The 50,065-nt window shown below is 69.7% G+C and carries 43 protein-coding genes and 1 pseudogene; 26 read left to right on the plus strand and 18 right to left on the minus strand.

All coding sequences use genetic code 11. The features are described 5' to 3' along the window. Positions 1–148 precede the first annotated feature (148 nt). Entirely contained in the window at positions 149–931 is a 783-nt protein-coding gene (locus ACWCO2_RS29855; RefSeq protein WP_450131123.1) for a thioesterase family protein, read from the minus strand. A 181-nt stretch (positions 932–1,112) separates the two neighbouring features. Between ACWCO2_RS29855 and ACWCO2_RS29860 the strand changes: the two genes are divergently transcribed. Then, positions 1,113–1,535: a DoxX family protein gene (locus ACWCO2_RS29860; RefSeq protein ID WP_450131124.1), complete on the plus strand. Its 423-nt coding sequence runs from the start codon at positions 1,113–1,115 to the stop codon at positions 1,533–1,535. A gap of 54 nt (positions 1,536–1,589) precedes the next feature. On the opposite strand, the gene ACWCO2_RS29865 is transcribed toward ACWCO2_RS29860, so the two are convergent. The 3 genes from ACWCO2_RS29865 to ACWCO2_RS29875 form a co-directional block, all read right to left on the minus strand. Beyond that, entirely contained in the window at positions 1,590–2,303 is a 714-nt protein-coding gene (locus ACWCO2_RS29865; RefSeq protein WP_450131125.1) for a TIGR03089 family protein, read from the minus strand. 25 nt (positions 2,304–2,328) lie between these two features. Beyond that, positions 2,329–3,510, minus strand: coding sequence for an LCP family protein (locus ACWCO2_RS29870; protein WP_450131126.1), 1,182 nt, complete (start codon positions 3,508–3,510; stop codon positions 2,329–2,331). An 87-nt stretch (positions 3,511–3,597) separates the two neighbouring features. After that, the gene (locus ACWCO2_RS29875; protein WP_450131127.1) at positions 3,598–5,031 is read right to left on the minus strand and encodes an LCP family protein; all 1,434 of its coding nucleotides are present in this window, start codon (positions 5,029–5,031) and stop codon (positions 3,598–3,600) included. Between the two features lie 594 nt (positions 5,032–5,625). Here ACWCO2_RS29875 and rfbB point away from each other — a divergent pair. Further along, positions 5,626–6,615 (plus strand): dTDP-glucose 4,6-dehydratase, encoded by a 990-nt coding sequence (gene rfbB, locus ACWCO2_RS29880; protein ID WP_450131128.1) that lies wholly within the window; start codon positions 5,626–5,628, stop codon positions 6,613–6,615. Beyond that, complete coding sequence (rfbD, locus tag ACWCO2_RS29885; RefSeq protein WP_450131129.1) at positions 6,612–7,535, plus strand: dTDP-4-dehydrorhamnose reductase; 924 nt, start codon at positions 6,612–6,614, stop codon at positions 7,533–7,535. The genes rfbB and rfbD overlap by 4 nt, the downstream gene beginning before the upstream one ends. Positions 7,536–7,587: 52 nt before the next feature. On the opposite strand, the gene ACWCO2_RS29890 is transcribed toward rfbD, so the two are convergent. The 3 genes from ACWCO2_RS29890 to ACWCO2_RS29900 all read right to left on the minus strand — a co-directional run bounded on the left by ACWCO2_RS29890 (position 7,588) and on the right by ACWCO2_RS29900 (position 12,145). Beyond that, entirely contained in the window at positions 7,588–8,637 is a 1,050-nt protein-coding gene (locus ACWCO2_RS29890) for a glycosyltransferase family 4 protein (protein WP_450131161.1), read from the minus strand. Next, a complete protein-coding gene (locus tag ACWCO2_RS29895; RefSeq protein ID WP_450131130.1) occupies positions 8,627–11,155 on the minus strand; it encodes a glycosyltransferase in 2,529 nt (842 codons plus the stop codon). The genes ACWCO2_RS29890 and ACWCO2_RS29895 overlap by 11 nt, the downstream gene beginning before the upstream one ends. Before the next feature lie 66 nt (positions 11,156–11,221). Further along, positions 11,222–12,145, minus strand: coding sequence for a glycosyltransferase family 2 protein (locus ACWCO2_RS29900; protein WP_450131131.1), 924 nt, complete (start codon positions 12,143–12,145; stop codon positions 11,222–11,224). A 124-nt stretch (positions 12,146–12,269) separates the two neighbouring features. On the opposite strand from ACWCO2_RS29900, the gene ACWCO2_RS29905 reads away from it, so the two are divergent. The 3 genes from ACWCO2_RS29905 to ACWCO2_RS29915 all read left to right on the plus strand — a co-directional run bounded on the left by ACWCO2_RS29905 (position 12,270) and on the right by ACWCO2_RS29915 (position 15,537). Then, complete coding sequence (locus ACWCO2_RS29905; RefSeq protein WP_450131132.1) at positions 12,270–13,355, plus strand: glycosyltransferase family 4 protein; 1,086 nt, start codon at positions 12,270–12,272, stop codon at positions 13,353–13,355. Between the two features lie 82 nt (positions 13,356–13,437). After that, positions 13,438–14,568: a glycosyltransferase family 4 protein gene (locus ACWCO2_RS29910; protein ID WP_450131162.1), complete on the plus strand. Its 1,131-nt coding sequence runs from the start codon at positions 13,438–13,440 to the stop codon at positions 14,566–14,568. Positions 14,569–14,676: 108 nt separating this feature from the next. Continuing rightward, complete coding sequence (locus ACWCO2_RS29915; protein ID WP_450131133.1) at positions 14,677–15,537, plus strand: glycosyltransferase family 2 protein; 861 nt, start codon at positions 14,677–14,679, stop codon at positions 15,535–15,537. 12 nt (positions 15,538–15,549) lie between these two features. On the opposite strand, the gene ACWCO2_RS29920 is transcribed toward ACWCO2_RS29915, so the two are convergent. Further along, the gene (locus ACWCO2_RS29920) at positions 15,550–15,900 is read right to left on the minus strand and encodes a hypothetical protein (protein ID WP_450131134.1); all 351 of its coding nucleotides are present in this window, start codon (positions 15,898–15,900) and stop codon (positions 15,550–15,552) included. A 161-nt stretch (positions 15,901–16,061) separates the two neighbouring features. On the opposite strand from ACWCO2_RS29920, the gene ACWCO2_RS29925 reads away from it, so the two are divergent. Both ACWCO2_RS29925 and ACWCO2_RS29930 read left to right on the plus strand, forming a co-directional pair. Continuing rightward, a complete protein-coding gene (locus tag ACWCO2_RS29925; protein ID WP_450131135.1) occupies positions 16,062–17,162 on the plus strand; it encodes a sugar phosphate nucleotidyltransferase in 1,101 nt (366 codons plus the stop codon). A gap of 49 nt (positions 17,163–17,211) precedes the next feature. After that, positions 17,212–18,123 carry a DNA-3-methyladenine glycosylase family protein gene (locus tag ACWCO2_RS29930; protein ID WP_450131136.1) on the plus strand — a complete coding sequence of 304 codons (912 nt, stop codon included), beginning with the start codon at positions 17,212–17,214 and terminating at the stop codon, positions 18,121–18,123. A gap of 9 nt (positions 18,124–18,132) precedes the next feature. Here ACWCO2_RS29930 and ACWCO2_RS29935 read toward each other — a convergent pair whose 3' ends face one another. From ACWCO2_RS29935 to ACWCO2_RS29950, 4 genes are read right to left on the minus strand one after another with little or no spacing between them, the layout of a single operon-like run. Next, positions 18,133–18,669 (minus strand): NUDIX hydrolase, encoded by a 537-nt coding sequence (locus ACWCO2_RS29935; protein WP_450131137.1) that lies wholly within the window; start codon positions 18,667–18,669, stop codon positions 18,133–18,135. Beyond that, the gene (locus ACWCO2_RS29940) at positions 18,666–20,009 is read right to left on the minus strand and encodes a coenzyme F420-0:L-glutamate ligase (RefSeq protein WP_450131138.1); all 1,344 of its coding nucleotides are present in this window, start codon (positions 20,007–20,009) and stop codon (positions 18,666–18,668) included. The genes ACWCO2_RS29935 and ACWCO2_RS29940 overlap by 4 nt, the downstream gene beginning before the upstream one ends. Next, entirely contained in the window at positions 20,006–20,998 is a 993-nt protein-coding gene (cofD, locus tag ACWCO2_RS29945; RefSeq protein WP_450131139.1) for a 2-phospho-L-lactate transferase, read from the minus strand. Before cofD ends, ACWCO2_RS29940 begins: the two co-directional genes overlap by 4 nt. Positions 20,999–21,043: 45 nt before the next feature. Then, complete coding sequence (locus ACWCO2_RS29950; RefSeq protein ID WP_450131140.1) at positions 21,044–21,799, minus strand: site-2 protease family protein; 756 nt, start codon at positions 21,797–21,799, stop codon at positions 21,044–21,046. 589 nt (positions 21,800–22,388) lie between these two features. Between ACWCO2_RS29950 and ACWCO2_RS29955 the strand changes: the two genes are divergently transcribed. Both ACWCO2_RS29955 and ACWCO2_RS29960 read left to right on the plus strand, forming a co-directional pair. Further along, positions 22,389–22,619, plus strand: a complete 231-nt coding sequence (locus ACWCO2_RS29955; protein ID WP_170210513.1) for a WhiB family transcriptional regulator — start codon at positions 22,389–22,391, stop codon at positions 22,617–22,619. Positions 22,620–22,699: 80 nt separating this feature from the next. Continuing rightward, complete coding sequence (locus ACWCO2_RS29960) at positions 22,700–25,084, plus strand: glycosyltransferase family 2 protein (RefSeq protein WP_450131141.1); 2,385 nt, start codon at positions 22,700–22,702, stop codon at positions 25,082–25,084. Positions 25,085–25,262: 178 nt separating this feature from the next. Here the strand turns inward: ACWCO2_RS29960 and ACWCO2_RS29965 are convergent, their stop codons facing one another. Both ACWCO2_RS29965 and ACWCO2_RS29970 read right to left on the minus strand, forming a co-directional pair. Beyond that, the gene (locus ACWCO2_RS29965) at positions 25,263–25,502 is read right to left on the minus strand and encodes a hypothetical protein (RefSeq protein ID WP_450131142.1); all 240 of its coding nucleotides are present in this window, start codon (positions 25,500–25,502) and stop codon (positions 25,263–25,265) included. Between the two features lie 49 nt (positions 25,503–25,551). Then, a pseudogene (locus ACWCO2_RS29970) lies at positions 25,552–25,725 on the minus strand (carboxymuconolactone decarboxylase family protein); the annotation flags it as partial. A 47-nt stretch (positions 25,726–25,772) separates the two neighbouring features. On the opposite strand from ACWCO2_RS29970, the gene pdxR reads away from it, so the two are divergent. After that, entirely contained in the window at positions 25,773–27,170 is a 1,398-nt protein-coding gene (gene pdxR, locus ACWCO2_RS29975) for a MocR-like pyridoxine biosynthesis transcription factor PdxR (RefSeq protein ID WP_450131143.1), read from the plus strand. Here pdxR and ACWCO2_RS29980 read toward each other — a convergent pair. Then, complete coding sequence (locus tag ACWCO2_RS29980; protein WP_450131144.1) at positions 27,154–27,627, minus strand: metallopeptidase family protein; 474 nt, start codon at positions 27,625–27,627, stop codon at positions 27,154–27,156. The two genes, pdxR and ACWCO2_RS29980, sit on opposite strands and share 17 nt — an antisense overlap. A 251-nt stretch (positions 27,628–27,878) precedes the next feature. On the opposite strand from ACWCO2_RS29980, the gene ACWCO2_RS29985 reads away from it, so the two are divergent. The 7 genes from ACWCO2_RS29985 (at position 27,879) to ACWCO2_RS30015 (ending at position 35,161) form a co-directional block, all read left to right on the plus strand. Further along, the gene (locus ACWCO2_RS29985) at positions 27,879–28,238 is read left to right on the plus strand and encodes a DUF3499 domain-containing protein (RefSeq protein WP_450131145.1); all 360 of its coding nucleotides are present in this window, start codon (positions 27,879–27,881) and stop codon (positions 28,236–28,238) included. 110 nt (positions 28,239–28,348) lie between these two features. After that, positions 28,349–29,698, plus strand: a complete 1,350-nt coding sequence (locus ACWCO2_RS29990; RefSeq protein ID WP_450131146.1) for a phosphomannomutase/phosphoglucomutase — start codon at positions 28,349–28,351, stop codon at positions 29,696–29,698. 66 nt (positions 29,699–29,764) lie between these two features. Next, positions 29,765–29,974 (plus strand): Trm112 family protein, encoded by a 210-nt coding sequence (locus tag ACWCO2_RS29995; protein WP_270953466.1) that lies wholly within the window; start codon positions 29,765–29,767, stop codon positions 29,972–29,974. Positions 29,975–29,980: 6 nt separating this feature from the next. Next, positions 29,981–31,060, plus strand: a complete 1,080-nt coding sequence (locus ACWCO2_RS30000) for a hypothetical protein (RefSeq protein WP_450131147.1) — start codon at positions 29,981–29,983, stop codon at positions 31,058–31,060. A gap of 106 nt (positions 31,061–31,166) precedes the next feature. Then, complete coding sequence (gene manA / locus ACWCO2_RS30005) at positions 31,167–32,417, plus strand: mannose-6-phosphate isomerase, class I (protein WP_450131148.1); 1,251 nt, start codon at positions 31,167–31,169, stop codon at positions 32,415–32,417. A gap of 134 nt (positions 32,418–32,551) precedes the next feature. Then, complete coding sequence (locus ACWCO2_RS30010; protein ID WP_450131149.1) at positions 32,552–33,469, plus strand: cation diffusion facilitator family transporter; 918 nt, start codon at positions 32,552–32,554, stop codon at positions 33,467–33,469. Positions 33,470–33,613: 144 nt separating this feature from the next. After that, the gene (locus ACWCO2_RS30015; RefSeq protein WP_450131150.1) at positions 33,614–35,161 is read left to right on the plus strand and encodes an amino acid permease; all 1,548 of its coding nucleotides are present in this window, start codon (positions 33,614–33,616) and stop codon (positions 35,159–35,161) included. A gap of 356 nt (positions 35,162–35,517) precedes the next feature. Here the strand turns inward: ACWCO2_RS30015 and ACWCO2_RS30020 are convergent, their stop codons facing one another. Next, complete coding sequence (locus ACWCO2_RS30020; RefSeq protein ID WP_450131151.1) at positions 35,518–38,160, minus strand: hypothetical protein; 2,643 nt, start codon at positions 38,158–38,160, stop codon at positions 35,518–35,520. A gap of 235 nt (positions 38,161–38,395) precedes the next feature. Then, positions 38,396–38,761, minus strand: coding sequence for an OsmC family protein (locus ACWCO2_RS30025; protein WP_450131152.1), 366 nt, complete (start codon positions 38,759–38,761; stop codon positions 38,396–38,398). 109 nt (positions 38,762–38,870) lie between these two features. On the opposite strand from ACWCO2_RS30025, the gene ACWCO2_RS30030 reads away from it, so the two are divergent. The 7 genes from ACWCO2_RS30030 (at position 38,871) to secA (ending at position 48,922) form a co-directional block, all read left to right on the plus strand. Then, positions 38,871–39,515, plus strand: coding sequence for a dTMP kinase (locus tag ACWCO2_RS30030; RefSeq protein ID WP_450131153.1), 645 nt, complete (start codon positions 38,871–38,873; stop codon positions 39,513–39,515). Between the two features lie 152 nt (positions 39,516–39,667). Beyond that, positions 39,668–40,345: an MtrAB system response regulator MtrA gene (mtrA, locus tag ACWCO2_RS30035; RefSeq protein WP_270953475.1), complete on the plus strand. Its 678-nt coding sequence runs from the start codon at positions 39,668–39,670 to the stop codon at positions 40,343–40,345. 175 nt (positions 40,346–40,520) lie between these two features. Continuing rightward, on the plus strand, positions 40,521–42,230 hold the full coding sequence (mtrB, locus tag ACWCO2_RS30040) for an MtrAB system histidine kinase MtrB (protein ID WP_450131154.1): 1,710 nt from the start codon (positions 40,521–40,523) through the stop codon (positions 42,228–42,230). After that, the gene (locus ACWCO2_RS30045) at positions 42,227–43,951 is read left to right on the plus strand and encodes an LpqB family beta-propeller domain-containing protein (protein ID WP_450131155.1); all 1,725 of its coding nucleotides are present in this window, start codon (positions 42,227–42,229) and stop codon (positions 43,949–43,951) included. Before mtrB ends, ACWCO2_RS30045 begins: the two co-directional genes overlap by 4 nt. Before the next feature lie 154 nt (positions 43,952–44,105). Beyond that, the gene (locus ACWCO2_RS30050; RefSeq protein ID WP_450131156.1) at positions 44,106–44,792 is read left to right on the plus strand and encodes a ComF family protein; all 687 of its coding nucleotides are present in this window, start codon (positions 44,106–44,108) and stop codon (positions 44,790–44,792) included. A gap of 405 nt (positions 44,793–45,197) precedes the next feature. Continuing rightward, positions 45,198–45,866, plus strand: a complete 669-nt coding sequence (hpf, locus tag ACWCO2_RS30055; protein ID WP_450131157.1) for a ribosome hibernation-promoting factor, HPF/YfiA family — start codon at positions 45,198–45,200, stop codon at positions 45,864–45,866. 188 nt (positions 45,867–46,054) lie between these two features. Then, positions 46,055–48,922, plus strand: coding sequence for a preprotein translocase subunit SecA (gene secA / locus ACWCO2_RS30060; RefSeq protein ID WP_450131158.1), 2,868 nt, complete (start codon positions 46,055–46,057; stop codon positions 48,920–48,922). Here the strand turns inward: secA and ACWCO2_RS30065 are convergent, their stop codons facing one another. After that, the gene (locus ACWCO2_RS30065; RefSeq protein WP_450131159.1) at positions 48,923–49,291 is read right to left on the minus strand and encodes an Rv3235 family protein; all 369 of its coding nucleotides are present in this window, start codon (positions 49,289–49,291) and stop codon (positions 48,923–48,925) included. Positions 49,292–49,403: 112 nt separating this feature from the next. Between ACWCO2_RS30065 and ACWCO2_RS30070 the strand changes: the two genes are divergently transcribed. Next, a complete protein-coding gene (locus ACWCO2_RS30070; RefSeq protein WP_450131160.1) occupies positions 49,404–49,829 on the plus strand; it encodes an HAD-IA family hydrolase in 426 nt (141 codons plus the stop codon). The last annotated feature ends 236 nt before the right edge of the window (positions 49,830–50,065 follow it).

The raw sequence follows: 50,065 nt of genomic DNA on the forward strand, positions 1-50,065 counted from the left end.
ACTCGACAGGGTGTGGGAGAGTAAGACACCGCCGACACACTATTCACAGGAGGCCTCTCCTTTCCGGCTATGCGCTGGGAAGGAGAGGCCTTCTGCTATTCCCAGAACTTTTCGGGGAGGGTGGCCCCGCGGATTGCGGGACCACCGTTCAGCCGAGTTGGTTGACCATGACTGCTTCGTGGGCGCTGCCGATGAGACCTCGTTCGTCGTAGAGGCGGGCGTTGGCCACGCCGATGCCGGTCGGTTGCACGTCCCGGTCCATCTCCATGCCGAGCCATTCGCCTTCGAACGGGCGGTGCAGGTAGAGCGTGATGTCGGTGTTGATCCACGGGCCGAAGATCGGTCCGACTGGACTGGCCGCGCTGATGCAGTCGACCAGGATCGCGACGTGAGCCAGCGGGCTCAGCGCTTCGCCGGAAACCAGTGGCATTGGCATGTGCATCCACGCCTTGCTGGTGCTGGTCGCTCGCTGATCTTCTTGCCAGCGGACCTGGACCACGTCGTGAACTCCCCAGCGCAGTCCGAGCTCCGGGGGCAGCAAGTGCCCGTCCGCTAGTTCGGAAGGCCTGGGGAAGGGCGTCTTCACATCCGGTACGACTCCGTCCATTTCGGTGCGTCGCAGTAGTTGGGCGGTGGCGCGAGCCGAGGGCTTGCCGTCGACGGTGAGGGTCGCTTCGCTCACCTGCAGGCGTTTCCCGGTTCGCAGTGGTTCGGCGGTGACGGACAGCGGCTTGGCCGGCACCGGTCGCATCAGGTCCACGGTGAGTCGGGCGATGAACAGGTCCGGGTCGTTGCTGGTCAGTTCCACGGCTCGGGCGAGCAGCCCTGCCACCGGACCGCCGCCGACCAGTTCGCCCCAGGGGCTGCAGGCAGCTTCACTCGGCACGAGCTGCTCGCCGGCGGGAGTGAAGAGCGCCTGGATGTCATACATCCCTCGATGTTACTTACCAGTATCCGCAGCTGGTACTGGTCGCTTGCCATCTTTTTGGCGAGTTGGCGCGATTTCGCGGCTTGGGGCGGCGGCCGTGTGAGCATCTTCTCGACAGGCGGTTTATTTGAAGTTTCACGTATTATGGTTGACAACGCAGACCCACTCCCCGAAAGGCCTACGCATGCAGCACCGTCTTCGCGACGTGATGGCCCTGGTCGCTCGCCTCGTGGTGGGCGCGACCTTCCTCGCGCACGGTTACCAGAAGTTCGTGCTCTACGGCATGGACAACGTCGTCGCGTCCTTCAGCGAGATGGGCTTGCCCGCCGTGGCGGCGTGGTTCACCGCGACTGTCGAGATCGTCGGCGGGCTCGGGCTGATCCTGGGCGTGCTGCTGCCCTTCGCGGGCATCCTGCTCGCGGCGATCATGATCGGCGCGCTGTTCACCGCGCACCTCAGCGCTGGATTCTTCAGCAGCGACGGCGGGTTCGAGTACGTCCTGGTGCTCGCGGCGGCGAGCCTGGCGCTCGGTTTCAGCGGCCCGCGTTACACGCTTTCCGGACTGTTCAAGGGAAACTCGGAGAAGGTCGAGCAGCCCGCGGCCTGACGCATGAAGAACGGCCTGTCCCGATCCGGGGCAGGCCGTTTCTCATGTCCGGGGTCAGTTGCCCAGTTCGACGGTGGTCCGCTCGGAGTCGCGGCGGCTTTCGCGCTTCGCCGGATCGAGATTCGTGCAGTGCACCAGGGATGACCGCCCGGCGAGCACCGCCAGCAGACCGTCCACCACGCCATCGGGCAGCGCCCATTCCAATGTGGACAGCACGCGGTCGGTGGGCCCGATGTGCAGAGCTTCAGCGCGTTCCCGGGCGTGGGAAACCAATTCGTCGACGGACCGGTCGAGCAGTGCGGGGGTGTCGCCGTCGATCGGCAGCATCGGACTGAAGTCGTCGCCGTGCACGCGGATGTCCGACACGTAGTCGATGACTCCGTCCGGCAGTCCGCGCAGCGGAGCCCCGAGCGCGTCGAGGCCGACGGCCGCCACAGTGCGGGCGCCTTCACCGCGGTCCAAGTCGGTGGCGGGTACGAAAGCGACCTCGGCGCCTCGGGGATCGTTGGTGATGTGCGCGCCGCACCACCAGGCGCCCAGCAGCACGCCTACGGTTTGCCAGTGCGCGGGCAGCGCCACCAGCACGGGCGTCTCCGGCTCCAGGTCCATCTCGTCGACGAGCCAGTTCGCCGTCTTGGCCGCCCAGTTCGCGGTGGTCGCCCGGGACAGTTCGATGCGCGCCCCGGTGGCGTCGTCGTAGTGCGTGATCAGCGGTTTGGGGGCCCCTTCGGCCAGCAGCGGGCCGAGCAGCGCCTGGGTAACGCTCATGCGCCGAGCCTAAGCCGCAGTCCGGTCAGTCCACGCAGGGGATGCTGCCGTTCGAGGTGATCGGCTGTTCGGTGCGGGCAGTACCGTCCAACCGCAGCTTCGGCGTCGCCACCAAGCCGGGAGGTGTGTTGGCCAGACCGGCGAAGAAGCGGTGCGTCTCAGCGGGATCGACGTTGATGATGCTCTGGCCGCGGTCGTCGCGGGCGTTGGTGTTGGTCACCGGCATCGTCATGAACGCGACCCGGCCGGCCGCGATCTCCTGCATCTGCTCGACGAAGCCCAGCGGTTCCCAGCCCTCGTCCAGCACCACTGCGCGGCGCGCGGCCTGCACCAGGTCGTTGACCATCGCCGGGTCGGTGAGCGTTCCGGTGGACAGCACCTTGTTCGCCAGTGCCGCCATGAACACCTGCTGGCGCACGATCCGGTCCAGGTCGCCGCGGGGCAGACCGTGCCGCTGCCGGACGAACGACAGCGCGTCGCCGCCCGAGATGGTGTGCTGCCCGGCGGTGAAGTCGGCGCCGGAGTCCTTGTCGCTGGTGTCGTGCTTCAGGCACACGTCGACACCGCCGACGGCTTCGGTGAGCTCGTAGAAGCCGAGGAGGTTGATCTCCGCGTAGTGGTCGATGCGCAGCCCGGTGAGGTTCTGCACCGTCTGCACCAGCGCGCGTTGACCAGCCTGCTGCGACTCGTGCTCGACCTGGTCCTCCGGGCGTCCCTCGGAGCGGAGCTTCTCGGCGGTGGCGTTCTTGGTCAGGCCGTAGACCGCGTTGATCTTCTCCGTCCGGCCGCCGGGTACGTCCGCGTAGGTGTCGCGGGGGATGGACACGGCGGTCGGCTGCGCGTTGCCGTGCGGTACCCGGATCACCACGAGGCTGTCGGTGTTCAGGCCGCCGATGGCCTCGGTGCGCAGCTGCTTGAGCACGCTGTTCGGCAGCGGGTTGCCCTGCGCGTCGGTGCGGCTGTCGCTGCCGACCAGCAGGACGTCGGTCGCGCCGTCGTCATCGCTCTGCTGCTGCGGCGGGTCGCCGAGCACGTTCGCGGAGCTGACGTCGCTGAGGCGGTCCACCACGATCCAGCCGACGGCGGTGATGCCGAGCACGACCGCCGAGATCAGTGCGATCGCGCTGCGACCGGCGATGCGAAACCCGGTCCGTGGCTGCGCGGTCGGTTCCGTCGCCTCGTCGGTCTCCTGCTCCGGTTCGCCCACTTGGCCTCCCCCGCCGCGGTGCGTTGCCGGACAAGGTTAACCGCTGCCACACCTCGGATTGTGGACGCGATCGATGTGATGCGAGCGTCACTCGACGCAGGGGATTCCGTCGGGGGTGATGGGCTGCTCGTTGACGTCTTGCTGGGTGTGCAGCGGCGGCAGCTGGCGGAAGCCGTCGAGCTTGACCATCCGCGGGCCGGCGAAGTTCTGCACGCCGGGGCCCTCGTAGTCCTCGCCCAGGTAGACCTGGACGCTGCCGGACTGGACGTTGGCGCTCGCCTCGGTGGACAGCCCGCCGAGGGATTCGGCCACCTGCTTGGCGGTTTCTTCCTCGCCGGCCGCGAAGTAGACGACCGAGTTCGCCATGGCGTCGGCGTTCGAGCTGTTGCCGGCCGTGAAGCCCTGCGCGGACACCTCGTCGAGCACCCGGGCGGCCAGACCGCTGACACCGGAGGCGTTGTAGACGCTGACCGAGGTCTCCGCGCGGGCCTTCTGCGCGGCCATCTTCTGCTCCCGTTCTTGGGGGGGCAGCAGGAGATCGGCCGCGAACTGCCGGGACTCGGCGATGTTGATGGTGACGTCCTCCTTGCCGGACGGGCCGACCAGGTGCACCGGGGCGGTGTAGAACTGCACGTCGCCACCGGCGATGTTCTGCATCTGCTGGGCGAAGCCGAGCAGGTCGTTGGCCAGTGCGGGGTCCAGGGTGACCGACTTCTTGATCGCGTTGATCAGCTCGGTCAGCTTCGCCGGGTTGGTCAGGGTGCCGGTGGACATCACCTTGCGGGCGAGCCCGGACATGAACACCTGCTGGCGCTTGCCGCGGGAGAGCTCGTTGATCAGGCCGTGCCGCTGCCGGACGAAGGCCAGCGCGTCGCCGCCCTCGATGGTCTGCACGCCCTTCTTGAAGTCGGCGCCGGACAGCGGGTCCTTGGTGTCGTCCGTCAGGCAGACTTCGACACCGCCGACGGCCTTGGTGATCTCGTAGAAGCCCAGCAGGTTGACCTCGGCGTAGTGGTCGATGCTGACGCCGCTGAGGTCTTCGATCGTCTTGCGCAGCAGCTGCTTGCCGGCGAGCCGGGACTTGTCCTCGATCTCCTTCTCGTCGGTGACGCCTTCGTTCTTCAGCTTCTCGCGCTCGACGGCCATGCCGTTGTTCATCGTCTCGGTGAGCTTGGTCTTGCCCATGCCGAGCCCGAGGTCGACGAGTGTGTCGCGGGGGAAGGAGATCGCGCTGGCGCTGGCGCCGCCGTTGGGGATGCGCACCAGGATCATGGCGTCGGTGAGGTCGCCGCCTTCCTGGGAAGTGCGCAGTTCGCGCAGGACTTCGTCGGGCAGCGGGTTGCCGTGGGCATCGGTGCGGCTGTCGTTGCCGATCAGCAGGATGTCGGTGGCGCCGTCCGGCGCGTTGAAACCGTTGCCGATGACGTCGGCGGTAGAGGTGCTGCCACTGCCGGGCCGGAACATCGCCCAGCCGAAGCCGGTGGAGGTCAGCACCAGCACGGACAGCAGTGCGACCAGCACGCGCCCGGTGGCGCGGGCGCTGCGTCCACCGCGGCCGGTTCGCTTGGAGCGCCCGGAGCGGCGACGACTCCAGACGTCGTCCTCCGGAGGAACGTTCGCTTCACCTGAACGGCCCGACGGACGCTGGCGTGCTTCACTCTGCGGAGTCTTTCGGCCGGGGCCGCCGGAGGGTGGCGCGTTGCCCGCGCGACCGCCGCGTCGACCGCTCGAAGCGGGGCTGCCAGCGGTGCCGGGCCGGCCGCGGCCGTCGCCGCGTGGTGGTGCGGGCCTGCCCGGCTGACCCTGCGGGCCGCTTGGCCACCTGGGCCGATCCTCCACGCCGCTTCCTCCTTGGACTGCCGCGAGTGTTACACCTTCGGGAGGTGATTTTGCTCGTGTTCTGGTTGCAGGCTAGCGGGGCCCGTGGGATCGGTGGGCAGATCCCAGTTTTGAGGTGATGACGCTCATAAGAGTGAGACCATTTCAATACTCTGCGTAACTGGGGACCTTGGTTGCTGCCGGGCGGAGCATGCCAGACTTCGCACGATGCCCCGATCGCGGCGGTGCCCCGCGAGAAATCAGGCGAGGCAGCACAAACAGGAGAGAAGGGGCCTGATGCGGACTCTGGTCACCGGTGGAGCCGGTTTCATCGGCTCGCACTACGTGCGACAGCTGATCGGCGGCGCGTACCCGGCGTACGCCGACGCCGAGGTGGTCGTGCTCGACAAGCTCACCTACGCGGGCAACGAGGCGAACCTGGCACCGGTCGCCGACGACCCGCGGCTGGAGTTCGTCCGCGGTGACATCTGCGACCGCGAGCTGGTGACCCGCCTGATGTCCGGTGTGGACGCGGTGGTGCACTTCGCCGCCGAAACGCACGTGGACCGCTCCATCACCGGATCGGACGCCTTCGTGCTCACCAACGTGGTGGGCACCAACGTTCTGCTGCAGGCCGCGCTCGACGCCGAGGTCGGCAAGTTCGTGCACATCTCCACCGACGAGGTGTACGGCTCGATCGAGTCCGGTTCCTGGCCGGAGGAGCACGCGCTCGAGCCGAATTCGCCCTACTCGGCGGCGAAGGCGAGCTCGGACCTGCTGGCCCGCGCCTACCACCGCACGCACGGTCTGCCGGTCTGCATCACCCGCTGCTCCAACAACTACGGGCCGTACCAGTTCCCGGAGAAGGTGCTGCCGCTGTTCATCACCAACCTGATGGACGGCCACCAGGTGCCGCTCTACGGCGACGGCCTCAACGTGCGGGACTGGCTGCACGTCGACGACCACTGCCGGGGCATCCAGCTGGTCGCCGAGTCCGGGCGGCCGGGCGAGATCTACAACATCGGCGGCGGTACCGAGCTGACCAACAAGGAGCTCACCGAGCGGGTGCTGGCCGAGCTGGGGCAGGACTGGTCGATGGTGCGGCCGGTGGAGGACCGCAAGGGGCATGACCGCCGCTACTCGGTGGACCACGGCAAGATCGTCCGCGAGCTGGGTTACGAGCCGCAGAAGGACTTCGAGACCGGTTTGCGCGAGACCGTCCGCTGGTACCAGGGCAACCGCGCCTGGTGGGAGCCGCTGAAGGCCCGTTCGGCGGTGGCTCGATGACCCGCCTCGCCGTCCTGGTCCCGGGCGGCCGCGGTCAGCTGGGCACCGAACTGGTCCGGATCGTGTCCGCGCGCCCCGGCGCTCTCGTGCACGCCCCGGGTTCTGCGGAGCTCGACATCACCGATCGCGAGGCGGTCGTCGACGCGGTGGATTCCTTCGCCGAAACCGCCCGCGACGTTGACCTCCGCCCGGTGGTGATCAACGCTTCGGCCTACACCGCGGTGGACGCCGCGGAATCTGACGAGAAGCGGGCGAAGCTGGTCAACGCCGAAGGTCCGGCGCAGCTGGCGCAGGCCTGCCACCGCAACGGAATCCCGCTGCTGCACGTGTCCACGGACTACGTGTTCGGTGGCGACGCCGACCGTCCGTACGAGCCGACGGACGAAACCGGTCCGCGCACGGTCTACGGCCGCACCAAGCTCGACGGCGAACGCGCGGTCCTGGACTCCGGCGCCCGAGCCTGGGTGGTGCGCACCGCATGGGTCTACGGAGCCCGCGGCGGGAACTTCGTGAAGACGATGGTCCGCCTGTCCGGCGAACGCGACTCCCTGTCCGTTGTGGACGATCAGATCGGTTCCCCGACCTGGGCAGCAGACCTTGCGCAGGGCCTGGTGGAACTGGCGGAGCGAGTGGCCGAGCGCCGCGGGCCGGAGCAGAAGGTGTTGCACTGCACCAATTCCGGCCAGGCGAGCTGGTGCGAATTCGCCCGAGCGATCTTCGCGGAGCTCGGCCTGGACGAAGCACGCGTCCAGCCGTGCACGACGGCGGACTACCCGCGCCCGGCCCCGCGCCCGGCGTACTCGGTCCTGTCGGACGCGGCCTGGCGCGACGCGGGGCTGACCCCCATGCGCACGTGGCAGGAAGCGTTGCACGCGGCGTTCGAAACCGACGCGGAAGCGCTCCGCGGAGCGGCGGGGTAACCCGAAGAGGTCATGTTGACCTTGAAAAGCCGGCCGAAACCTCGGTCCAGCCTCAGCCCACTGCTCGGCGGTAGGCGGCGGTGGTTGCGTCAGCGCAGGCTCGCCAGGTGAAAGTTTTTGCTTGCGCTCGGCCTTTTTCCGGGTCCGGCGGGTCTGTCAGCGCTTGGTGCAGGGCTTCGTTGAGCGCGCCCGGGTCGCCGAACGGGAAGTAGGTCGCATGACCGGCGGTGACTTCCCGGAGAGCCGGAATGTCAGAGCAAGCCACGGGCGTTCCGCAGGCCAGCGCTTCCATCGCGGGGAGGCCAAAACCTTCGTCGCGGGACGGGAGAACGAGAGCGCTGGCACCGGCGACCAGTCGACGCAGGTGGTCCTCGGGAAGGTAGCCGGTGCGGATCACCGCGCCGTCGTTCCCCGGTTCACCGGGACCGGCGATGACCAGCGGCGGCAGGTCCGGACCGTGCGCTTCCAGCAGTCCGGCAAGGCCCTTGCGCGGCCCTTCAGCGCCGACGAAGAGTAGATACTCAGCAGGAAGTCCATAGTGGACGCGAAGCGCAGAATCCAGCGGTGCAGCAGCGAACCACGTCGGATCCACGCCGAGCGGAGTCACCGCCACCTTGTCGCGCGGGACGTCGAGCCGGGCGCTGACCGCATCAGCAACCGCAGCGGTCGGCGTGCACACCACCCGCGCCCGCTGCACCGAACTCCGCACCAGCGCAGGAAGATCAGCCTCCGCCAGCGAAGGATCATCCAGAAAAGCCAGATCATGCACGGTCACCACCCCTGCGGCCCGGACGGACGGCGGCAGCACGAAGTTCGTCCCGTGCACCACGTCCGCCCGCCCCGCGAGCAGCTCGATCGGCGGAAAAGCACCGCGCTGCCAAAGCATCCGCAACACCCGAGCCGGAATCGGCGGCCCAACAGCCCGCGTCCCCGGCGGCGCCACTTCACGGAGCTCCCGCCAGCCTCGAGTCGTGAACCCGACCAGCCGAACGTCCACAAGCGACGCCAGTTCCGCGACCAGCAACGTCGTGTACCGACCGATCCCGGTGCGGTTGCCCAGCAACGGCGTTCCGTCGAGCAGAACACGCAGGTCAGCGCCCACGGAACCGCTCACCGACGAGTCGCCGCAGTCGCCCGCCGGCTCGCTTCGCGACCTCCAGCGGCCCACCCGCGTCCAGGTACTCCCGCAGCAGCGCGAGGTCCCGGCGCACCGCCTCCGTGCCGTTGATCTGCGGGCTTCGCACCAGCGGCGAGGACGCCTTGAGCCGGTCGGCGGCCGGGCGCGGGTCGCGGCAGAACTCGGTGAGCGGCGCCAGCACCGATTCCCAGGTGAAGCGCTCCCGCACCGGCTCGATGCGGCGGCGGCACTCCGCGGCGAATTCCTCGTCGTAGAGCACCTTTTCCAGTGCCTCGGCCAGCGCGTCCGGGTCCTCGGCGGGCACCACGACGCCGATGCGCTCCGAACGCACCAGGTCGGCGAACGAGTCGCCGTCGGTGGTCACCACCGGCAGCCCGGACCACAGGTAGTCCAGCACTCGGGTGCGGAACGCGAACGTCGTCTCCACGTGCTCGAAGTGGGTGGTCACGCCGCAGTCGGCGTCCAGCAGGTAGTTCTGCCGCTCCTGGTAGGGCACCCAGGTCTCGTTGAAGAACGCGAACTTGTCGGTCAGCCCGAGCCGGTGGGCCAGCGCGCGGGTCTGGCCGGCCATGCCCATCTCCGGCACGTCCGGGTTCGGGTGCTTCATGCCGAGGAAGAACAGGCGGATGTCGTTGTGCCGCTGGGAAATCCGGTGCACCGCGTGCAGCAGCGTCAGCGGGTCGAACCAGCTGTAGACCCCGCCTGCCCACAGCACCACCTTGTCGTCGGCGGAGATGCCGGGGTGGGCGGCCTTGATCGCCGGGCTGGTGCGGCGCGGCGCCACCGACGGCAGGCCGAACGGCACCACCGACAGCAGCGAGCGCACCGTCGGGTCGTTGTCGTACAGCCCCGGCGTCAGGCGGCCCAACGAGGCCAGGTGCCCCAGCCAGAAGTGCCGCTGGCGTTCGGAGGCGCAGAGGAAGAAATCGCCGCGCTGCAGCTGGGTGTTGAGCACCTTCGTGACCCCGGCCAGGTCCTTGGCGCGGCGCTCGTCGTCGGTGTCGCGGCCCTGCTCGAGCAGTTCCAGGTGCATCGGGTCGTAGACGTCGCAGACCACGATCTTGGTGGAATCGACCTTCTTGAGCGCCGGCACCATCTCCAGCACGTGCCCCTGCAGCACCACGATGTCGGCCCAGTCGACGTGCGCGGAGAGCTCGCGCGGCTTGGCCGCGTGCACCTCGAACTCCGCCGACGGCGGGCTCACCAGATCGTTGACGCTGACCAGCCGCACCTGGTGCTCGACGGAGAGCACCTCGGCCATGTGCCAGGCGCGGATCGCCGGACCGGCCATCCGCTCGGTGACCGCGTCGCCGGTGATCACCACGACCTTGCGGGGACGGCCGAAGACCTCGTCCAAGCCGAAGGCCTCCACCAGCGCGTCGTGCGCGGCGAGGTAGCGCGGCAGCGGGTAGGCCGGTTCCATCGCCTTGCGCATCAGCGGAACCAGGTCCGCGTCGGTGCGCACCCGCGCCTGCTGCTCCTCCTCGCGGGACTTCTTCAGCGACGGCAGCATCTCCACGAACTGGTCGATGGCCAGCATCCCGGCCAGCGCGGAGCGGTCGATCGGCACCGGGGAGTCGTCCTCGGACTCGCCGCGGCGGGTGATCTCCAGCTGCGTCGGGTCGATCTCGCCGCGCGCGGTGGCCCGCCGCACCGCCAGCGCCATCGCCGCGGGCAGTGCCTTCGCCAGCGTCTCGTCGGAGACGTTCTTGTAGAGCGCGGCGAGCGCGTTGCGTTCCAGCAGGTAGTGCTCCCGCGACGAGGCGATGTCGGTCATCGACGCGTGGTGCCGGTGGAAGGTCAGCGACCGCGGCTCGTAGCGGACCCGCCAGCCGCGCAGGTTCAGCCGCCAGCCCAGGTCCACGTCCTCGTAGAACATGAAGAAGCGCTCGTCGAAGCCGTCCAGCGCGGCGAACAGCTCGGCGCGCACGAACAGCGCCGATCCGGTGCCGAACAGCACGTCCCGCGCGGCGTCGTGCGAGTGGTCGTCGACCTCGCCGGCGTGGCGCTTGTAGCCCATGCCGAACCAGGTCAGCCCGCCGTCGACGAAGTCGATGTGCCGCCCTTCCCAGTCCAGCACCTTGCTGGCGACCGCACCCACGGTCGGCTCGGCCCGCAGCACCGCGACGGCCGAGCGCACCCAGTCCCGGTCCGGTCGCGCGTCGTTGTTGAGGAACGCTAGCACCTGGCCGGAGGCGTTGCGGGCGGCGAGGTTGCAGCCACCGGCGAACCCGAGGTTGCTGTCCGACTCGACCAACCGCACGTCCGGGGCGGCGGCCCGGATCCGCTCCGCACTCCCGTCGCCGGAGGCGTTGTCGACGCAGATCACCTCCAGCCGCTCGGCCGGGTAGTCGAGCTCGTCGCGCAGAGCGCGCAGGCACTCGACGGTGTCGTCGGCGCCGCGGTAGTTCACGACGATCACGGACACGAGGGGCAGGTTGCTGAGGTCGGAAGTTCCAGCCACGCCTAAAGCGTGCACCATGCCGGGAGTCCGATCCGATCCGCCTACCCGATTCGATGGCCTTCTGTTAAGAGAGTCGAAGGAGTGTCAGCGGCCGGCCCATTGCCGCCAGATCTGGTCGGTAGGGAAGGACCGGGTGATCTTGCGGCGTTCTCGCAGTGTTGTGGGGAAGCGGCGGAGCACCTCGGTGAGGACGCGGAGGCGGAGGGGGACGCTGAAGTTCTCGGCGTCGGGGACGTTCTTGCGCAGCGGGAGCGCGAGTGTGATCGCGGCGAAGCGGGCGAGTTCGCGGGCCGCGATCTTCGCGGGGGCGCAGCGCAGCAGCATGAACAGGCGATTGCGCTCGTTCCAGCGGTGGAACTGCGCGGAACCGGGTTGTGCCGTCGCGCCGTGAGCGTGCGCTGCGACGGCCTCGGGCGTGGAGACGATTCGGTGTCCGGCGAGGCGTAGGCGCCAGGACGTGTCGGTGTCCTCGTAGTAGCAGAAGAAGTGGGCGGGGACACCGCCCGCTTCGCGCAGCAGATCGGTGCGCAGCAGTGCTGCGCCGCCGCAGAAGCCGAACACCTCGCCGGAGGCTTCAGGCGCGTCAGCGCCGTGGCCGTCGGCCGTGAGGCGTACGCCGGCGGACTGCGTGCGGCCGTCCGACGTGCGGAGCACGGAGGTCGCCGCAGCCGCAGAGCGGTCCGCGTCGAGCGCGGTCTCGAGCGCCGCGAGCCAGCCGGAGGCTGGCGCAGCGTCGTCGTTGAGCCACGCGACGTAAGGCGTGGCGACGCGCGTCAGCGCGGCGGCGATGCCGCCGGCGTAGCCGAGGTTGCGGCGGAGCCGCAGGACCTCGGGGGCCGACGGGTGCGCGGCGATCAGCTCGGCGGTGCCGTCGTCGGAGGCGTTGTCCACCACGATCGTCCGATGTGGACGGTCTTGGGCAGCCAGGGCGTCCAGGCAGGACTCGATGTGGTCCCGTCCTCGCCAGGTCACCACGACCACGGTGCTGCGCACCTGTTCCGACGTCACGGCCGTGACGTTACGCCGAGCCCGCACCGCGCCCGCCGGCCCTGTCACAGCCGAACTCCGATCGTGATCACCAGCCTTGGCTGCCTGCGAAATCGCGCCGCTGGTCGCATGGGAAGCTGGGCGGGTGCCCGAGCTCGTCGCGATCGCTGAGCAGCTGCTCGCCCCTGTCCCCGGTGGGACCGGCCGCTACACGCGGGAGTTGCTGCGCGCGATGGCCGAAACCGCGCCCGACGACTGGGAGATCAGCAGTGTGATCAGCCGCGGCGGCGACGTCGAGGCCGCGCGAGTGCCTGGTGTGGCTGGGCCGCGAGTGCTGCCGTTGCCGCGGCGGGCGCTGATCGCGGCTTGGGAGCGAGGTGTTCCGATCTGGCCGGGCGGCGACTCCGTGCACGCCATGACACCCCTCGCGCCGCCCGCCAAGCGCGGGCGCGGGCTCGTGGTGACCGTGCACGACACCGTCCCGTGGACGCATCCGGAAACCCTGACACCGCGAGGGGTTTCCTGGCACCGCAGGGCTATCGGCCGGGCCGCTCGGCAAGCCGACGCGCTGGTCGTGCCCACCTCCGCCGTGGCCGCCGAACTCGCCGAGCACACCTCCGCGTCCCGCATGCAGGTCATCGGCGAGGGCGTCACCCCGTCGCTGCTGACCGAGCCGGATCCGGCGGTGCAGCTCGATCTGCCGCCGCAGTACGTGCTGGCCATCGGCACGATCGAGCCCCGCAAGGGCTACCCGCACCTGGTGTGGGCGCTGGCCGAGGTCCCCGACGTCCCGTTGCTGATCGTCGGCCGCCAGGGGTGGGGAGACCTCGACCTGCAGCAGATCGCCGTGGATTGCGGGGTCGGCGACCGGGTGCGCGTGCTGTCGTCGGTGACCGACGCCGAACTGGCGGTCCTGCTGCGCAACGCGAGCGCGCTGGCCGCGCCCAGCCTCGCCGAAGGCTTCGGCCTGCCGCTGGTCGAGGCGATGGCGCTCGGTGTTCCCGTCGTGCACTCCGATGCGCCCGCGCTGGTGGAGGTCGCCGGGGGTGCGGGAGTGGTCGCTCCGCGTGCTGATCCGGTCGCGCTCGCCGCTGCGCTGCGCGAGGTGCTCGGCGATCCGCGGCGGCGGGCGGAGCTGGTCGCAGCCGGGCATCGACGTGTTGCGGATTTCACCTGGACGCGGGTGGCGCGCGAGGTCTGGGCGCTGCACCTGGACATCGACTCGGCATAGGCCTGAACACATTTTCACGTTCTCGTCCCAAACTGGGCTTTTCGCCCCGTACTCTGCTCTGGTGCACAGAGGCGAGCCGCACATCTTCATCGACGCCACCGCTGTACCCGCGGACCGAGGCGGCGTCGGCCGGTACGTCGACTCCCTGCTGGCGGCGCTGGACGCCGACGGCGCCCGGCTCACCGTCGCCTGCCAGCCCCGCGACGCGGAGCTGTACGCGGCCATCGCGCCGCACACCGACGTGGTGCCCGCCGCCGAAGCCGTGGCCACCCGCACTGCGCGGCTGACCTGGGAGCAAACCACCCTGCCGCTGCTGGTCCGGCGGCTGGGGATCGACGTCCTGCACTCCCCGCACTACACGACCCCGCTGGCCAACCCGGCCGCGTCGGTGGTGACCTTGCACGACGCCACGTTCTTCACCAACCCGGCGGTGCACTCGCCGGTCAAGGCCCGCTTCTTCCGCGCGTGGACGCGCACCGCGCTGCGCCGCGCGACGCTGTGCATCGTGCCGAGCGAGGCGACCGCGGCCGAGCTCGCCCGTTCCGTCGGCGCCGACCGGACGCGGATGCCGGTGATGTACCACGGCGTCGACCCGGACCGGTTCCACGCGCCGACGCCAGAAGAGGTCCAGGCGGTCCGCGAGCGGCTGAGCCTGCACGACCAGCCGTACGTGGCCTTCCTTGGCGCGCTGGAGCCCCGCAAGAACGTGCCCGCGCTGATCCGCGGCTTCACCCTGGCCTGCCAGGGACGCACCGATTCGCCCGCGCTGGTGCTGGCCGGTCAGCCGGGCTGGGACACCCGTGTGGAGCGGGCGCTGGAAGCGGTGCCGCACCGGATCCGCGTGATCCGGGCCGGCTACTTTCCGTTCGAGCAGCTCGCCGGATTCCTCGGCGGCGCGGACGTCGTCGCCTACCCGAGCCTCGGTGAGGGCTTCGGCCTTCCGGTCCTGGAGGCCATGGCCTGCGGTGCTGCCGTGCTCACCACACGACGGCTGAGCCTGCCCGAGGTCGGCGGTGACGCCGTCGCCTACTGCGGAGTGGGCGCCGGAGACATCGCTACGGGACTCACCGAACTCCTCGACGACCCGACCCGCCGATCAGCGCTGGCCACCGCCGCGCAGCGCCGGGCCAAGGAGTTCACCTGGGCGGCCTGCGCCACCCAGCACCGCGCGGCCTTCGCCCGCGCCCACCACATTCACCTCCGCACCCGCTGATCCACAGTTTCAATTGAAACTGTAAATCCCAGGCACGACGGATCACAGTTTCAATTGAAACTGTGGTCGGATTTCCGCGCTCGGGGCGGTTCGGCAGAATGTGATGGCGTGACCGACACGCGCACCTACGGCGACGAGCTCGCCGTTGTCACCGTGACCTACTCGCCGGGCGAGACGCTGGACCGGTTCCTGGACACCTTGCAGCAGGCGACGGACCGGTCGGTCCGGGTGATCCTCGCCGACAACGGCTCCACCGACGGCGAACCCGAGCGTGCTGCTGCTGAGCGCGCCGACGTCGAGTTCGTGCCCACCGGCGGCAACCTCGGCTACGGCGGAGGCGGCAACCGCGGCGTGGCCGCGCTGAGCGAGGAGTACGGCTGGGTCGTCATCGCCAACCCCGACCTGGAGTGGCAGCCGGGGGCGCTCGACGAGCTGCTGGCCGCGTCGAAGCGCTGGCCGCGCGGGGGATCCTTCGGCCCGCTGATCCGGGAACCCAACGGCGAGGTCTACCCGTCGGCCCGGATGCTGCCCTCGATCGGGCGCGGGGCCGGGCACGCGGTGTTCGCCAAGGTGTGGCCGAACAACCCGTGGACGCGCGCCTACCAGCAGTCCGAGGCGGAGATCACCGAACGCCCGGCGGGTTGGCTGTCCGGCTCGTGCCTGCTGCTGCGTCGCGAGGCGTTCGACTCCATCGACGGCTTCGACCCGCGCTACTTCATGTACTTCGAAGACGTCGACCTGGGCGACCGGTTGCGCCGCAAGGGCTGGCTGAACATCTACGTGCCGGAAGCCGAGGTCATGCACATCGGTGGCCGCTCCACGTCGAAGGCGGCCAAGCGGATGCTCGTGGAGCATCACCGCAGCGCCTACCGCTACCTCGCCGACCGCCACCCGGGCCCGCTCTGGGCGCCCCTGCGGCTCGCGCTGCGCACGGCGCTGGCCCTCCGGGCCCGCATCGAAACCCGCTGATCAGCCAGGTGGTCAGTACTGGGGGTACTGCTGACCGGGCTGCGAACCGAGCGGTCCGAACTCGTTTGGGCCGCGCTGCGAGTGGTACGGGTTCGGCGGCAGGTTCTGCTGCCCCGTCCCGTAGTCCTCGGTCGGCCAGCCCTGTTGCGGGGCGGCCTGCTGCCGTTGCGGGGCGGCCTGCTGGCCGGATGAGGGGAGTTCCTGCGTGGTGTCTGCGGGATCGACGTGATCGACCACGTCGCGCGGGATGCGCACGGTGTTCGCGGCGTCCATCGGCGAGATGGCGTTGTCGGGCGTGACGACGAACGCGTCGCGTGCCCGCGCGCGAGCAAGCGCTTCGTCGGCTCGGAGGCGCGGGTCCATGGGCTGCCCTCTCAGTCGTTCGCAGTCGGTGGTCCGCCGGGGCGGGCGTCGAGCCGTGCGGGGACGGGCCCGGTGTTCATTATGCCGTTGCTCCTGCCAGAGTATTCCCCCCAATGGGTTTTCGTCAGGGAAGTCCGTCAGGTAGAGGAGGAGCTACGCCGATGTCCGCGGATGATCGGGACCGGGCCGCGTCGTCGACGGCGGAGGCCGTCGTGCTGGTGGGCGGGCGGGGCGTGCGACTACGCCCGCTGACCCTGTCGGCGCCGAAGCCGATGCTGCCCACGGCCGGGGTGCCCTTCCTGCGCCACCTGCTGTCCCGGATCCGGGCCGCCGGCATCGAGCACGTGGTGCTCGGCACCTCCTACAAGGCGGAGGTGTTCGCCGAGCACTTCGGCGACGGTTCCGACCTCGGCCTGCGGCTGGAGTACGTGGTCGAGCCGGAGCCGCTGGACACCGCAGGGGCGATCCGCAACGTGTCGGACCGGCTCAGCGCCGACGACGTGCTGGTGTTCAACGGCGACATCCTGTCCGGAGTGGACCTCAACGAGCTGATCGACACCCACCGCAGCACCGCAGCGGACGTGACGCTGCACCTGGTCAAGGTGGACGATCCGAGCCGGTTCGGCTGCGTGCCGACCGATCCGGACGGGCGGGTCACCGCGTTCCTGGAGAAGACCGAGAACCCGCCGGTGGACCAGATCAACGCCGGTTGCTACGTGTTCCGCCGCGAGGTGATCGACCGGATCCCGGCCGGGCGGCCGGTGTCGGTGGAGCGCGAGACGTTCCCAGAACTGCTCGCCTCGGGTGCACGTGTGCAGGGCCACGTCGACACCTCGTACTGGCTGGACATGGGCACCCCGCAGGCGTTCGTCCGCGGCTCGGCGGACCTGGTGCTGGGTGTTGCGCCGACGAACGCGTTGCCGGGGGAACACGGCGAGGCGTTATGCCTCGACGGCACGTCGGTCGACGTTGGTGCCCAGGTCAGCGGCGGCAGCTCGATCGGTGCTGACTGCGTCATCGAGAGCGGCGCCAGTGTCGTGGAGTCGGTGCTGTTCGACGGGGTCCGCGTGGCCGAGGACGCGGTGATCGAGCGCAGCGTGATCGGCGCGGGCGCGACGATCGGCGCCGGTGCGGTGCTGCGGGGCGTGATCATCGGTGATGATGCGCACATCGGCGCGGGCTGCGAGCTGCTCGACGGCGTCCGCGTGTGGCCGGGCGTGAACCTGCCCGAGCACGGAGTCCGCTTCTCCGCCGACTGCTGACCCGGACCCACGACGTCGTCGGAGGTGGTCGGCATACCCTCGGAAGGCGATGACTGACGCTCTGACCAGGATCTGGTCCCCGCCGTACCCGGTGGATCTGCCCCGGGTGCTCGCTCCGCTGCGCCGAGGTAGCGGCGACCCCACCACGCGGGTCGATCCCTCGGGTGCGGTGTGGTGGGGCACCACGACACCGTCTGGCCCGACGACGTTGCGGCTGCGGAAGAACAGCGCCGGAGAAGTCGACGCCGCGGCGTGGGGACATGGCGCGCAGCTGGTGCTCGACGACATCCCGAACCTGCTCGGCGAGTCGGACGACGCCAGCGGATTCGTCGCGTTGCACGACGTCGTGGAGCGGGGGCGGAAGGCCTCGCACGGGGTGCGGCTGTGCGCGTCCGGTCGGGTGTGGGACGTGCTGGTCGCCGCGGTCCTGGAGCAGAAGGTCACCAACCGGGAAGCGTGGCGCTCCTGGCGAGAGCTGTGCTGGCGCTTCGGCAGCCGCGCACCAGGACCGGTCGAGAAGCTGTGGGTCGCGCCGGATCCCTTGCAGCTGCGCGGCATCCGGGACTGGGAATGGCATCGCGCGGGCATCGACGGAGCCCGCAGACGAACGCTGCTCGCCGCGGCATCGGTGGCAGCGAGGTTGGAGCGCGCGGCCGAGCTGCGCGGCGTCGAAGGGCGCGACCTCCTGCAGAAGGTGCCGGGAATCGGCCCGTGGACGGCCGCGGAGATCGCGCAGCGGGCCTGGGGCGACCCGGACGCGGTGAGCGTCGGCGACTACCACCTGCCGACGATCGTCGGGCTGGCGTTGGCGGGCCGCCCGCTCGACGACGAAGGCATGCTCGAAGCCCTCGCCCCTTATGAAGGCCACCGCCACCGAGCGGTCCGCTACCTCAGCGCAGCAGGAGCAACCCGCCCCCGTCACGGCCCGAGGATGCCCGTCCGCGACTACCGCGTGATGTGAGGCGCGTGATCAGACCCGCTGACGTGCGGCGGTGATCAGGGGACCGATGTCGGTGTTGTCCGGGAGGGCGTCCACCGGCCACCAGCGGAGGTCGAGGGACTCGTCGCTGCGGGTCGGCTCCGCTCCCTCCGGGGCGCGAACGACGAAGCGGACGTCGAAGTGGCGGGTCGGTTTGCCCAGCGAGCAGGTGATCGGGTGCACGTCGAGGTGCACGGGTTCCGGGTCCACCACCAGACCGTCCACACCGGACTCCTCGGTGGCTTCGCGCAACGCCGCCCCGGCCAGGGTGGTGTCCTCCGGCTCGCAGTGACCGCCCAGCTGCAACCACGTACCCACGCGCGGGTGCAGCGTCAGCAGCACGTTCTCGCCGGCCGCGTCGAGCAGCACCGCCGAGGCCGTGACGTGCCCCGGCTCGCAGGCGCGCAGGCAACTGTCAGCCCGGGCGTCCAATAAGGTCAGGAAGGCGTGCCGCAGCGCTTCCTGCTGCGGGTCGGTCGGGCGCCAGTCGCCGAGCACGCGCAGCGCGTCGGCCTGAGGTCCGCTCACAGCTCCACCAATCCGTCGTCGAGGTCGCGGGGTTCGCGCGGTCCGGCGACCGGCTCGGCCGGGTGGCCGACCGCGACGGCGCCGAGCGGTTCCCAGGAGTCGGGCAGGTCCAGCGTCGCGCGCACCACGTCCGGGCAGAACATCGTCGAGGACACCCAGCACGAGCCGAGCTCCTCGGCCGCCAGCGACACCAGCAGTCCCTGCACCGCAGCGCCGCCGGCGACGGTGAACATCTGGCGTTCCGCGTCCCCGCGCCGTTCGTCGGGGTAGTCGTGCGCACCTTCGCGGACCAGGAACGGCAGTACCAGCTCCGGGGCGGCGTAAAGCAGGTTGCCCCGGTTCACGCGCCGCTGGGCCGCTTCCTCCGGCATGCTGTCGGCGCGCAGGTCGTCCAGCCAAGCCGTGCGCATGGCGTCCAGCAGCTTCGACCGCAGCGGTCGATCGCGCAGCCACACGAAGCGGACCGGGCGGGTGTGGTGCGGGGCGGGCGCGGTCAGGGCCGAGCCGACCGCGCGGCGCACCGCGTCCTCGTCCACCGGGGCGTCCGCGAACTGCCTCATCGAGCGGCGCATCAGCACCGCCTCGCGGCGGCCCTGCGCCAACGCTTCGGCCGTGCCCATGGAGAAGAGGTCCTCGTCGACCGTGCGCACGAGGTCCCGCGCGGTCGAACCGTCGTCCACAGTGGTCAGACCGCGCACCACGGCGACCGGGACCGCGCCCAGCTTGCCCTTGACCAGGTCCGCGGCGGCAGCGATCTCGTCGGCCACCGCGACCAGCGTGACGGCCAGCGCGTTGCCCTGCGAATCCGTGCTGCCCGCGTAGTCGTGCAGCACGCCGACACCGGCCGAACCGATCGCCACGTCGGTCTGCCCGATCCGCCAGGCGCGGCCCATCGTGTCGGTCACGACCACGCCGACCTGCATCCCGAGCCGCTCGGCGAGCCCGGCCCGCAAACGGCGCGCGGAGGCGTCCGGGTCTTCCGGCAACAGCGCGATCTGGTCCTGCGGCACGTTGGAGGCGTCGATGCCGGAGGCCGCCTGCACGATGCCGAGCTTGTTCTGGGTGATCAGCGTCCGGCCCCGCCGGGCCACCACGTGCGTGGCCTCGGACAGCACCAGCTCGCGGCGCAGCTCGTCGCGCAGCTGCGGGTCGAGCGGGGCGGCGACCATCCGGTCCTCGACCTTGGACACCACCTTGCTGGTGACCACCACGACGTCGCCGTCGCTGAGCCACGGGGCGGCCGCCGAGATCGACGCCGCCAGGTCGTCGCCGGGGCCGAACTCCGGCAGGCCGGGAACCGCGAAGACCTGCAACCCGCCTGCCGCCGCGTGGTCCTTCATCGCGCCTCCCGCGCCAAGTCGAACGCCGCCTGCGCCATCGCGGCGGTGGCGTCCACATCGGACATCAGCAGCGGCACCGAGCGCACCTTCACCCCTGGGATCTCGGCGGAGTCACCGGTGTGCACCAGCCATCCGTCGAGGACTCCGTCGGAATCCTGCCGCGAGCCGTAGTGCCGACCGACCGCCTCGGCGGTGCTCTCCACCCCGATCGCGGTCAGGCAAGCGTCGGCCATGCCGCGCAGCGGTCGGCCGCCGACGATCGGGGACAGGCCCACGACCGGTGCCGAGGTTTCCCGCAGCGCGGTGCGGAAACCCGGCACCGCCAGTAGAGTTCCAATGCTGACCACCGGGTTCGACGGCGCCATCAGCACCACGTCGGCCTGCTGCAGCGCGTCCAGCACCGCCGGCGTCGGCTTCGCCTCGTCCGCCCCGACTGGCACGATCGCGTGCGCCTTCGGCTCCGCGCGGTGCCGCACCCACCACTCCTGGAAGTGCACGGCCCGCTGCTCGCCGGTCTCCGGATCGTCGATGGCGACGTGGGTCTCCACCCGCTCGTCGGTCACTGGCAGCAGGCCGACGCCCGGCCGCCACCGGTCGCACAGCGCCTCGGTGACCGCCGACAGCGAATAACCCGCGCGCAGCATCCGCGAGCGCACCAGGTGGGTGGCGATGTCCCGGTCGCCGAGCCCGAACCAGCTCGGTTCGGCGCCGTAGGCGGCCAGCTCCTCCTTGACCGACCAGGACTCGTCGACCCGCCCCCAGCCCTTCGCCTCGTCGATACCACCGCCGAGGGTGTACATGCAGGTGTCCAGGTCCGGGCACACCCGCAACCCGTGCATCCACACGTCATCGCCCACGTTGACCACCGCGGTGACCTCGTGCTCGGACTGCTGCTGCGGCTCGCCAACGGCGGGCAGGCCCAGTGCTGCCTTCACCCCGAGCAGGAACCGCGCGCCACCGACTCCACCGACCAGAACTACGACCTTCACGGTTCCGATCCTCGCACGGCGCCCGCGCCAGGAGGGCGCGGAACCTCAGAACCCGAACACGCTGCGGAAGATCGCCTGTCCGAGCATCGTCAACGTCGTGTCACCGCCTACCAGGCCGAACACGAAGTAGGCGAGCTGGAAGAACATCCGGCCGACGAACGGAACCCCGATCAGCAGCAGGAACAGCACCAGCGGCGCCCACGGCCGCGCCTTCTCGCCGAACTGCCGAGCCGGGGCGGACAGGTACGGCTCGATCGCGCCGTATCCGTCCAGGCCGGGGATCGGAAGGATGTTCAGCACGAACGCGATCACCTGCAGGAAGGCCAGGTACGACAGGCCCGCGGCCAGCCCCATCGGCATCGGCACCGCGGCGACCGCCGTGGCGATCAGCAGACCCAACACCAAGTTCGTCAGCGGCCCGGCCAGCGACACCATCGACTCGGTGCGGCGTGAGCGCAGCGCGTGGTGGTTGATCCACACCGCGCCGCCGGGCAGCGGGATCCCGCCGAGCGCCACGAAGATCAGCGGCAGCACGATGCTCAGGATCGGATCGGTGTAGCGCCGCGGGTCCAGCGTCAGGTAGCCCTTCGAGCGCACCGAGAGGTCCCCGCCGCGGAACGCGGTGACCGCGTGCCCGAACTCGTGCAGGCACAGCGACGTCGTCCAGCCGCCGAGCACGAGCAGCAGAACGCCGGTGGTCCGCGCGAGGTTCCCGTCGAAGGTGGCCAGCACGCCGCCCAGCACGGTCAGTCCGAGGAACGCCAGGAACAGGGGGCTGACGCCGGTCGTGGAGCTCTTCACGACCCCAGTGTCCACGAACTGAGCGGCCACGAGGCAGGGGCACGAGTGATCGCGTAGTGGTATGCATGATCTCGGGACTCCGTGCGGGGGATCGATTCCGGCGGACGGAGTACTGGCGCTGCGCCGAAAGCGCGCGTTCAGCGGAGCTCGGTGGTGGTGCGGTGGCGCTGTCCGGGTGTCCCCCTACGGATGGTCTCCGCTTGACCGCAAGGAGCTACACGGGTGTAATCACAGCAGTGTCATTCACCGTTGAAATGATCATTCCTCGGGAGGGGAGATCGCGACAGCGGGACGACCAGGTGCGGGAGACCTGGTCGGGCACGGGGTCGATCGAGGTGCCGCTGGCGGAGAGAGGGTGAGCGGCGCATCCGGTCGGCGACGGCGCCGCCGTCGGAGTTGCGAGGTCCTGGTGAGGGACCAGACCACCCGTGAGCAGGAGTGCGTCCTGTTCCGGCCCTGGGGAGGGCCGGCGGGATCGGGAGAAATCGGGGGAAGTCCAACGATGTGGGAATCAGGAGACAGCCGCTTGGCGGAGCGTGGGGACGCACCCGTCGTCGCGGAATTCGACGTTCTTGCCGAACTGTTCGAAATGTCCGAAGAAGAGCAGGAATGGCAGGAACGGGCGCTCTGCGCGCAGACCGATCCGGAAGCGTTCTTCCCGGAGAAGGGCGGTTCCACGCGGGAGGCGAAACGGATCTGCCAGGGCTGCGAGGTGCGTTCCGAGTGCTTGGAGTACGCGTTGCAGCACGACGAGCGCTTCGGCATTTGGGGCGGACTGTCCGAAAGGGAGCGCCGCAAGCTCAAGCGCCGCGCGGTTTGAGGTCGCTGCCCGCCGATTACGTCTGAATCAGGTCATTTCGGCGGGTTTTCTTCCGCTGCTGGTGCATTACCGTTCGTGCGGTGGTGGATCTGCTCGGCAGGAGGAAGACTTTGAGCGCGCCGGTGCTGGCGGTGTTGGTGTGTCGGGACGGCGAAGCGTGGCTGCCGGAAGTGCTCGCCGCGCTCGGTGAGCAGTCCGAAAGACCGCGCCGCGTGCTCGCGGTGGACACCGGTTCGGCCGACCGCAGTGCGGAACTGCTGGAGCAGGCGCGCGCGGACCAAGTCGTCGACGACGTGCTGACGTTGCCGCGGGACACCTCCTTCGCCACCGCAGTCGCGGATGCCGTGGCGCTCGGGAAGCGGCGATGGGCCGACCCCGGGCGCTGGTTGTGGTTGCTGGACGGCGATTCCGCGCCGAAGCCGGACCAGCTGGCCGAACTGCTGACGGCGGCCGGGGACGATCCGACCGCTGCCGAGGTGGAGCCGGGCAAGATCATCCGACGCGACGTCTTCGAGCGACTGGAACGTCGACCTTCGCCTTCGCCGCGGGACAAGGCCCGCGGAGGTTTCGTCAGCCGTGGCAGGGTGCTGCGGCTGCTGTCGTCCCCGCTCTTCGTGCTCATCGCTGCGCTGCTGCTGTTCGCACTGATCAACGCATTGATCGCCGGGCGGCTCGGATCCGGTTTGGCAGGTGGGCGACTGCTTCCGGTGGCTGACCTCGGTACGACCTGGCGGGACTACTTGGCCGCGTGGCATCCGGTCGACGGCGGCACGGGTTCTCCGGCGTCGCCTTCGCTGTTGGTGCTCGCGCTGCTCGGCAGTGTCCTAGGTGGACCGTCGGTGGTGGTGTCGATACTGCTGCTGTTCGGGGCTCCGCTCGCGGGGTTGAGTGCTTACTTCGCGACTCGGGCGCTTCCGGTCTCGCCGCTGCGCCGTGCGATCGTTGCGGGTGCGTACGCCGTGCTGCCGGCGGCTTTGCTGTCGGCGGGGCAAGGGCGTTTGGACGTGGTCGTCGCGCACATCATGGTGCCGCCGCTGCTCGCCGGGATCGCTGCGGTGATGCGGCGTTCCGATCAGGAGTGGCTGAGCACGGTCTGCCTGACCGCGCTGGGGCTGGCGCTGCTCGGCGCGTTTTCCTCGCTGCTGCACTTGGCGTTGATCGTGCTTGCGCTGCTCGCGCACGTCCTGCTGCCGGGGGAGAACGCGCGCAGCCAACACCGGGTGGCCGGGCTGGCCGCGGTGGTGCTGCTTTCTGTTGCCTGTTTGCTGCCGTGGCCCGTGGTGCTGCTGAAAGATCCGGAGGTGCTGCTGCACGGGCTCGGTGCTCGAGTGGTGGAGCAGCCCGCTGGCGCGTGGTTGTTGACGTTGAGCCCGGACGGTTCTGCGGCGAGCGTGCCCGGAGTGCTGTTCGTCCTGGCCGCCGTGGTGGTGCTCGCGTTCGCTTGGGACAAGCGGATGCTGCCTGCCGTCGGGGTCGCGGTTTTCGGCTGGTTGCTGGCGGCCGCGGTGGATGGTTCGGTGGCCGAGCCGATCAGCGGTGGCATCGCGACCGTCGGCTGGACGGGCGGGCCGCTGGTGCTCGTCGCGGTCGGGTGCAGCTGGATCGTGCTGCAGGCCGGACGGCTGAAGTTGCCCGCGAAGTTCCCCGCAGTGCGGCCGGAGTTCGGTCTCGCCGCGTTGGGAGTCGTGGTGCTCGGACTGGTGGTCAGCTCTGCTTTCGCGGCGATTAGCGGTCCGCTCGGCCCCCAGCAGCCGCTGCCCGGGCCGACCGGAACGCGACTGGTGCTCGACTCGGGACAGCAGCCCGCGCGACTGGTGACCGGTTCCGGTCCGCACTTCGGTGACGACGATCTTGCCCCGGCCGGAACCGCTGCTGACTGGCTGCGCCAGGTCGACAGCGATCTGCGATCCACCGATCCCGATCGGGTGCGGGGGGCGCTGGCCGCGGTGGCGGCTCGAGGCGCGGAGTTCGTCGTCGTACCGGACGATTCCCAGGTGCTGGAGCTCGGCCACGGTCTGGTGAACGAGCAGGAGCGGCTCCCGGACGGCAGCCAAGTCCTGCACCTGCTGCTGCCGAGCTCGCCGGTCAAGCTGGTCGGCCCCGACCTGGCGCGCCAGGCGCAGACCGAACCGGAACCGACTCCCGAAGCCCGCCCGCTACCGGTCGCCGCACAACTGCCGAGCTTCACCGTCCGAGTCTCCGAAGGCGGAGCCGGACGCGCACTGGTCCTCGGAGCGGAGAACGAACCCGGCTGGTACGCGCGAATCGACGGAATGGACCTCCCCCTGACCAAGGCCTGGGGCCACCAGGTCGCGATCCCGCTGCCGGAAAAGGCGACCGAGGTCCAGGTCGGATTCACCGAACTGCCCCGCAAAGCCCTGCTGTCGCTCCAAGCCGCGGTGGTCCTGTTCACCCTCGTCGCGGCGATCCCCAGCCGCCGCCGCAAACCCGACTCCCGACCCTGATCACCGCAAAGGTCCGAACGCCGAAAGCAGCGGGACCACAGTTTCAATTGAAACTGTGGTCCTGCGGTGTGTCGGGCCCCGACGCACCGGAGGGTGGACAGGTGCCGGGTCCTGTGGAGAACTTCCGCGATTTCAATGGAAATCAGACGTCCGATTTCCATTGAAATCGCGTCGGGGTTCAGATGCCGCGTTCGTCGGTGCCGGGGGTCTTGCCCGTGGCGAGCGCGATGCGGTTCCAGGTGTTGATGCTGAGGATCAGCGCCAGCAGGCTCGCCAGCTCCGCCGGCTCGAACTGCTCGGCGGCTCGGGCGTAGACCTCGTCGGGCACGCCGCGGTCGGAGATCAGTGTGACGGCCTCGGTCAGCTCCAGCGCCGCGAGCTCCCGCTCGGTGAAGAAGCTCGACGCTTCGCGCCACACCCCCGACCATGTGCAGCCGGTTCTCGTCCTCACCGGCCTTGCGGGCGTCGTTGGTGTGCATGTGCAGGCAGTACGCGCACCCGTTGAGCTGGGACGCGCGGATTCGCACCAGTTCGCCCAGCACCGGGTCGAGTCCTTCGCTGGCCGCGGCTTCGAGGTTGATCTGGGCTCGGAGCGCCTTGGGAGCGGTCTTGGCGAATTCGATTCGGTTCTGGTTCGTCATGCGTTCGACGCTACGGCGCACATCGACCGGTCTTAGAGTGCAATTCCGTGGCAAAATCTTGGGCCAATTCGGCGGCGGTGACCGGCAGCGACCTTCACCTCGACCTGTCCGGGCCGGGGAGCAAGAGGGCGGTGCTCACCGCTGCGCTGCGCGACGCGATCAGGGCGGGAAGGCTGCTGTCGGGCACGCGCCTCCCGCCGTACCGATCGCTGGCGGCGGATCTGGGATTGGCCCGCAACACCGTCGCTGCTGCTTACGCCGATCTGATCGCCGAGGGATGGCTCACCGCCCACCAGGGCTCGGGGACCCGCGTCGCGCATCGCGTCGAACCCCTCCGCTCTAGCCGTCCGGCCCGGCGGATGCAACGCCCGGCACCGGTCCACTACCTGCGACAAGGACAGCCGGACAGCTCCTCCTTCCCACGAGCTTCCTGGTCGGCCTCAGCACGCCGAGCCCTCAACGCGGCACCCAACGAGGCCTTCGGCCCCGGTGACCCGCACGGCAGGCTGGAACTGCGCCGCGCACTGGCCGACTACCTGGCGAGAGTTCGCGGGGTGCGCGCCGAACCGGAGCGGATCGTGGTCGGCTCCGGGTTCGCCCACGCCCTGGAGCTGCTGTTCGGCGGAGTCCTGCACGGCCCGCTCGCTGTCGAGTCCTACGGCCTGCCCTTCCACCGCCAGCTGCTGGCCGACGTCGGGGTTCGCACGATCCCGCTCGGCCTCGACGAGCACGGTGCCCGGACCGATGAACTGGACTCGCGAATGCGCGCCGCGCTGCTCACGCCCGCCCACCAGTTCCCGACCGGCGGACCGCTGCACCCCGAACGCCGTACCGCAGCCGTGGATTGGGCGCGGTCCAGCGGCGGGCTGGTCCTGGAGGACGACTACGACGGCGAGTTCCGCTACGACCGGGAGCCGGTGGGAGCGGTGCAAGGCCTCGACCCGGAGCGCGTGATCTACCTCGGATCGGTGAGCAAGAGCCTGTCGCCGGCGGTGCGCCTCGGCTGGATGGTGCTGCCCGAACGCCTGGTGGACGAGGTGCTGGCGGCGAAGGGGCTGCGGGAGCGCTGGACGAGCGTCCTGGACCAGCTGGCGCTGGCCGACTTCATCGAGTCCGGGCACTACGACCGCCACGTCCGCCGCATGCGGCAGCGCTACCGACGCCGCCGGGACCAGCTGATCGCGGCACTGGCCGAGCACGCTCCGCACATCACCGCCACCGGCATCGCCGCAGGGCTGCACGCCGTGCTCCGCCTGCGACCCGGCACCGAGCTGGCCACCGTCGCAGCCGCCGTCCAACGCGGCATCGCGTTGGACGGGCTCGACTTCTTCCGCCACCCCGATGCGTCGATGCCCGCGGCTGACGGTGTCGTCGTCGGCTACGCCACGCCACCCGAGCACAGGTATGCGGCAGCGCTGGACGCGCTGGTCACTGCCCTTCGATGACGTCCGGGTCCAGACCGAGGTAGGTGGCGACCTGCTCGACCAGCACGTCGTGCAGCAGGTCCGCCATGTCCGTGCCGTCGCGCGCTCGCGCTTCCAGCGGTCGCCGGTACAGCACGATCCGCGCGCGCGTGGGCAGTCCGCGCCGGTCCACTCCGGCCGGGACCAGCCGGGCGAGCGGAACGTTGGAGTCCACCACCACGTCGTCGTCCCACACGACCTTCTCGGGAGCGGTGCTGGTGATCTCCGGCACCTCGTCGACGGCGACGTCCAGCTGCGTCAGCTCGGCGTGCCAGCGCTGCTCGATCGGCTCCAACGCCTCCAGCACCAGCGCGTCGAAGCGCTGCGAACGGCTGCGCGACACCGGGACCGAGGACGGGTACAGCGGTCCTCGCAGGCCGCGGCCACGCCGGTCCCGCCGGAAGCGGATACGGCGCCGAGATCCACGTGCGGTCACCACGCGCTGAGGGTACGCCTTCCGCACCCGGAGCCGGGACGAGCATCGGGTGGAATTCCGCCCGCGCGGGCGCGCCAGCGCGCGGAACTGGTCGTTCCGCGGTGCGCGGAGTGATCGACCAGGCGAAACGCCCGGCTTTGGAACTCGGTCCGCGCCGCCCTGACCTGCACTGACCTCGGTCTGACGGGTTCGTTCAACATCGGTTTCCGCGTGCCTTCACCGCGCATCGGAGCGGGCGCGCTATCGTGCGTGTCGTGCGGAGCGTGAGGCGGTGCTCGCGGACCGGGTGTCTCAACCCGGCCGTCGCCACGCTCACTTATGCCTATGCGGACTCCACCGCGGTCGTCGGCCCGCTGGCCACTTACGCCGAACCGCACAGCTACGACCTTTGCGAAGCCCACGCGCTGCGGCTCACCGTGCCGAAGGGCTGGGAGGTCGTGCGGCACGAGGGCGAGTTCGCCCCGCCGGAACCCTCCGACGACGACCTGACCGCGCTGGCCGAGGCGGTCCGGGAAGCCGGGCGGCCGGACCGGCCGGTGGAAGCCCAGGGAGCCGGCCCCAGCGGTAGCCGTCGCGGGCATTTGCGAGCATTGCCCGATCCGATCGATGAGTGAACTGATCGTGACGAACAGCTCGCGTGCATCCAGCGGACGCCAACGTCCGATCGTTCGCCGGTAGGCTGCCAACCACGTCATGTCTGGCGTGGAATCGGGGAGGGTACAGCGTGCGAGACCTGTCGGGGATCGTCAAGGCGTACGACATCCGCGGGGTGGTCGGGGATGGCCTCGACGCTGACGCGGTGCGGGAGATCGGCGCAGCCTTCACTCGTCTGGTGGGTGGTCCGGCCGTGGTCATCGGGCACGACATGCGGGATTCCTCGCCGGGTCTGGCCGAGGCCTTCGCCGAAGGCGTCACCGGCCAGGGCGTCGATGTGATCAACATCGGCCTGGCCAGCACCGATATGCTTTACTTCGCCTCCGGCCGGCTGGAGCTGCCGGGCGCGATGTTCACCGCGAGTCACAACCCGGCCCAGTACAACGGCATCAAGCTCTGCCGGGCCGGTGCGGCCCCGGTCGGCCAGGACAGCGGTCTGTCCGAGATCCAGGAGCTGGTCGCCCACGGCGTGCCCGAGTTCCTCGGCGCCAAGGGCAGCACCAGCAGCCGCGAGATGACCGCCGAGTACTCCGCCTTCCTGCGCGAACTGGTCGACGTCAGCGGCATCCGCCCGCTGAAGATCGTGGTGGACGCTGGCAACGGGATGGGTGGGCACACCGTGCCGACCGTCTTCGACGGGCTGCCGGTCGAGCTGATCCCGATGTACTTCGAGCTCGACGGAAACTTCCCCAACCACGAGGCCAACCCGCTGGACCCGGCAAACCTGGTCGACCTGCAGGCCAAGGTCCGCGAGGTCGGCGCCGACGCCGGGCTGGCCTTCGACGGCGACGCCGACCGCTGCTTCGTGGTCGACGAGCGCGCCGAACCGGTCGCGCCGAGCGCGATCACCGCGCTGGTCGCCGTCCGCGAGCTGGCCAAGGAGCCGGGTGGGACGATCATCCACAACCTGATCACCTCCAAGGCGGTGCCCGAGATCGTCGCCGAGCACGGCGGCAAGCCGGTGCGCACCCGCGTCGGCCACTCGTTCATCAAGCAGACGATGGCCGAGACCGGGGCGATCTTCGGCGGCGAGCACTCCGCGCACTACTACTTCCGCGACTTCTGGCGCGCCGACTCCGGCATGCTGGCCGCGCTGCACGTGCTGGCCGCGCTGGGCGGTCAGGACCTGCCGCTGTCGGAGCTGATGGCCGACTACTCGCGCTACGCCGCCTCCGGCGAGATCAACTCGACCGTCGAGGACCAGCAGGGCCGGATGCGCGCGGTGGCGGCCGCCTTCGGCGACCGGTCGGGTGCTCGTGTGGACGAGCTCGACGGGCTTACCGTGGAGTTGTCGGACGGTTCCTGGTTCAACCTACGCCCGTCCAACACCGAACCGCTGCTCCGGCTCAACGTGGAGGCGAGGGACACTGACGCGATGGCCGCGCTGCGCGACGAGGTGCTTGCGGTCGTCCGAGGGTGAAGTTCGGCCGCGAGAGGCCGGAGCGCAAGCCCGCGCTGTGTGCGCGGGCGAGTTTGGGGAGGAAAAGTGGCCGTTGACCTGGAACCGCAGTTGCTGGAGATCCTGGCTTGCCCGTGCCCGCAGCACGCCCAGCTCCGGCCGGGGCTGGCCGATGATCCCCAGGCCGACTACCTGACCTGCACCTCCTGCGGTCGGGCCTTCCCGGTGCGGGACGGAATTCCGGTGCTGCTGCTGGAAGAAGCCGTCGGGGGACCGGCGCCTTCCGGGGAGGGGTGAGGCCCGGTGCTCGACGACACTCTCTTCGACGATCCCGCTCGGCTGGTCGACGCGGATGCCGGCGGTCTGCTGCGCCTCGCGGCCCTGTCCGGCGCGCAGGTCCGCGCCGCGGCTGAGACCGCGACCGAGGTGGGCATGGACGACCTGGCCGACGGCCGTCCCCGCGCGATCGTGCTGCTGACGCGTCCCGGCGTGGGGCTCGGCGTCTGCCAGCTGCTGGCCGCTCTGGCGGGGCCGCGCTGCCCGGTTCCGGTGGTGGTCACCGACTCCATCCCGGCCTGGATCGGCGCGCTCGACGTGGTGTTCGCGCACAGCGACGACGTCGGCGACGCGGTGCTGGCCGAATCGGTGTCGACGGCCTGCCGCCGCGGTGCGACGGTCGTGCTGGCGGTCCCGTCGGACGGCCCGGTCGCCGCTGCTGGCGCAGGCCGTGCGAAGGTCCTGCCGCCGCGCATTCCGGTGCCGCCAGCGCTGTCCTTCGCGCACGCGTTCGCGGTCGGCCTCAACGCTTTCCGCGCGCTCGACCTGGTTCGCTTCGACGCCGAGCAGTTGGCCGACGAGCTGGACAAGGAGGCCGAGCACGCGCACCCGAACCAGGACGCGCTGACCAACCCCGCGAAGTCGCTGGCCCTGCGGTTGGCCGACCGCGCACCGCTGCTGTGGGGCTTGGACCGGGTGTCCACTGCGGTTGCGACGCACGGGGCGTTCGCACTCGGTGCCCACGCCGCAACGCCTTGCCACGTGGCCGACTACCAGCAGGCCGTGGCAGAGCACGCGCTGCACCGGGCCGCCTCCTCGGTCGGCTCCGAAGCGGACCTGTTCGCCGACCCCGGGGACAACCCGGGCGCCGCCCTGCGCGTGTTCCTGGTCAGCGCGCGATACGACGCGCAGGGGGAGGCCCAGGAGCGGGGCGCGATGCGGGACCTGCCCGGCGCGGACTTGATCAGCCCAGGTGAATCGGTGCGCGACGACGCGGTGCTGCGATCCGCGACGCTGGCCGCCCGATTCGACCTGGCCGCCGTCTACCTAGGACTGGCGGCGGGCACGCTGAACGGTCCGGGGTGGCCGGCGCTGGCGATGCACTGAGGGAAGTTTCAGGGGAATGCCCCGATGCCGCCCGGCGGTCCAACGCGTGTGCTGTGCTGGGCGCTGCGGACGAGCAGGCGCGAAGACGAGGAAGCGAGAAACGACTGTGGAGCTACTGCGGAACGCGGTGCGCCCCTATGCGTGGGGCTCGCGTACCGCTCTTGCTGATCTGCTCGGTCGGCCCGTCCCAACCCCGCACCCGGAAGCCGAGCTGTGGATGGGCGCGCACCCCGGCGACCCGTCGCGCGTGGTCCGGTCCGACGGCGACGAGGTGTCCCTGCTGTCCCTGCTGGAAAACGACCCGGCGCACCACCTGGGGCCGGTGTGCGTGCAGCGCTGGGGCGGACAGCTGCCGTTCCTGCTCAAGGTGCTCGCCGCGGACGAACCGCTGAGCCTGCAGGCGCACCCGTCGGCCGAGCAGGCCGCGGAGGGCTTCCGGATGGAGGAGCAGGCGGGCATCGCGCGCAACGCGCCCAACCGCAACTACCCGGATCCCACCGCCAAGCCCGAGCTGATCTGCGCCTTGACTGAGTTCCACGCGCTGGCCGGGTTCCGCGAGGCCCAGCGCACGGTCCGGCTGCTGGACGAGCTGGCGGTGTCGAGCCTGCGCGCGCACCGAGAACTGCTCGCCGCGCAGCCCGACGCCGACGGTCTCCGCGCGCTGTTTACCACCTGGATCACGCTGCCGGAGACCTACCTTCGCGAGGTGCTGCCGGAGCTGCTGGAAGCGTGCGTCGAGCACGTTCGGGGGCACGGCGAGTTCGCCCTCGAGTGCCGGACGGTGCTGGAGCTCGGCGAGGCCTACCCGCACGACGCCGGTGTGCTGGCCAGCCTGCTGCTCAACCGCATCGTGCTGCAGCCCGGCGAAGCGATCTTCCTGCCCGCCGGGAACCTGCACGCCTACCTCAACGGCACCGGCATCGAGATCCTGGCCAACTCCGACAACATCCTGCGCTGCGGTCTGACCCCCAAGCACGTCGACGTCCCGGAACTGCTGCGGGTGCTGGACTTCGCCTGTGGGGACATGCGGGTGCTCAAGGGCGAGTCGCTGGACGCCAACCTGACCGCGTACCGGACTCCGGCCGACGAGTTCGAACTCTCCAGGTTGGACTGGACGCCGGCCGAATCCGGTGTCGTGCACCTGGATTCGCCGGGCCCGCAGATCCTGCTGTGCACCAAGGGCAGCATCCGGCTGACCAGCAGCACGCACAACGGATCGCTGCCGCGCGAGCTGCGGTTGGAACGCGGTCAGTCGGTGTGGCTCGCGGCGTCCGACCCGGCGGTGCAGGTGCGTCCCGCCGAGCTCGACGACGGCGGCCGGGCGCAGGTGTTTCGCGCCGCGGCCGGGGCGTTCTGAGCCTGCGCGCAGTACGAACGGGGCAACATCCGGCCGAGTTCTCGAACTTGTAGTCCGGTCGTGGTGTCGGCCGGTAGATTCCTCCCGTCCTTGACCGGGTGACCGGTCGACCTGCGCACCGCACGGGAGAGAACGTGTCAGCAAGCGGCGGAACCAAGGCGATCTTGGCCGCGCTCACCGCCAACGCGGGCATCGCGGCCGCCAAGTTCACCGGCTTCCTGCTCACCGGTTCTTCGTCGATGCTGGCGGAGTCGGTGCACTCGTTGGCCGACACCTCGAACCAGGGCCTGCTGCTGCTCGGGCAGAAGACCTCGCAGCGCAAGCCCACCGAGGAGCACCCGTTCGGGTACGGCCGTGACCGCTTCTTCTACTCGTTCGTGGTCGCGCTGCTGCTGTTCAGCCTGGGCTCGGTGTTCGCGCTCTACGAGGGCATCCACAAGATCCAGCACCCCGAGCCGCTGACCTCGATCTGGGTCGCGGTGCTGATCCTGGTGGTCGCGATCGGGCTGGAGAGCTACAGCTTCGTCACCGCGATCAAGGAATCCCGCGAGCTCAAGGGGAAGCTGAGCTGGTGGCAGTTCGTCCGGCAGGCCAAGACCCCGGAACTCCCGGTGGTCCTCTTGGAGGACTTCGGTGCGCTCATCGGTCTGGCGCTGGCCCTGTGCGGTGTCGGTCTCACCGCGCTCACTGGCAATCCGGTGTGGGACGGTGTCGGCACTGCGTGCATCGGGGCGCTGCTGGGGGTAATCGCGATCGTGCTGATCGTCGAGACCAAGAGCCTGCTCATCGGGGAGGGCGCGAACCGCGAGGTGCTGGCCGCGATCGTCGGTGAGCTGGAGCGAGGGAGCGTGCAGAAGGTCATTCACATTCGTTCCCAGTATTTGGGACCGGAGGAGCTCCTGGTCGCCGCGAAGATCGGCATGACCCCCTCGATGTCTGTGGCGGAGGTCGCTGCCGAGATCGACGAAGCGGAGGCGCGGGTCCGCGCGAAGGTTCCCGAAGCGCGGCTGATCTACCTCGAACCCGACCTCGAGCGGACGCTGACCCGCTGACCAGGCCTGTTTCGCCCTGGCGCGAAGTTGTGCACATCACAAGGAGTTAACGAATGGGCGTTAGGACTAAAGGCGCCCAGTTCCGCCCGCAACACTGCCGGGTTAGGGTGCGACCCACCATTTGGGATTACTGAGGAGGCGACAGTGCCAGGTACTGGGCTGTGGCGTACCAAGTCGGTCGAACAATCGATCTTGGACACCGACGAGCCGGACACCAAACTTCGAAAGAACCTCGGCACCTGGGATCTGATCGTCTTCGGTGTTTCCGTGGTCATCGGCGCCGGCATCTTCACGTTGGCCGCGAGGACCGCCGGTGATGTGACCGGCCCTTCCGTTTCCGTAGCGTTCGTGCTCGCCGCGGTCGCGTGCGGTCTCGCAGCGCTCTGCTACGCCGAGTTCGCCTCCACGGTGCCGGTCGCGGGTAGCGCCTACACCTACTCCTACGCCACCTTCGGCGAGTTCGTCGCCTGGATCATCGGCTGGGACCTGATCCTCGAATTCGCGGTCGCCGCGGCCGCGGTGGCCAAAGGCTGGTCGGTCTACCTCCAGGAAGTGTTCAAGCTCGGCGGATTCGACCTGCCGACCTCGTTCGAGATCGGCGGCGGGCTCCAGTTCGACTGGGGTGCGGTGCTGCTGACCGCCGTCCTGTGCACCCTGCTGGCGCTGGGCACCAAGCTCTCCGCCCGGGTCACCCTGGTCATCACGCTGATCAAGGTCGCGGTGGTGCTGCTGGTCATCGTGGTCGGCCTGGCCTACGTCAACACGGCGAACTACACGCCGTTCATCCCGCCGGCCTCCGAGGCCACCGCCACCGACGCCCCGAAGATCGAGCAGTCGCTGCTGTCGCTCATCCTCGGCGGTGAGACCAGCACCTACGGCCTCTTCGGCCTGCTGGCCGGTGCGTCGCTGGTGTTCTTCGCCTTCATTGGTTTCGACATCGTCGCGACCACCGCGGAGGAAACCCGCAACCCGCAGAAGAACGCGCCGCGGGGCATCCTCGGTAGCCTCGTGATTGTCACCGTGCTCTACGTCGCGGTCGCGCTGGTGGTCACCGGCATGGTGCCCTACACCGACCTGGCGACCGACGCGGAAGGCAACCGGTCCACGCTGGCCACCGCCTTCGCGCTGAACGGGGTCAACTGGGCGGCCGCGATCATCGCGGTCGGTGCGCTGGTCGGTCTGACCAGTGTGGTCATGGTGCTGCTGCTGGGCCAGACCCGCGTCCTGTTCGCCATGTCCCGCGACGGTCTGGTGCCGCGCGGCCTGGCCAAGACCGACCCCAAGCGCGGCACCCCGACCCGCGCCACCCTGCTGGTCGGCGTGGTCGTGCTGGTGGCCGCTGGCTTCTTCCCGGCGGACAAGCTCGAAGAGATGGTCAACGTCGGCACCCTGTTCGCGTTCGCGCTGGTCTCGCTGGGCGTGATCGTGCTCCGCAGGACCCGGCCCGACCTGCCGCGCGGCTTCCGCGCCCCGCTGGTGCCGCTGGTGCCGATCCTGGCGATCATCTCCTGCCTCTGGCTGATGCTGAACCTGACCGCGCTGACCTGGGTCCGGTTCGTGGTCTGGATGGTGGCCGGTGTGGTGATCTACTTCCTGTACGGCCGCAAGCACTCGCGGCTGGGGCAGCGGGCCCAGGCCGGTGACGTCGCGGCCGGTGGCGAGGTGCCCCGAGGCTCCGGTTCGGCCGAGTAATTCCTGGTAAGAGGCGCGGCGGCGTCGTCCCGTTGGGGCGGTGCCGCCGCGCTTTTTCGCGCGCTGGGGCCGCCAGCGCTGCCGATGGGTTTGAGAGCTGCTAGGTATTCGAACGTATGTTCACCTGCTCGGGTGATGATCTTTGCTGGTCAGCGCGGCAGCATGGACTGCATGGAACTCGAAACGGCAGAAACCAGCAGGCGAACGACTATCGGCATGGCACGTGCTGGAGCGTCAGCTCCGCATCGGGTCGGTGGTGGAAGAGCGTCGACCGTGCGTCCACCGATGCGCATGAAAGAGAACGGTGGCGCGGTGCGTGCTGGACCACGCCACCGGTTCGGAGTTGGGCGCGGAGCTCAGTTCTCGCTGCTGCCCAGCGACATCGCCCGCTCCCACGGTGCGCTGCGACCGCGAGGCTCGGTGATCTCGGGCAGCACCGCGGGCTTGGGGCGGGTCTTCACGTCCTGCTGCTCCGGCACGGTGACCGGTGTGCCCTCGTTCGCCGGTGCGTCCTCGGGCTCCTCCGGCGCGTGGGTCAGCTCCTCGACGGAGTCGGTGAGGGACCCGCCGTCACCGCCCTGCGCGGTCAGGTGCTGGGTCTTCGGCGCGCTCGGCACGGCCGGAGCCTGCGCTGGCGTGGGGGTCTGCGGGCGCAGCGGCAGCGTGGCGCCGCGAACCGGGGTCTCCAGACCAGCCGCCATCGCGACCGCCCGGTCCCACTCGGGGTCGCCGGGGTAGTCGGTATGCCCCAGCACGCCCGGCACCCAGCGGCGGCAGGCGAACGGTCCGCGCTGTGGATCGGGCAGCCAGTGGTCGCCGCCCAGGACCAGGGCGCCGGTGGGGCCGCGGGTCGCGGCGGGCAGCGGACCTTCGGTGCCGTCGGCGCGGAACCCGACGCCGATCAGCATGCCGTCGTAGACCTGCCGGTTCCACGTGGTCACCGCCCCGCCGAGCGGATCGGTGCCGCGGCACAGCGAGCGCCAGCGCCCGCCGAGCGTGCCGGCCAGGTCGCGCAGCGACGTGTGCGGGACGACGCCGGGGAAGGCGCGCGGGTACGCCCACTGCAGCTGGGAGCCCGCGGTGACCAGTCCGACGCGTTCGCGGTCGGCTTCGGGCAGCGAGTCGAGCAGTCGGGCGGTCGCCACGGCGGCGAGCAGGCTGCCCTGACTGTGCCCGACGATCACGACGCGGGTGTTCGGGTCGGCCAGGTGCTCGGTGGCGCGTTCGGCCAGCTCGGGGATGACCTTCAGCGCGTAGCACGGCGGAACCACGGGATGTGCCTCGCGCGGCCAGAACAGCACGAGGTCGCAGAGCACGCCGAGGTAGCGGGCGGTGTCCTGCTTGTTGGCCGCGAGGAAGACCATCCGCAGCAAGCCGACCGCCAGCGCGGCCAGCGACGCGACCCCGATCCCGACCAGCCAGCCCGTATCGGTCAGCGGCGGAAGTTCCATGGTTCGCGCCACCACCGTCAACGGGGTGCTGACCGCCAGCACCCCGGCGATCACGAGGAGGACGATGTGCGAGTAGCGGCGCTGCAGGTCGGCCCACTTCCAGGCGTTCGCGGCGGCGCGTTGATCCTCCGGGCGACCGGCGTGCAGCAGGGCGATCTCGTCCGGGATCGAACTGTCGCCTTCGGTGCGGGTGGTCCGCCACCGCTTCAGCAGCAGCAACGGGATGCCGATGACCGCGGCGATCGCCAGCAGCACGGCGGTGGCGCCCCAGAAGATTGTGACGTCGTCGAACGCGTCGGGGAGCGTTGGTCCCGGAGAGTCGGGGGCGTTGTCGACGACGAGGGTCTGGCACACGGTGAACGCGAGCCCGGCTCCGAAGCCGTTGCCGAGCATGCACGCGAACATCAGCACCGGCGCGGACATCCAGCCGCCGGCCCACGGGCGAAGCGGTCGCGGGCAGGCCTTCCAGGTGGACCGCGCCAGCAGCGTAGCCGGGGTGAGCAGGACCGCGACGGCGATGCAGGTGACCACCAGTGCGCTGGTGATCGCGTCGATGGTGGGGCCCGAGCCGGGCAGCTGCGCGTTGAGCGGGCCGGGCAGCAGCGCGACCGAGCACAGCAGCAGCGCGGCGGCGGTCATCAGTGCGCGCCGAGGGGTGCGACCGAGCAGGCCCCGCAGCACCTTCTCATTGCCGTCCGGCTTCATCCGGGCGGGGTCGTCGAGGGCGACCGTGCCCACCATGGAGATGCCGATCAGCGCGGCGGCCAGGATCCACCGCGGGTCCGCGGTGGTCAGGAACGGCCCGCCGAGCGCGAGCATTGCCACAGTGGACAGTGCGGCGATCACGTGCAGGGCGCGCAAGGCGGGGGTGTCCGGGTCGGCGACGACGTTCGCGCCGGGCAGCATCGGGGCGCGCGCGGAGTGCTGCGGCTTGTCGGTCTTCGGTGCCGAGACCTGCCAAGACACAGTGGACAGATGATGCATGAGGAGGATGACGAGAACGACCGGCAGCAACGCCACCGACGCGCGCAGCACGTCGAGGGACCGGACTGCGCTCGGGATGAACTCGAGACAAGGAGCACCGGGGCTCAGGCACTGCGCGGCCACCAGGTCGAGGCTGACCACGGTGATCTGCGCGACGAACAACATCGTCAGCAGCAGCGCGGACAGACGCAGCAAGGCGCGCAACATGGTGGAGAGACCGCGGCTGAGCGCGCTGTCGCTGCGGACCGGCGGCAGCATCCAGTGCGCCATGTTCGCCAGCGCGAACGGGAACAGCAGCGCCCAGGTCGCCTTGGCCAGGCCGCCGGAGGTCATGCTGCCCCAGACGTAGCCCTCGACGATCCGGGGCACCGAGCGGTCTCCGGTCGACAGCACCGGTCCGGGCACCGGTCGGCGCAACCGGTCGGCCGGACGCATGATCCGCCCGATGCCGTCACCGGCGACGTCTACCGAAGCCACGGAGTCGGTTAGCTCGTCGCCGGTGGCGCCGAGGATTCCGTGCACCCGCAGCTCGACCACGCGAGTGTCGGGCCCGGGGATTTGCACTGGTTCCTCCCGAGTCGTAGCGATCACCGGTCGGTGATCGATTCTCCACTGTTGATCGACGTCTGGCGACCTCTGCCCCGATGATTCTGATCGCGCGGCGTACGTCCTGTCCCGAGATCGGAGGAGTTCGCGCCGACCGGAGCCATGCGGACGGGGGGAGGACCTGCGTGAACGCCGGTCCTCGAGTGGAGTGATCGAACCGACCGAGGCTCGGGCCGACCGGCTGGCGCTCGGATCACTCGGCGGCGGGGATTTCCACCTTCGGGCGGAGCACGACTTTGGTGAAGTGGCCGCCGGTTTCGGGCACCTCGACCATGGTCGCGCTCACTTCGTCGCGGTAGGAGGTGACCACGACGCCGGAAGCGCTGCACAGCCCGAGGTACCAGAGCATGTGGCACTCGGACAGCGCTGCGACCAGGAAGTCCTCCGGGTTGGGCAGTTTCGGGTCGCCGCGGAATGCGGGATCGGCCGAAGCCGTCAGCTGCGGCTTGCCGTCGATCTCCACCACGTGCTCACGGCTGTACCCGCGGTAGGAGGCAGTGCCGTCGCCGGTGTTGCCGGTCCACGTCACCGTCAGCTGGTACGGGTGGGTCTTCTGCATGCAACTTGTATACAGGTGAAGCAGCTGGCAGCAAAGCGAATTCGCGCGCTGCGGAGCAGATCGGGGGAGGCCGTCGGAAGGTCCGCGGCGCTCGACTACCGTCGATGCCGTGGGTCGACTAATCGTCATCGAGGGCTTGGACGGTGCGGGCAAGCGCACGTTCGCCAACGGCATCACTGCGGAGCTCACCGCCCGCGGACACTCCGTGGCGCGCGCCGCGTTCCCGCGCTACACCGAGGACGTCCACGGTGAACTCGTCGGCGAGGCGCTGCGCGGTGGCCACGGCGACCTCGGCGACTCCGTCTACGGCATGGCCGTGCTCAACGCGCTCGACCGCCGCTCCGCGGCAGCCGCGCTCCGCGACGACCTCCGCGCCCACGACGTCCTTTTGCTCGACCGCTACGTCGCCTCGAACGCCGCCTACGGCGCCGCCCGGCTCCACCAGGACAGCAGCGGCGACTTCGTCGCCTGGGTCCAGGAGCTCGAGGTGTCGCGCTTCGCGCTGCCCAAGCCGGATCTGCAGATCCTGCTCCAGGTTCCGACCGAGGTGGCGGCCCGCCGGGCCGAGCACCGCGAACGGACCGAAGAGGACCGTCAGCGCGACAACTTCGAATCCGACGCGGAACTGCAGCAGCGCTGCGGCGAGGTCTACGCGCAGCTGGCGGCGGCCGACTGGTGGTCGCCGTGGCTGGTGGTGGACGGTTCCGGCCAGGTCGACTTCGCCGGGATCGTCGACGAACACGTCCTCGCCTGACCAGCGGGCCGGGCTGGGCGGCTCAGATCGCCCGGCCACTGCTCCGTTCAGCGGTATGAGCTGGGCTTTTCCGGGTATCAACGGTCCGACCTGCGGTGACGATCTGCGGGTGCGTGCACGGCAGCCGATGCAGAAGTGCAACCATGTTGGACATGAAGGCACGCGTGCTCGTGGTGGACGACGATCCGGCCCTGGCCGAAATGCTGACCATCGTGCTCCGGGGAGAGGGGTTCGAGACCGCCGTCGTCAGCGATGGCACCAAGGCGATGCCTGCCCTGCGGGAACTCAAGCCGGACCTGGTCCTGCTGGACCTGATGTTGCCGGGTATGAACGGCATCGACGTCTGCAAGGCCATCCGCACCGAGTCCGTCGTGCCGATCGTGATGCTGACCGCCAAGAGCGACACCGTGGACGTGGTGCTCGGTCTGGAGTCCGGCGCCGACGACTACGTGGTCAAGCCGTTCAAGCCGAAGGAGCTGGTGGCCCGGCTGCGCGCGCGGCTGCGCCGCACCGATGCGGAACCGGCCGAGGTGCTGACCATCGGCGACGTGACCATCGACGTGCCCGGCCACGAGGTGACCAGGGACGGCCAGCCGATCGCGCTGACCCCGCTGGAGTTCGACCTGCTGGTGGCGCTGGCCCGCAAGCCGCGCCAGGTGTTTACCCGCGAGGTCCTGCTGGAGCAGGTCTGGGGCTACCGACACGCCGCGGACACGCGCCTGGTGAACGTGCACGTCCAGCGCCTGCGGTCGAAGGTGGAGCGCGACCCGGAGCGCCCCGAGGTCGTGCTGACGGTCCGCGGTGTCGGCTACAAGGCCGGCCCTCCGTGATCCGGTAATCGGGCCTGGAGCGCCTGCTCGCCGAGCGGGCGCTCTTCGCATGCCGCGGGCCGGTGCGGTCCGTGGATCGACCCTTTGACACAGTTGCCGACCGGGGTCGTAGTCGTGGAGGGCGACGGTTGCCGTGAACGTGTGGACGCGTCGGAGCCGCTGGGTGCGGTGGCTGGTGAGTCGTGTCCGGGAAGAGGTCCGCGACCGCTGGCGCCGCTTCGAGTCGATCTGGCGCCGCTCGATGCAGCTGCGCGTGGTCGTCAGCACCCTCGCTCTCTCGCTGGCCGTGGTGATCGTGCTGGGCATGGTGCTGCAGTGGCAGATCACCTCCCAGCTGCTGAACTCCAAGGAAAAAGCCGTGCTCACGCAGGTCGACACCAGCCTGCCGATCCTCGAGCGCGAGCTCACCGCGGTCGACCCCAACTCCGACAGCGTTTCCGAGCAGCTCAAGGCAGCGCTGAACCGGCTGACGACGTCCTCCTCCGGCCAGTCCACGACGGAAACGGTGGCGGGCGCGTTCACCCCGGTGCTGGTCGACGGGCTCGCGCCGGTCGACCGCAGCGAGCAGCCGTTCGCCGGTCCGGTGAGCGACGTGCCCGACGACCTGCGCCTGTTCGCCGAACGCGGCCAGCTCGCGACCAAGATCAAGACCGTGCCGCGGGACAGCGGCCCGGTCACGATGCTGATCGTGGGCACGCCGGTCGGCAGCGCCACCCGGTCGCTGCAGCTGTACATGATGTTCCCGCTCGCCGCGGAGCAGGAGACCCTCCGCGTCGTGCAGCAGACCCTGCTGGTCAGCGGCGCCGTGCTGCTGGTCCTGCTGGGGCTGATCACGAACCTGGTGACCCGCCAGATCGTGCGGCCGGTGCGGCAGGCCGCGCAGATCGCCGAGCAGCTCGCCGAGGGCGACCTGGACAAGCGCATGCGGGTGATCGGCGAGGACGACGTCGCCCGCCTCGCCGAGTCGTTCAACGAGATGGCCGACAGCCTCAAGCAGCAGATCACGCAGCTGGAGGAGTTCGGCCTGCTGCAGCGCCGGTTCACCTCCGACGTCTCGCACGAGCTGCGCACCCCGCTGACGACGGTGCGGATGGCAGCCGACGTGCTGCACGCCTCCCGCGAGCAGTTCCCACCCGGCCTGTCCCGCTCCACCGAGCTGCTGGTCGACGAACTGGACCGCTTCGAACTGCTGCTGGGCGATTTGCTGGAGATCTCCCGCCTGGACGCCGGCGTGGCGGACCTGTCCGCCGAGCAGGTCGACCTCGCCGAGCTGGTGGAACGTTCGGCGGAGGCCCTGCGCCCGATCGCCGACGACGGCGGCGTCGAGCTACGGGTGATCGTGCCGTCCGGCGGTGACGGCGAGCTGGCCATCGTCGCCGATGCCCGCCGGCTCGAGCGGATCATGCGCAACCTGGTGGCCAACGCGATCGACCACGCCGAGGACGGACCGGTGGAGGTCCGCTTCGGCAGCAACGAGCAGGCCGTCGCGGTGACCGTCCGGGATTACGGCGTCGGTCTGCGCTCCGGCGAGGCCGAGCTGGTGTTCACCAGGTTCTGGCGGGCCGATCCGTCCCGGAACCGGCGCACCGGCGGCACTGGGCTGGGCTTGTCGATCAGCCTGGAGGACGCTCGGTTGCACGGCGGCGCCCTGGACGCCTGGGGCGAGCCGGGCGAAGGTTCGTGCTTCCGCGTCACCCTGCCCCGACGGCCGGGTGCGGAGTTCGACAGCAGTCCGCTGCCGCTGCCCGGCACCCGCCGCATCGCCGCACCGGAAGCGCTGCTGGCAGCCTCGGTGGAGCGGCCGCAGGACACCGAAGCCGGTGATGGCGAGATCCACGATCGGGGTCCCGCCCGGCTGTCCGAGGACACCTGGGAGGACGAATGATGGGAGGCCGGGCCACTCGCTGCCTGGCGGTGCTCTCCGCGCTGCTGATCCCGCTGACCGCGTGCGCGTCGATTCCGGAGGAGTCGGATCCGGTCGCCGTGCGAGAAGCCGACGAGCGCAACTCGACCACCGAGGTGACCCCGCCGCCCGACAACCTCGACCCGTTGGCCTTGGTCCGCCGGTTCGTGGACTCCGCGTCGCCGGCCAGCAACCACGAGGCGGCCCGGATGCACCTCGACGAGGTGCAGGCCAAGCAGTGGTTGCCGACGCCCGGCCTGCTGATCGTGGACAACGTCGACACCATCCCGGTCCAGCAGCCGGGCCCCGACGGCGTGCAGATGGTGACGCTGAAGGCGGACAAGGTCGGACGCCTGCTGCCGGACTCCTCCTTCGTACCGGACGTCGGCGAGTACGAGACCAACGTGCGGGTCGAGCGCCAGCGCGACGGGAAGTGGCGGATCACCACGCCCCCGCCTGAAATGGTGGTCAGCAAGAACTCGTTCAGCAGCGTCTACCGCTCGGTGCCGATCTACTTCCTCGACCACGACTCCAGCGGCGTCGTGCCGGACGTGCGCTACGTGGCCTCCCAGCCGGCGAGCACGTTGCCGCGCCGGGTCATCGACCTGCTGACCGCCGGACCGTCGGACGGGCTGCGCTCGGCGCTGCACACCGCCATCCCGCCGGGAGTGCATCCCCGGACCAACACCAGCGAGGCCACCGGCGACGGCGCGCTGGAGGTCAACCTCAGCAATCTCGGCAACGTCTCCGACGATTCGCGGTGGCTGATCGCCGCCCAGGTCGTGTTCACCCTGCAGAAGGTCAGCAACGCGCGGGTGCGGTTGCAGGAGGAGGGCATGCCGCTGCTGCCGTCCGCGCAGGACCTGCGGCCGACCGACCTCACCCAGTTCGAGGTCAACAACGTCCCGCGCCAGGACCTGGGTGGTCTGGCCGTGATCGACGAGCGGCTCAGGCGGCTGGACAGCAGTGCCGATCCGGTTCCCGGACCGGCCGGGTCCGGTGAGTACCAGGTGGTTCTGGCCGGTCAGTCGCCTGACGGGAGCAAGATCGCCGCGGTGACCCGGCGGAGTCCGGACGAGGTTGCGCTGCGGGTCGGGCCGTACGGCGATGCCCTCGCCGAACTGGGTCCGGTCGGCAGCTTCATGAGCAAGCCGACCTGGCGCGGGAGCTCCGAGGTGTGGACCGTCGTCGGCGGCCGCGACGTGATCCGGGCCCGCAGCAGCAGCGCTGGCGATTGGTCGGTGGAGAAGGTCGACTCCCAGCAGTTCACCCAGGGGCGGCCGATCACGGATCTGCGGTTGTCCCGCGACGGCACCCGGGTCGCGGCGGTGATCGACGGGCGGCTGGTGATCGGCGCGGTGTCCGATCAGGACGGTGCGGTCGTGCTGCAGCGCCCGATCGCGTTGCCCGCCCCGCAGGACGCGCAGATCTTGGGTCTGGAGTGGCGGGACAAGGAGTCGCTGGCGGTGATCACCGACAGCAACAGCTCCCCGGTGTACGAGGTGTCGGTGGACGGCTTCCTCTGGAAGGCCTACACGTCGGCGAACCTGGGTCAGCCGATGAAGACGGTCACTGTGGGCCCTGGTCCGACGGTGATCGTCGCCGACCGCAGCAACATCTGGTCGTCCCGCGATCCGAACGACGTGTGGTCCCTGCTGGAACCGCGCATCGGCAGCAGCTCCGTGCCGTTCTTCCCCGGCTGACCAACATCAGCACGGGAACCGCCGTTGACGACCGCGCGTCACTGACCTCGCCCGAGCTCGTGACCATCGACCGGGTGACGGGGCGGTTCGCCGGGCGATCAGCGCCCGACACTCGTCGGTGAGTCGGCAGGCCGTTTTGCGCCATGCTCGGCCGATGCGCGCTTCCTGGCTCCGCGACGGGCGTTCCGGACTGATTGACCTGCTGCTGCCGCTGCACTGCGCGGGCTGCGGCACGGCGGGCACAGCGTGGTGCCCGGACTGTTCCCGCGAACTCGGCGGACTCCACCGCGTCGAACGCCCGCTGTTGCCGCCCGAGCCACCGGTGTACGCGCTCGGCCGCTATCGCGACGCAGCCCGCCGCGCGATCCTGGCTTACAAGGAGTCCGGTCAACGCCACCTCGCCGATCCGCTGGCCAGGCATTTAGCCACCGGGCTGCGCGCGATCACCGGAGAACACCAGCTCGACCACCGCTGGTGCCTCGTGCCAGCACCGTCCCGAGCCATCGCTGCCCGGCGCCGCGGCGGCGCGCACGTGCTCCGCATCGCGCACCGGATGTCGGCCCTGCTCAGCGCTCAGGGCTGGTCCACCGAGGTAGCGGACTGCCTGGTGACCGCGCGCGGAGCAGCGGACTCGACCGGGCTGGATGCGGCCGAACGGGTGCGCAACCTGTCTGGCCGAGTACTGGTCCGGAACGGTCGAATTCCCCCGCGAACAGCGCAACTGGTCCTGATCGACGACGTCATCACCACCGCAGCGACCGCCGCGGCCTGCTTGGAAGTGCTCGGAACCGCAGGTCGGGCGTTCGAAGCGGTGCTGAGCCTGACCGCGACGGCGGGATGAGACGAACGAGTGAACCACCGCTGCGTGGGCGAACCCGGGAACTTCTCCCGCCACGCACGCGTTTTCCGTTTATGAGCAGGCAAATTCCGCCCCCACCATGGCTTCGCGCGGTGCACTCGCGGGGAGCGGCCGAACGGGTGAAAATCCGGGGTGGAGAGTCCTTGCGAGCACTGTCCGCGCACGCTTCGCACGTGCTTCGAACGGTGGCACCAATCACTCTCAGTGGCCGCTTGACTTCGCCCGACACGGGGGGTGTCACAAATCGGTAAACCGAGCTAACGTGCCTGTCAATCCAGCCAACCCCTGGCGGAGGGAAGGAGCGAAATCCCATGTCCCTGGCGCCGGAAGCGAGCTGACCGCGCAGTCTGGCGCCACGCACCTCTCCTACGGAATCGGAGGTCGTGAATGGATATCGTCGTCAAGGGTCGAAACGTCGAGGTTCCCGAGCACTACCGGGACCACGTCAACACCAAGTTGACCCGGCTTGAGCGGTACAACAAGAAGGCAATCCGGGCGGACGTGGAGCTCTTCCACGAGCGCAACCCCCGCCAGGCCAAGAACTGCCAGCGAGTCGAGATCACTCTGGTTGGCAAGGGCACGCCGGTGCGCGCCGAGGCCTGCGCCGGCGACTTCTACGCCGCGCTCGACGCCGCTACGACCAAGCTGGAGAGCCGCCTCCGGCGCATGCACGACCGTAGAAAGGTGCACTACGGACAGCACAACCCGACTTCCGTGGCAGAGGCGACCGCAGCGATGGCGGACCGGCCCGTCGTGATGGGCTCCGGAGCGGCCGAGGGCCGCACCCAGCTGCTCGAAGCGCCCCAGGAAGCACCCGAGTACAGCGCCGAAGTCCCCGGACAGCGCATGGCTGAGAACGGTTACGAACCGGGCAGCATCGTTCGGGAGAAGGAGCACTCGGCCAAGCCGATGACGGTCGACCAGGCCCTCTACCAGATGGAACTGGTCGGACACGACTTCTACCTCTTCTCCGATGCCGACAGCGGTAGGCCGAGCGTGGTCTACCGGCGGAAGGGATTCGACTACGGAGTGATCAGATTGGCGGACGCCCTGTAGGGCGAGTCTGTGCCAACGCCGACCCGAACGGCTGTCCCCCGCGTACCGTGGTTCGCGGGGGACAGCTGCGTGTGCGCGGGTCCGCCACCCGACCGCACCGGATGGCCCGTCCCCGCCACCAGCTCTAATACGATGACCACAAAGCGTCCGTGACGGACGCGTCACGATCAGCTAGTGAGGTCGACCGGATGGTCCTGTCCCGACTGCTCCGCGCCGGCGAGGGCAAGATGCTCAAGCGCCTGCGCGCCATCGCAGCGCACATCAATGAGCTCGAAGGCGACGTAGCCGCTCTGTCCGACGCCGAGCTGCGGGGCAAGACCGACGAGTTCAAGCGCCGCCACGCCGACGGCGAATCGCTCGACGAGCTGCTGCCAGAGGCCTTCGCGGTCGCTCGCGAAGGCGCCAAGCGCACCCTCGGCCAGCGCCACTACGACGTGCAGCTGATGGGTGGCGCGTCGCTGCACCTGGGCAACATCTCCGAGATGAAGACCGGTGAGGGCAAGACCCTCACCTGCGTGCTGCCCGCCTATCTCAACGCGATCACCGGCAAGGGCGTGCACGTCGTCACGGTCAACGACTACCTCGCCCGACGCGACGCCGAGTGGATGGGCCGCGTGCACCGCTTCCTCGGTCTGGAGGTCGGCGCGATCCTCGCCGAGATGACCCCGGACCAGCGGCGCGAGGCCTACGCAGCGGACGTCACCTACGGCACGAACAACGAGTTCGGCTTCGACTACCTGCGCGACAACATGGCCTGGAGCCTCGCCGACTGCGTGCAGCGCGGGCACAACTTCGCCATCGTCGACGAGGTCGACTCCATCCTGATCGACGAGGCCCGGACGCCGCTGATCATCTCCGGCCCCGCGGACCAGTCGTCCCGGTGGTACCAGGAGTTCGCCCGGCTCGCCCCGATGCTCAAGCGCGACGAGCACTACGAGGTCGACGAGCGCAAGCGCACCGTCGGCGTCACCGAAGAGGGCGTCTCGATCATCGAGGACCAGCTAGGCATCGAGAACCTCTACGAGGCCGCGAACACCCCGCTGGTCGGCTACCTGAACAACGCGCTCAAGGCCAAGGAGCTCTACAACCGCGACAAGGAGTACATCGTCCGCGACGGCGAGGTGCTGATCGTCGACGAGTTCACCGGCCGCATCCTGGCCGGGCGCCGCTTCAACGAGGGCATGCACCAGGCGATCGAGGCCAAGGAAGGCGTCGAGATCAAGGCCGAGAACCAGACGCTGGCCACGATCACGCTGCAGAACTACTTCCGCCTCTACGGCAAGCTCGGCGGCATGACCGGTACCGCCGAGACCGAGGCGGCCGAGTTCCACACCACCTACAAGCTCGGCGTGGTGCCGATCCCGACCAACGAGCCGCTGGCCCGCGCGGACCAGCCCGACCTGGTCTACAAGACCGAGCCGGCCAAGTTCGAGGCGGTCGCCGAGGACATCGAGGAACGCCACCAGGCCGGGCAGCCGGTGCTGGTCGGCACCACCAGCGTCGAGCGCTCCGAGTACCTGTCGAAGCTGCTGACCCAGAAGGGCATCCCGCACAGCGTTCTCAACGCGAAGAACCACTCGCGAGAGGCCGCGATCATCGCGGAGGCCGGCCGCAAGGGCGCTGTCACCGTCGCCACCAACATGGCTGGTCGCGGTACCGACATCGTGCTGGGCGGCAACGTCGACCACCTCTCCGACGCCGAACTGCGCGCCCGCGGCCTGGACCCGGTGCAGAACCGCGAGGAGTACGAGGCCGCGTGGCCCGCGGTCGTGAAGAAGATCAAGGCGCAGGCCGAAGCCGAAGCCGAGGAGGTCCGCGCCAGCGGTGGCCTCTACGTGCTCGGCACCGAGCGCCACGAGTCCCGGCGCATCGACAACCAGCTGCGCGGTCGTTCCGGCCGTCAGGGCGACCCGGGTGAGTCCCGGTTCTACCTGTCGCTGGGCGACGAGCTGATGCGGCGGTTCAACGCGGCCATGGTCGAGACGGTGATGACCCGGCTCAAGGTTCCCGACGACGTGCCGATCGAGCACAAGATGGTCAGCCGCGCGATCCGCAGCGCGCAGACCCAGGTCGAGCAGCAGAACATGGAGATCCGCAAGAACGTCCTCAAGTACGACGAGGTCATGAACCAGCAGCGGACCGTCATCTACGACGAGCGGCACCGCGTGCTGGCCGGTGAGGACCTGCAGGAGCAGATCAACCACATGCTCAGCGACGTGGTCACCGCCTACGTCGATGCGGAGACCGCCGAGGGCTACTCCGAGGACTGGGACTTCGAGAAGCTCTGGGCCGCGCTGAAGGCGCTCTACCCGGTGGGCATCGACTGGGAGGAGCTCGTCGACTCCGATGAGGACCTCACCAAGGAGCGACTGCTCGAGCTGGTCATCGACGACGCGCGCGCGGCTTACGCCAAGCGCGAGGCCGAGGTCGACGGGAAGGTCGGCCCGGGTGCGATGCGCGAGCTGGAGCGCCGGGTGGTGCTCAGCGTCCTGGACCGCAAGTGGCGCGAGCACCTCTACGAGATGGACTACCTCAAGGAGGGCATCGGGCTGCGCGCGATGGCGCAGCGCGACCCGCTGATCGAGTACCGCCGCGAGGGCTTCGACATGTTCGGGGCGATGCTGGAGGCGCTCAAGGAGGAGTCCGTCGGGTTCCTGTTCAACGTCCAGGTGGAGGCTGCCGAGCCGCAGCCCGCGCCGGAGGAGCCCGCCGTCCCGGTCTCGGTGAGCCAGGCCCGTGGCGGTGCCGCCCCCGACGTCCAGCAGACCCCGCCGCCGGCCCCGCAGCCGAAGCGGGCCCGCCCGGCATCGGCTGGACCCGCGCTGAGCCAGCTCGGCGGCGGGTCGGCCTCCGACGGGGAGAACGTCCCCAGCGCACTGCGCGGCAAGGGGCTCGGCACCCCGGGCCAGCAGCGGCTGAGCTACTCCGGTCCGAACGAGACCGGTGGCGTCGAGACCAGCAGCGATGACGGGCAGGACCCGGAGGGTCGCGGCGGCACTCGCCGTGAGCGTCGGGCGGCTGCTCGCGCTGATGCGAAGAAGAACCGGCGGCGCTGATCAGAGCAGGGACAGGCGGGTGCACACCCAGCGCCCGCCGTCCCGCTCGACCCGCAACACCAGGGCCCGGACCCGGTCGTTCGTTCCGACGACCATGCACGCCTCCACCGCGAACTCGGTGATCGGACAGGCGTGCACGGAACGAACCCGGTGCTCCGGGCCTTGTGCTGCGTCCAGCCGGGTGTTGAGCAGCAGTCTGGCTACTCGCGAGGAAACGTGCGCGCCGATGTCGTGCACGGTCCGCCGGCCGGAGAGCGCGTCGAACACGTACCCGCCGACGCACGTCGCGACGGAGATGGCGCTCCGTTCGTCCAGGTCCTCGACGGCGGGTGGCGCGGTCGGGGCGTCGGGTGCGAGGACTGCGGTCATGGGACCTCCGGATCTCGGTGGAAGAACTCCTCGCAGTACTGAGGAACCAACCCCCGGAATCAGGTCACTTTTCGCCGCGGACCGCTCGATCGTGTGAGCTACCGTGCTGCCCGTGGAACTCACGGGACTGCTCCTGGACTACGCCGGAGTGCTCGACGATCCGGGCCGAGCCTCGGCCGATGTGCCGCCGCTGCTCGAAGTGGCGCGCCACGCTCGCCGGAGCGGGATCCGCACGGCGGTCGTCTCCAATGCCAGTGGACTGCCGGACCCGCGAGTTGCGGACGTCTTCGACGCGGTCGTCCTCTCCGGAGAGGTGGCGGTCGCCAAACCGAGCCGCGAGATCTACCTGTTGACCGCTCGCCGTCTGGGGCTGGAACCGCAGCAGTGCGTGTTCGTCGACGACCTCCATCGGAATGTCGTCGGAGCGGTGGAAGCAGGAATGGTCGGAGTGCACCACCGGGACGTCGAATCCACGCTCGAGGAGCTGACCGTCCTCTTGGGCCTCGAAATGCCACCTGACCTGGTGATTTTCCGTTAAGGGGGGGTGGTGTTCAGGGGGTGTTTCGGGGTGTGTAATGTTATCCAGGTCAGCGCGACACGGGCCGGGAAAACCGGAACGAGCCTGACGCGGGGTCACGACCAAGTCTCCACAAACGAGTGGTAGGCTGGCCTGGCTCTAAAACGAAGACTTTGAAAATGCGAATCGCTTTCGCGGTTGATAACTCTAAACTGGTTCGATATCCGGGAGATAACGAAACGGGAACGGGAAACGAA

The sequence above is a fragment of the Saccharopolyspora sp. NPDC002376 genome (genome assembly GCF_053593195.1).

What these genes read in the sequence shown, in the direction of transcription:
- ACWCO2_RS30045 (WP_450131155.1), top strand. Translation starts at nt 42,227, where the DNA reads ATGATGGGAGGCCGGGCCACTCGCTGCCTGGCGGTGCTCTCCGCGCTG.
- rfbD (WP_450131129.1), top strand. Translation starts at nt 6,612, where the DNA reads ATGACCCGCCTCGCCGTCCTGGTCCCGGGCGGCCGCGGTCAGCTGGGC.
- ACWCO2_RS29930 (WP_450131136.1), top strand. Translation starts at nt 17,212, where the DNA reads ATGACTGACGCTCTGACCAGGATCTGGTCCCCGCCGTACCCGGTGGAT.
- mtrA (WP_270953475.1), top strand. Translation starts at nt 39,668, where the DNA reads ATGAAGGCACGCGTGCTCGTGGTGGACGACGATCCGGCCCTGGCCGAA.
- ACWCO2_RS29855 (WP_450131123.1), bottom strand. Translation starts at nt 931, where the DNA reads ATGTATGACATCCAGGCGCTCTTCACTCCCGCCGGCGAGCAGCTCGTG.
- hpf (WP_450131157.1), top strand. Translation starts at nt 45,198, where the DNA reads ATGGATATCGTCGTCAAGGGTCGAAACGTCGAGGTTCCCGAGCACTAC.
- ACWCO2_RS29955 (WP_170210513.1), top strand. Translation starts at nt 22,389, where the DNA reads ATGTCCGAAGAAGAGCAGGAATGGCAGGAACGGGCGCTCTGCGCGCAG.
- ACWCO2_RS29865 (WP_450131125.1), bottom strand. Translation starts at nt 2,303, where the DNA reads ATGAGCGTTACCCAGGCGCTGCTCGGCCCGCTGCTGGCCGAAGGGGCC.
- ACWCO2_RS29940 (WP_450131138.1), bottom strand. Translation starts at nt 20,009, where the DNA reads ATGAAGGACCACGCGGCGGCAGGCGGGTTGCAGGTCTTCGCGGTTCCC.
- ACWCO2_RS29925 (WP_450131135.1), top strand. Translation starts at nt 16,062, where the DNA reads ATGTCCGCGGATGATCGGGACCGGGCCGCGTCGTCGACGGCGGAGGCC.
- ACWCO2_RS29920 (WP_450131134.1), bottom strand. Translation starts at nt 15,900, where the DNA reads ATGGACCCGCGCCTCCGAGCCGACGAAGCGCTTGCTCGCGCGCGGGCA.
- ACWCO2_RS30025 (WP_450131152.1), bottom strand. Translation starts at nt 38,761, where the DNA reads ATGCAGAAGACCCACCCGTACCAGCTGACGGTGACGTGGACCGGCAAC.
- ACWCO2_RS29895 (WP_450131130.1), bottom strand. Translation starts at nt 11,155, where the DNA reads ATGGTGCACGCTTTAGGCGTGGCTGGAACTTCCGACCTCAGCAACCTG.
- secA (WP_450131158.1), top strand. Translation starts at nt 46,055, where the DNA reads ATGGTCCTGTCCCGACTGCTCCGCGCCGGCGAGGGCAAGATGCTCAAG.
- ACWCO2_RS30050 (WP_450131156.1), top strand. Translation starts at nt 44,106, where the DNA reads ATGCGCGCTTCCTGGCTCCGCGACGGGCGTTCCGGACTGATTGACCTG.
- ACWCO2_RS30065 (WP_450131159.1), bottom strand. Translation starts at nt 49,291, where the DNA reads ATGACCGCAGTCCTCGCACCCGACGCCCCGACCGCGCCACCCGCCGTC.
- ACWCO2_RS29860 (WP_450131124.1), top strand. Translation starts at nt 1,113, where the DNA reads ATGCAGCACCGTCTTCGCGACGTGATGGCCCTGGTCGCTCGCCTCGTG.
- rfbB (WP_450131128.1), top strand. Translation starts at nt 5,626, where the DNA reads ATGCGGACTCTGGTCACCGGTGGAGCCGGTTTCATCGGCTCGCACTAC.